This window comes from Pelatocladus sp. (genome assembly GCF_059505505.1).
On sequence record NZ_JCACKS010000230.1, the window covers coordinates 1 to 57,671 of the forward strand.

Genomic DNA, 57,671 nt, shown 5'->3' on the forward strand with positions numbered 1-57,671 from the left:
GCACCCTAAGAGCTAGTCACATAAAGGCTTTGATAGTTGTCGGAGATGTCTATTGATTCCAGGTTCTGTAGCAGAACCTAGTAAAACAAATTGCGCTCCTTTATTGAGTGCATGATAAATTCCATGATGCACAAGATGTACACCCTTTTGATTATCCAATCGACCAATATAAGCAATGATTGGTTTATCACTATGAGCAAGCATTAATCGCTCTCGCAAAGCTTTTTTGTTATATGCTTTTTGTTCAAAATCAGCCTGGGTATATTTGTAAGGAATGTAGCGGTCAATTTCGGGATTCCAAAAATCATAATCAATCCCGTTGAGTACCCCGCTAAATTTGTCTTGGTACAGATGCAAGGTATGACCTAAACCGCAGCCAATCTCTGTAGCTTGTGCTTCCCAAGCATGGTGGGGTGAAACTGTGGTTACAGCATTAGAGTAAACAATACCCCCCTTCATCAAGTTCAAAGCAAAGGGATTAAAGTTGTCACGTAAGTAATCGTACTGGAAGTAATACGACTCTCGGTTTAAACCCGTTCCCCGCAGAATATCAATACCAGCAAGTCCTTGGTGCTTAAAGTTGTGGATGGTATAGCAAACGCGCTGATACTCCATGCCATGATATTTATAAATTTCATAAAGCATGACTGGAATTAAGCCTGTTTGCCAGTCATGGCAATGAATGATATCAGGTCGCTTGTTGCTTTTAAGCAAGAATTCTAAAGCTGCTTTGCAAAAGAATGCAAAGCGCATGTTGTCGTCATCACAACCGTAATAGCAGCCCCGGTTAAAGAAATTGTCCTCACAGTGGGGTTCAATAAAGAAACATACCCGCCCATGTACCCAACCGCAGTACACAGAACAATGAATTGCAGCGTCATACCAGGGTACCCACAAATTGAGATAAGCGTCGTGAAGTCCCCAAATATGGTCGTAGCGCATACAATCATACTTGGGCAATATGATCTCAACAGAATGCCCACGACCTTCTAATTCCCGACTCAGTCCGTAAACTACATCACCTAAACCCCCTGCTTTAATTACAGGAGCGCATTCGGAGGCGATTTGCACAATGTACATGCCCTATCCTCACTTCACAAAACTTCATCTTTCCATCTTCTCACCAGTATAAGAAAGATGTACTCATTGACAATAGGGTAGTGGGATGATATCCAAAATTGCGATTGTTAGGTAGTGGTTAGTTGTTAATCATGTCTAATCCCCAATCCCTCACACCAAAATACATCCATAGATAACATCTCTAAGAAACTGATTCACTCGTTAGGAAGATAAATAAAACTCAATAAATTAATAGCGTAGTACTGAAAAGATAAAAAACAGCTTAGGGAGATCAATATGGCTCTTTATAAACTAACAGATTTTGATCCTAACTACCGCAATAATCTTGGTGGAAATGACATCAAAGGAATGAGTGTTTATGTAGAAGGAACTGATGAAAAGATTGGTACAGTTCATGATGTTTTAGTAGGCGAAGAAGGTCATTTTCGCTATTTAGTTGTGGACATGGGCTTCTGGATTTTTGGTAAGAAAGTATTATTGCCTATTGGACGTACTCGCGTAGATCATAATAGCGATCGCGTCTATGCTATTGGTATGACTAGAGAGCAAGCAGATAACTTACCTGAATATGACGAACGTCAAACTGTGGATTACGATTATGAAGAACGAGTACGGGGTGTATATCGTAATCCTGCACCAGTAGAAGCATCTGCTCCTCTGACTGGACAAACTAGTGTAGAGATGCCTTATCAGCCAGTTTCTAATACTGGTTATACTGGTGTTACTCCCGAATATGATCGTGACAGCTACACCTATGATCGTGAACCTTCTTTGTTTGGGTTGAATGAACAAAATCATCAAAATCTCAAACTATACGAAGAGCGCTTGATTGCCAACAAACGACGTGAGAAAGTTGGGGAAGTAACAGTTGGTAAGCACGTTGAAACAGAAACTGCAAGAGTTGCAGTTCCTGTAGAAAAAGAGCGAGTAGTCGTTGAACGAGTTACTCCCAATGAAGCAGGTAGACCAGTTGCTCCTGGTGAAGCAAATTTCCGTGAGGGTGAAGTTGCTCGCGTGGATATCTACGAAGAAACTCCCGATATTCGTAAAGAAGCTGTAGTACGTGAAGAAGTCAGAGTTAGAAAAGAAGTAGATCGCGATACTGTTGAGGCTCAAGACACAATTCGTCGTGAAGAATTGGATGTAAATAGCCCTAATCTACCAATTGATGAACAACGTTAATGATGGATGTAACGAGCCTAATATTGTTTATCAGGGTTATTTTCTTCTCGTCTAGTCCGCCAAGAATTAAAATTCTTGGCTCATAGCTTAAATTGTCTAAAAACGACTTCAAAATCTTTTAGTCCACTTTAAGTGGAGTTTTGCTGTTAGCCCAGAAATAAATTTCCGGGCGCGTTATGCTAAGAATAAAATAACCCTGGTTTGTTTATAGTCTGTCATGAGTTGAATTATTGACTACACTCATTCTTGCACTGATTTTTTTGTGCCAGTAAATAAAGTTTATGGCAAATAAGCTAAACTTTAAAGACACCAAACTGAATCAGAATTATAGCCTGTTAAAACAGGCTTAAACTTTGAAAGATAAACTTTAGTTCATAGCTAAGTGCAAGATATGAACTATAAACATGAGATTGATCACTAGTTCGATGAGAAGTGTAGGTAAATCAAATTGATTTTGCCTGCACTTAATCACTTGTAAATAAAAGTCATATGATAGTTTTCTCGCTTAATAATATTTTATTCATGAAATGAAAAAACAATTAATTAATACTAATCAAGTCCATGTTCACGATTTGCTTAACAAATTGATAAGAAAGATTAGAAATTTTGCAGTGATTGATAGGCAAGGTTTACTAATCGGTAGAGTTAGAGATTTAATTATAGATTACAATCATAAAGTTAATATAATAGTCACTAGTTTTACACCGTTACCAAGTCTCCAATCTTCGGAACATCATAGTTCTCTGCTGTTACCTAGCAAATTAATCAAGAAAATTGACATAGCTACTAAATCTGTTTTATTAGACATAGATAAATCACAAATTAAACATATGCCTGAATATTCTCAATCACCAATGACTAACAATAATAATTTAGAAACTTCCAAGATAGAGCCAGTCATTAGTACTGCTCAAGATATTAATTTAGAACAAAACGACATTGGTGAAAAAACAGAAGAAGAAATTATTCGTTTGTTAAGTGAACGATTAATTGTCAATAGAAAAAAACGAAAAGCTGGTGATATCATTGTTCGTAAAGAAATCGAAACACGAATGGTACAAGTACCAGTGCAATATGAAAAACTTGTAATTGAACAAGTCAGTCCAGAAAATAAATTACTTGCAGAATTCGCTATCAGTCAAGGAGAAATTTCTGGTGTTGAACTGAGCCAAGTAGAAAAACACGAAGTTGATATACATGATCATAATTTGACTGTAAGTGGAGACTTTAATTCACCAAAAATTGCTAGTCTGCTTTTAAATGCGATCGCATTAGAACGAAATCATGGATGTCAAAAAGTACGAGTGACTATTGTGGTCGAAAATGAAGAATATCATCAAAAATATGAGGAGTGGTTTGAACGTACGTCAGTTAAGTAAAATTTATCATAATGGGTAGGGGCGTAGACGCGCTACCCTTACAAGCTAACAAATTACAACAAAGGCAACAATATTGTAAATTTTGTACCCACACCCACTTCTGAAGATAAATTAAATTTACCACCATGCCTGGCTGTAATAATACGATAACTTACTGCAAGGCTAGTTTCTTTGTTGGCTCTTTTTTCCACAGAAAAAGATTCTATAATCTCCTGTTTGAATTTATCAGAAATTCCTAGACTATTATCCTGAATATAAATAGCAACCCATCGTGAATCTGGCACTTCTGGTATGGTAGATTCTTGAGAGATAACTTCTGTAGTAATTTTAATTCGTGGTTTATTAGCTTGTTTGATAGGGTTTAACCGATGTCGTACTGCTTCATCAAGTAATAAGTCTACAGAGTGACTTAAAAGATTCATAAATACTTGATGTAGTTGTCCAATAAAACAAGATATCGGAGGTAGACGACCGTAATTTCTAATTATTTCTATCTCTCCCTGAATACTGCTATTGATGATTAACAAAATATTATCGATACATGCATGTAAATCGGCAGGTTTGGGATAAACTTCATCAATATGACAAAAATTTTGTAAGCTAATAACTAATTTTTTTAATCTTTCTGCTCCTGTACGAATACTAGTAAGAGCTTGTAATAAATCTTGTTCTAAAAAATCAAATTCTATTTCTTGTTTGAGAGAATTTATTTCTTCACAAGGTGATGATAACTTACTTTCATAAGCTGCAATCAGTTTGAGTAAATCTTGGCTGTAATTGGAGACATAAGTTAAGTTACCCCAAATAAAACCCACTGGATCTAAAATCTCATGAGCAATCCCATCTACCAAACGTCCTAAATTTGCCATCTTATCATTTTGAATCATTTGAGCTTGGCTACGTTCGTAGCGCACTTGAGTTTCGATACCACGAATTTGCCAAGAAGCAATATTCAATTGCTGTACATCTAACAATGTGTAAGTATCATCGACAGTTTGTACAACCACTGGTTCTGCTAAAAGTTCAGGCGATCGCCTCAGCGCTAGTTGCATCGCTGCCAAAATCGGCGTAGTTTCAGGCAATATTAAAGTTGGAGTACGAGCATAACTGTAAATTACACTTAAGGGTTGGCTCAAAAATAACTCTTGTCCGTAGGGACGGATGAAAAATTCCAGCAGTCGTCGCTGCGAAATCATCCCAGTGTAATTTCCCTGTTCGACCAAAATTACTCCTGGTAGCAGTGGGTTTTTCTCAAATACTTTGGCTATCTCTGTACCAGTACAGCTAGTTTCAACTTGGAAGTTATACAATTGTAGCTCTTGGAGAGTAGACTCTAAATCAAGATCGCGATCGCTACCATTTAAAAGTAATGGCGGTGGTATTTCTGAATAATGTTCCTGTGCCACTTGACACCCTAAAATTTATACGACACGTAGACGAGAAGCCAATATTCTAACCGTTGAGATCGCTAATTGGTAATTGGTAATTGGGGTAGTAGTAGTGATTAGAGTACGTAGTGTCAATGTGTCCAAATTTTCACAGGTTTATCCTAAAGTACGATCGTTAGCTCCTACTTTATTTGTGTAGACTTACTTAATTCAGTGTTCTTCTTGTGTGCTTAAAGTTAAATAAGCAACTTTTGCTGCGGCTTGTTCAGCAGCTTTAATTGAACGTCCCTTACCTTCACCAAGTTTTTGTCCGTGCAGCCACACTTGAGCTATGAAACGATCTTGATTATTATGAGGCTGACTAATTTCTACAACTCGGTATTCTGGTAAAACCTTAAAATGCGCTTGAGTCCATTCTTGGAGAGCAGCTTTGTAATTTAGTCTAGCTGGATCAAGGCGAATTTCTGCTGCTAGTTCTTTGAAGTGAGGATCTAGCCAAGGACGAATTAAATCAAGATTGTTAGTACTAAGGTAAAGCGCTCCTAGAACAGCTTCAAAGGCATCTGCTAATCTCGATTGTTGACCAACTTTATCAGCAGTGGCACTGCCAGCCACAAGTAAATATAGTTCAAAACCGTAAGAGCGTGCTAACTGGGCTAAAATGCGATCGCTCACTAATACCGAACGAATTGCCGCAAAATCTCCTACCGGACAATTGGGATAATTTTCCCACAACACAATTGCTGACACCAACCGCACTACAGCATCACCAACAAATTCTAGATGTTCATAATTTGCTGAGTCAGATACGGTCGGATGAGTCAGTGCTAAGTCCAGCAGTTGCCATTGAATTGGTCCTTCTACTGCCAAACCCAATTTTCTGACTAGACTTTCAAGTTGTCGTTGTCGGCGTGGATAAGCGAGGGTCATCCGATTTTAGATTTTGGATTTTAGATTTTGGATTGATGAGGCACAGGTGGCACATTATGTCGCCACATTGAATGCTCTCAAAAAAGTATTGGTCAATAATCATTAGAGCGTGTTTTTTGTATAGATCAAGTACAACTTTATTAAAACATATAGCTTTATTTGACTTCATATAGGTTCATTATCTATGTATTTTGGGAAAACTTCACAATAAATAATAGCAGCCGACCCCTCTAGATAGAGGGGCATAATTACCTGTCGATCACTACCTTGCTTCATGGTCAGTTTCTACTTAGCTAGTAATCGTTGACACTGCTCAAGCATGAGTTTTACGAGTCGTGATGCTTATATCCCCCGGCTAAAAGCATGGGGATATAAGCAAACTTTCCTGAATTCATTCATCCGTGATGTGGGTTTTGCCAGAGTATCGTGGTTTTGGTTTTGCAAATGATTTGTTGTTCAAGGGAACACGAGTATTACAGAATATCGGAGTTTGGCGGGTGTTTTGCGATACAGATGTGAACAATTTACCAATGATTTCTGCTTTAAAACGAGTTGGCTATAGACAGTACAGTCAGCCTTGGGAGCGTCCGCTTTGAACTTTGTGTATAACAATAACATGAAGCGATCGCATAATTAATTACATTTCTCGGTCAAAGTCCAGCGCACCAAACTTCTGGAGAAACGCAACATGACCAAACAACCAAAGCCGCCCGTTGCACCTGTCAAACCTGTTACAGACAATTACTTCGGTACGCAGGTAACGGACAATTATCGTTACATGGAAAACTTCAATGATCAACAAGTGCAACAGTGGGTAAAAGCGCAAGCCGATTTTACAACCCATACGCTTGCACAAATTCCGGGACGCAATACCTTTTTTAAGCGCATGGTGGAATTAGACGCTTCTGTTCCGGCAAAAGTAAGCTGCGTGTTGCGCCTTGCTAATAGCAAAATTTTCTACCTCAAATCTACGGCGCAAGACGATGTGTGGCAACTGTACATGCGAGACGGCATGAACGGCAACGAAATGCTTTTGGTTGATCCTGACAAGTTTAAACAAGAAACAGGCAACCCGCACGCAATTAACTGTTTTATCCCCTCGTGGGATGGCAAGTATGTGAATTATAGTATTTCGGCAAATGGTTCAGAAGAGGCTTCGCTTTATGTGATCAATACTGAAACTCTTGAAAATATAGACAAACCGATTTCGCGGCTGCATTGGGGCGGAGTTTGGTTGCCTGATAACCAGTCATTTGTCTACACCCGCGATCAAGAGATGAAAGAAGGCATGGCGAAGACTCAAAAGTATCAAAAAAGCAAAGTCTATTTGCACAGACTTGGCACAGATATAGAACAAGATAACCTTATCCTCGGTCATGAAGTGACTTCTTTGGTGAACATTTCAACTGTCGCAGTTCCCTTTGTTATTGCCCTTCCCAATTCCGACTATATATTTGCAGTCATCCTCTACGGTACACAGAAAGAACTAGATCTCTATGTCGCCACCCTCGCTTCATTCAATGAAGGTACACCAGAGTGGAAAAAGATTTGCGATGCGATCGATGAAGTCATACTTTTTGAAGTGCATGGAGAAGAGGTGTATTTGCTAACGCATAAAAATGCGCCTCACTATAAGATAGTCAAAACTTCGCTGAAAAATCCTGACTTTTCGAGTGCTGAAATTGTCATGGCAGAAAGCGATCAGATAATTGAGTATATATTTGCCGCTCAAGATGCACTTTATGTACTAACAAAGAATAATGGTAGTAACAAATTCATCCGCATTACTTACGACGGTAAAACAGAATCACTCAATCTGCCGTTTGCTGGCACAGTTGACTTTTTTGGAAATGACCCCAGAATCACCAAAAATGATCCCAGAGTGGCAGGAATTTTGCTCAGTGTTACGACTTGGACAAAATTTTACAGCATCTACGAATACGAACCGCAAACCAATCAACTCACGCAGACACAATTACAATCGCAAGGTAAATATGACGCACCAGATGATTTAGTAGCTCAAGAAGTCGAGGTGCGATCGCACGATGGGACGATGATACCGCTTTCTATTGTCCACAAAAAAGGTATCAAACTTGATGGTTCAAATCCATGCTGGTTGATTGGTTATGGGGCTTACGGTTTTTCCATGTACTTAGGCTATCAACAACAAAATTATGCCTGGTATGAGAAAGGTGGTATTATGGCGATCGCTCATGTGCGCGGTGGTGGTGAAAAAGGTGAAGCGTGGTATCGCGCCGGATTTCAGCAAACAAAGCCCAACACTTGGAAAGATTTTATTGCTTGTGCTGAATATCTAATTAAAAAAAAATATACCTCGCCTGCAAAACTGGCGGCAGAAGGCGTTAGTGCAGGTGGTATTTTGATTGGTAGAGCCGTTACAGAACGTCCTGATCTGTTTGCAGTAGCAATTGCACGGGTAGGCGCGATGAATGTAATTCGCTTTGAAACAATGGCAAACGGAGTGAACAATATTCGCGAATTTGGGAGTTGCGCCACCGCAGCAGGGTTCAAAGCACTCTACGAAATGGATGCATTTTTGCATGTCCAAAATGGTGTGAACTATCCAGCAATGATAATAATCCACGGCATCACTGATCAACGATGCGAACCTTGGCAATCAACAAAATTTGCGGCGCGAGTTCAAGCCGCCTCAGCAAGTGACAAACCTATCTTACTCCGTATTGACTATGAAACAGGACACGGCGTTGGTTCAACCAAAACGCAACGTCTCCAAGAACGAGCCGACATCTTCGCCTTTATGATGTGGCAATTTGGGTATTAAGGGATCGAGGATCAAGGACAGGGATTAATTTAGCAGCAAACTTATAAGGAAGGCTGGCTGAAAACCCGCCCCAAACAGCAACGTAGTTGCGAATTTCGTGATTAGTATCAGTGGTCGATTTTTCATTCCCTTGTTGTAGTCGAAAAGCCTTTAAAGATGCCATAGCATGGTATTATTACAACGACTATTCAGGCTAACTGTATGGTTACAAGTCCTTTGACATTAAACCTAGACACGGTTCACCTAACGGATGAACAGTTCTATCAGCTATGTCAAATTAACCGCGAGTTGCAATTTGAACGAACGCCCAAGGGAAAATTAATTATTATGCCACCCGTTGGCGGAGAAAGTGGGAATCGAGAAGCCGAATTAATGATCGATTTGGGAATATGGAATCGCCAAACGCAACTCGGTTATACTTTTAGTTCCTCTACTATATTTAAGTTACCTAATGGTGCTGACCGTTCTCCAGATGTTGCTTGGATTCGCAGAGAACGATGGGAAGCACTCACACCTGAACAAAAACGTAAATTTCCTCCCATTGCACCAGATTTTATCATCGAGTTAAGGTCAGCAACCGACGACCTAGAAACCCTACGTCAGAAAATGCAAGAATATCTTGATGCAGGAGTGCAATTGGGATGGTTGATTAATCCTCAACAGCAGCAAGTGGAAATTTATCGTCCAGGACAAGATGTGGAAATGCGAAACTTTCCTACAGAATTATCCGGTGAAAATATATTGCCAGGATTTAGGTTAAATCTATTTAATTATTAAGTATTGACTTCTCCGACGCTTGCTTTAGCGCGTGGGATTCTTCCAGAAAAATATTTTCTGTGGCATAGTCAAAGATGCTCTACTGATTCCTTATTCAGGTGTTGTCACTAACAATAGAGTCAGCATTACTGTTATCAAACTAATGACTACGCTCTATATATTTAAGCTGACGGTGTTACGCGATCGCTCATTTGTCTTAACTTCTAAGAAACACATTCGGTAGCTAAACCATCAAACGCAACTGCGAACCTTGCTGACTTTTATTCACCTCAATCCGTGCTTGAAAAGCTTCCTTCAGGTGTGGCATATGTGTCACTGTGAGAATACAAGCAAAATCCGGGGCGATCGCATTAATTGCAGCAATCAGGCGATCGCATCCTTCTGTATCCTGTGTACCAAAGCCTTCATCAACAATCAGCATTTGCAAAGCAGCTCCGGCGCGTTGTGCAAGTAATTTTGCCAAAGCTAAACGAATCGCAAAGTTAATTCTAAACGCTTCCCCACCAGAGTAAGTTTCATAGGCTCTTGTACCTCTAGCATCGGCAATCAAGATATCTAAAGTATCAATTAACTTGCTATTTTTCTTCGTAGCTTTACCATTACGTCCAGCTTTTTGTGTCACAAATTGTACATGTAACTGATTAGCACTAAGGCGGGAAAGAAGTTGATTTGTCTCTGCTTCTAGTTGCGGCAGGACGTTTTCAATCATCAGTGTTTGGATACCATTTTTACCAAAAGCTTGAGCTAATTCGTGGTAAACACGGTGTTGATCTTTGGCTTGTTGCTGTTCTTGCTGCTGTTGCTCATATTGAGTTTGCAGCATATCGAGCTGGTGCGCCATTTGTTCTAAGCGCCCCAATTGGGTGATTTGTTCGTCAAGTTGGCGACGCCGAGTTGCTAATTGCTGCTCTAAAGCTTGAATTTGGGCTAGAGGATTGCCTGTTTCCTCAAGTTGACTAATAATACTTTCAATTTGGCTTTTTAGTTTTTGCCTTTCTGCCCATCTTGCTTGTAAAGCTACTTCTAATTCTTGCGCTCTAGCTTTAAGTTGCGGATACTGCTGTTGTGCTGCTTGTAATTGTTGGTGGCGCAATTGCCAACCTTGGGCTTTGCGTACAGCAACACGGAGGTTATTATGCTGTTCAGTGTCATAACCAAGTTCGGCGATGAAATTATCTAAAGCGGTGATTTGTTTAGCACATTCAGAATCAATCGCCTCTTGCTTAATTCTTGCTTGCAACTGGTCAATTTGTGCTTGCAGTTCTGGTTTTTTCGCTTCTATTTGGGCTTGGCGTTTGGTAGCGTCTCTAATCTGTCCTTGTTTAATTTCTGCCCAACGCCAGCGTTCTACTTCACTGCGAGCTAAGGCGTGATTTTGCTCATTATAGTTGAGTTGTTGCAGATAATTTTCTAACTCTAGGAGTTCGGCTTGTTTGTCGGGTGCATATTCGCCTAGTTGGAGCGATCGCTCTAGTTGTTGTTTTTGAACCGCAATATCTTGTAATTGTTGTTCAACATCAGTTGTTGCTTGTAACTTAGCTGCTAATTGTCCTCTTTGTTCTCGTAATGTGTCATAGGGAGACAATTGTTGAGATATATCTCGATATTCTTGTCTAAGTACCTGAATTTCTCTGTCGGAAACAGCCATCTGTTCTCGAACTACCCACAATTGTCCTTCTGTATCTTTATACTCAGATTTGGTTTTATCTACAACTCGATTCCAGTGATGCTCATCCAAACCCCTTTCGCACAGAGGACAAATGGCGTTGGGAGTTTGCAGCATTTGGATTTTTTGCTCTAGTTCTCCCAGCAATCTTTCATAATCGCGTTGATGAGCTTGCAACCGTTCAATAAAATTCCGTCGTTCTTGTCCTTTTTCCTGAACTCGTTGCAGATAGACTCGCTTTTTCTCCAATTCTTCAATCTGGATTGCGACTTCCATCACCGCTTGTTGCAGTTGGGGTTGGCGTCGCTGCTGAGATTGTAATTGATTTTCTGTGGCTTGTATTTGTTCTAATCGTGCTACTAATCCCGCTTGTACGCGCACGATTTGGCTGTGTAAAGTTGCTCGTTGTTGCAGCAAGGGAGAAACTTGTAATTGCAATTCATCCAATTGAGCTAGATGCTGACGCGCTGTTGTCAATTTAGACAAAGCTGCTTCGACTTCACTCGATTTATTGAGAGTTTGTTGAATTTCTGCATCTTGCTGACGTAATGCTTCTAATTGCGCTTGCGTTTGTTGCAGTTGTCGTTCTATTTCGTTAATTTGTTTGGTCAGCTGCTGTTGCTTTTGTTGACGGGTGGTTTGAGCGCGGGTGTATTCTGCAAATTTGGTACTTGTGGCTTCTTCTTGAGCTTGTAGATTTTGGTATCGGCTGTATCCGGTGGTGATTTCTGCTTCTTGAGCTAATAATTCTTCTAATGTGGATAGCTGAGTTGCAATTCGTTCCCGCTCGTGTTCGAGGCGATCGCAATCTTGAGTTAAGTTTTGATATTGCTGTCTGACAAAATTTAGTTGCTCTTCCCAATTCTGTCGTTGGTGCTGGACAACTTGCAAACTTTGTAATTTAATATTTTCAAAAGCTTGTACTTGTTGGAGTTGATTGTGTTCGTTTTCTAAGGTGACTCGTTGAGTTGCGATCGCCTCTCGTTCTTTGAGTTGAATTTTCATCGACTCCAAAGAGCGTTCTAATTCTTCGGCTTTGGCTTTAAACTGACGCGATAAATCTTTTGATCGTTCTTCTAATTCATCATATTGATGAAGTTTTAATAATTCCGCTAATATTTCCTTGCGTTCGCTTGGACGTTTGAGCATAAATTCATCTGCTCGACCTTGACGCAGGTAAGCAGAGTTAATAAAAGTATCGTAATCTAGCTTAATATGCTGCAAAATCGTATCTTGAGTTGCCCTTACTCCTTTACCACTCAGTGAGCTAAACCCTTTTGGTGTTTCGATTTGAAATTCCAAAACACTACTACCACCACGAGCGCGAGTACGAATCACTCGATAAGTTTGCTCTTGGCTGATTCTAAAAACGAAATCTACTTGAACTTCTTTTTCGCCAGTGTGGACAACATCATCTTCAGTATTGGCTCTGCTTTCCCCCCAAATTGCCCAGGTGATCGCTTCCAATAAAGAAGATTTACCAGCGCCATTAGCCCCACAAATACACGCCGTATGCAAACCGCGAAAATCCAAAGTTGCATCACGGTAACTGAGGAAATTTTTCAGAGTTAGTTGAACAGGGATCATCTAGACTAGAAAACCATACCTTTTTTTAATTAGTAGCAGCACACCACTCTTTTTGTTAGTTTAACTAGATAAAAATCATGTTTCTAGTCTTAAAGACATGAATTTTACAATTGTTAACAATAATTGGAGAGATTTTTTTCTTGTTAATTTAATTATTTTGCTTCTGGCGTATAAAAATTAAACCCAGGTTAACATAAGATAGTCTTCATTTCTTTGCCATGTCTTTCGCTTTGCAAGCAGAGAGCTAGCTGCGGGATTTGTTAGTTATTAGAGTTGTGGATGGTTGCTTGCATGAAAAATTGTTGATCTGACAAATGAAGAGTAGGAGCAAATAAAAGCGGGTAGTTTGAGATTTTCTTGATTAGGGCTGGTAGATAAGAATGAGCGATCGCAATTTTGCTTTGAACAAGAAAAAATTTAAATATGGTAACATTCACTCTATTTTCATTTTGTTACAATTGATTCTTATCTTTATGAATTCCTCCTTATACCAATTTAATATGAAAATGCATATATATAGAGAGAAGCAAACTCGATAAATTTAAATAGCAATGAGCCGCTCATTTAAGATTGAAATCGCAGATAGCGAAGAGGAATTAAAAAAACGTCTACAAACAGCTAACTGGGGAAACCAGAAAGAAAAACTACAGATGTTGTAGTGGCTCAAAACTCGGCGAGTTAAGGAGCAACAAGAAATCTGAATAAGTAGTCGGATCAGGAGATGAGTAGAGATAATAAAGATAAGAGAACAAATGACAAATGACAAATAACAAATCATCAATCATTCAACTAGAAAATATCTTTAAAATCTACGGTAGTGGTGAAACTGAAGTCAAAGCACTCAACGATGTGAATTTGGTGATCCACGAGGGCGAATATTGTTCAATTATGGGACCATCTGGTTCTGGTAAATCTACAGCTATGAATATAATTGGCTGTTTAGATCGCCCCACATCAGGACATTACTATTTAGATAACCTCGATGTCGCACAAATGGATGATAGCGAACTTGCTCACATTCGGAATAAAAAAATTGGCTTTGTCTTTCAGCAATTCCATCTTTTGTCTCAGCTATCAGCACTAGAAAATGTGATGTTGCCGATGGTGTATGCTAGTGTGGACTCTGCCGAAAGACGCGATCGCGCGGCCGAAGCACTCAAGCGCGTTGGTTTGGAAAAACGTATTAACAACAAACCGAATCAATTATCTGGGGGACAACAACAAAGGGTAGCGATCGCCCGTGCAATTGTCAATCGTCCGGTATTAGTGCTAGCAGACGAACCCACTGGTGCGCTTGATTCCCGTACCACCCAAGAAGTATTGGATATTTTTACTGAACTCAATACCACTGGGATTACTGTCGTCATGGTAACTCACGAACCAGAAGTTGCTCGCCAAACTCAACGTATCGTCTGGTTTCGTGATGGACAAGTTGTACATTCCCACCTCACCCCGGCTGATTTGACTCAGATGGCAGTATCATGATCATCATCTACAAACGCGATCTAGAAAATGTTGACTGGGAGGAAATGAAAGCAACGCTCAGTCAAGATAAATTTGACAATGGTAGGAGTCCAGAACAACTAAGAGTATCGTTTGCTAATAGCTATGCAACTTGTATTGCTTATGCAGGCGATCGTATCATTGGAACTGCTCGTGTTTTATCTGATGGTGTTTGTAATGCTTACATTGTCGATGTTTGGACATTTAGTCCTTATCGCCATCAAGGTATTGCTACTACCATGATGCGAACTCTATTGACAGAATTACAAGGGCAACATGTGTGTTTATTTACAGATGATACTATTGATTTTTATAAAAAACTTGGCTTTACCCAGAAAGAAACCTGCCTAGAATTAGTCGTCGGTAACTGGTTGAATAATCAAGTATAGTATCTCTCTTCTATTTTGAAAATTTAAAAACCAAATTTCTGAATTCTTTGAATAAGTCGGAAATCTTGTTTTTCATAGGAGTTGTAAAAATTGAGAGATCAGATCCCCGACTTCGCATGAGTTGTCGGGGATCTTGTTTTTCACGAATAATTTAATTTCTCTATCTTTCAATAGAGGAGAAATATCTATCTACAGATATCAAGGTTGAATTGGTTCACTCTGATAGAATCTCGACATAAACAAAAAATTATCAGAGGGGATTCTTATGTCTGAAGAAATTAAACCAAATGTTGAGCAAGCTTCTACTGAAGATGCAAAACTAACTGCTGAAGAAATTGCCAGTGGTGAAGCAAAAGCGCCTAGTGTTGATATGGACAAAGATTATCAAGCAGCACAGCAATTGAGTGTGGGTAAGGGTGCAAAAGCAAGCCAAGACGCCACTGCACCAGAATATCAAATGGCTGAATCAGAGGAGAAAAAAACGGAAGCAAAATCAACAGGCGATCCTGCTGATTATAAAGCAATGGCAGACGAAATTGGCTCTAAGTAATACTCATTAGTCATTTGTGGGAATAATTTTGACAATTGACCAGTTATTAGTTATCAGCTTCTATCGTTTAATCAGCGTCCTTGCTCCTCAATATGATTGATGGAGAAAAATAAATTTTCTTTCTTGTAAAATCCCCTAAATTTATTTATGGGGATTAATTATTAACTGATAACTGATAACTGTTAACTGTTATTTACTACCTCTAGCAATTGACTAGGGTGTTGAATCAAATAATTGGGTTTTTGTTTAGCTAATACCTCTGGAGAATTAAAGCCCCAAGTAACTGCTACTACTTTAATATTAGATTTTTTAGAAGCTTCGATATCTCTAGTTTCATCACCAACATAAATGACTTCTTCTAGTTTAATTTGTTTTTGTCTTAGCACATTATTAATAATTGTTGTTTTCCCAAAAATAGTTATACCTGAATAAATAAATTCAAACAAATTATCTAATTCATTAATTTTCAAGAATTCTGTAACATTATCTTTAGAATTAGATGTGATAATTCCTAAATGATGACCGGCATTTTTTAGGTCTATTAAGGCTTCTTTCATCCCGGAAATTGGTTTTAGCTCTGGTATTTTCCTTTTTAATTCCCCTTTGACTTTTTTCACTAAAAAAGGTATCTTGAATACAGAAATACCTGAATAACTAAGAATTTCTCTAGAAGTTAAATTTCTCAACAAAGCTAGTTCTTCCGGAGTAATTTGCACATAACCAAAATCTTTAGCTAAACGGTTGGCTATAGTTACAAGTGCGTCTACTGTATCAGCGATTGTGCCATCGAAATCAAAAATAATTACTTTCTGGGTCATTCTTGTGCCTGTTGGAATGCGTTTAGATTAGCACGGGCATTCCGTCGTAACATTTCTGGCTTAATTCGCCGTAACGCCGATGCTGGAAATCGTTCATCCCACTCATAATCTGAGATTTGGGCTAATTCTACCAGCTTAGGCGCAATATTCCCAGGATATGGCTGAAATTCTTCCACGTCAGTTGGACTAGCAAAACGCTGATTCCAAGGACAAACATCTTGGCAAATATCACAACCAGCAACCCAACCTTGTAAATTGGATGCGATCGCCTCTGGTAATTTTTCCTGGCGATTTTCAATTGTATGATAAGCAATGCAGCGATTAGCGTCTACCACGAACGGACTAGTTATAGCATCTGTAGGACAAGCTTCTAGACAGCGAGTACAATTTCCACAATGTTGTGTATGGGGTTTATCTGGATCTAACTCTAAGTTTGTTAGCACTTCTCCCAAGAACACCCAAGAGCCATATTCTCGCGTAATTACATTACCATTTTTGGCAATCCAACCAATTCCAGCTTTTTGCGCCCAGACTTTATCTTGAACTGGCCCTGTATCTGCATAATACCGCGCTTGGATGTTTTCACCTTGTCCCTGCAACCAGTTAGAGAGTGCTTTCAATTTTTTATGCATGACTTTGTGATAATCTCGTCCCCAAGCATAACGAGAAATTTTGGCATACTCTTCACCTCCAGGGCGTTGATGGGGGGTATAATAGTTAAGGGCTACACAAATTAGCGATCGCACTTCACTCATCACTAATCTAATATCTTGACGCTTGGGAGAAGTCATCCATTCCATGTCGGCATGATAACCAAGCTCGATCCATGCTCGCAACTGCTGCATTTGTATATCATCTGTCCCATAGATAGCAGCTATTCCTACTTTGTGGAATCCTAACTCTACAGCTTTTTGTTTAACTTCAGCACTATTTGTTCCTAGCAATTGATTCATTTATCTTATCGAAAAGTTGCCGTACCTACGGCGTATTTATTCTACACTATCCAGTCAATGCATACATTTGCTGTTTTTTAGATATACTATTTGTAAATTTTATTTGCAGTTTGTAAATTAATGATGCAATATGTATATTGGACTTTGGACAAAGTCCAATGAATTCCAAAAATGTTTATTTCACTTGAGTAACACGCCAACTCAGCTTGAGGTTCACCCAAAAATTCCAAATAGTCGCAATGGCGATCGCAATCAAGTTTGCAATATAGCGGTTATGAATCATGAAATTAAACACCAAGTTCAACACCAACACATTCAAAACCAAACCAGCCAAACAAATAATGTTGAATTTCAAAAACCTCTTCATACGCTGACGCCATGAATTCTGTTGCATCGCCACATCTGCAAAAGTCCAAGCATCATTCCACAAAAAATTATTAAAAATCGCAATCTCACCAGCGAAGATTTTACTACGAGTTAGGGGCAATCCCAAGGTCGTTGGGTCGCTGAGTAAGTAAAGCACCGCCATATCCACAAATACTCCACTTAGTCCCACTAAACCAAAACGGACAAATCGACCAACTGGGAAGTTTTGGCTTAATCTTCCAATGTGTCCAGTGGAAAGGCGTAACCGCAATAAATGATGAATGTATTCTAAATATTGTTTCCAAGTAACCTTGCTCTCACCCTGTTTGCGTTCACAAAATACATAACCAACTTCAGCGATCTGCTTAATTTGACCACGCCCGATCACCTCTAGCAATATTTTGTATCCTACGGGATTCAGAGTCACATTGACTATGCTGTGGCGACGGAAGAGGAAATAACCGCTCATTGGGTCTGAAACTTTACCAACTACGCTAGGTAAAATTACTAATCCTAGCAACTGAGCGCCACGAGACAAAAAACGCCTTATTAAATTCCAACTAGAGACTCCCCCGCCATCTACATGACGACTAGCAACGGCTAAATCTACTCCCTGGACAATTGCATCTAGTAGTTGTAGTAACACATGGGGCGGATGCTGTAAGTCACCATCTATCACCCCTAGAATATTTCCTTTTGCTACTTGCCAACCCCGAATTACTGCGGAGGAAAGCCCCCTTTCATGCTGACGCCGCATCACTTGCAATTGCGGGTATTGTTGCATTAAAGATTGTGCTACTTGCCATGTACCGTCTAGACTATCATCATCTACCACTATCAATTCGTAGTTTTCTGGGATACGCTCATCCAGTAATTGAGTTAATCTTTGAATGATTTTTTCGATATTAGCAGCTTCGTTGTAAGTCGGAATTACCAGCGAAAACCATACTAATTCTTGAGACGGTAATTCTGGTATCTGCAAGGTTCCTGATGGAACTGCTAACAATGAACTGGGTTGGTTTATATTCATTCAGCAAACTAGAGATTATTAAAAAGCAACAACATTTGCATTTGGCGAGAGAACTGATGTCGTTTATATTACTCTTTAGTTAATGTTTAAGATAGTTTATATTTCTTTAAATTTTCATACAACTCAGTGTATACAAAAATTAGTAATAGCTATTACATAAAAATTCATTAGATTTTTCAGTATTTTATGCTTTGAGTTATTAATAATTTCGTAAAACTCAAATTTTTTGAGAAACTAGATCACATAAACTATTCTCAATAAGCTTATAAATCAACAATAGATTTTTTAATATCTAATATAATCTTTATAATTGTTTTGACCATGAATGACCATGAATTTAAATAACACATAATTAGATGAAATACAATAAATTTACAGACGTGCAATTACTTTAGGTGTCGTAACTTTAGTTACATTGAAATCTAAAAAGTTAAATACTGAAAATATCAAAACTTAGTTAGTAGAATTTTATTAGTTTAGTATAATCAATTCCCAGTCAATCCAGTCCTTGAGAGCAACAGTATATAAAGTGATAAATAGCACATTAGAAAAAATTCTTGATCATGCCTTGATGGGGTACGATTTATCTTCTGAACAAGGATTGGTATTATTACAACAATCTGACGCAAGTTCAATTGCTGCGGTTCGTATGACAGCAGATAAACTGCGTCAACGGCAAGCAGGCGACACAGTTACCTACGTGATCAATCGTAATATCAACTTTACTAATATCTGCGAACAGCACTGTAGTTTCTGCGCTTTCCGACGAGATGAAGGTGACGAAGGTGCTTATTGGTTAGATTGGACGGCTATTTTAGAAAAAACACAAGATGCTGTCAAGCGTGGTGCAACAGAAATTTGTATGCAAGGTGGGTTAAATCCAGCAGCAAAAATCAACGCTAAATCCCTGTCTTACTACCTTGAATTAGTAAGAACTATTAAACAGGAATTTCCTCATCTGCATCTACATGCTTTTTCTCCTCAAGAAGTACAATTTATCGCTAGAATCGATGGTCTAAGTTATGCTGAGGTAATTGCTGCTTTACGAAATGCTGGTGTAAATTCTATGCCTGGAACAGCAGCTGAAGTATTAGATGATGAAGTGCGGCGCGTACTATGTCCTGAAAAAATTGATACAGCAACTTGGTTAGAAATTGTCACTACAGCTCATAAATTGGGTATGCACACCACTAGTACAATGCTGTCGGGACATATTGAGAATCCAAAACAACAAATTCAGCATTTAGAAAAATTGCGATCGCTCCAACAAACTGCCATCAATCAAGAATATCCAGCGTGTATTACTGAGTTTATTTTATTGCCATTTGTGGGACAAGAAGCGCCCAAACCCCTACGCCGCCGTGTAGGGCGCGATCAGCCCGTGTTAGAAAATGCACTTTTGCTTACCGCAGTCGCAAGGATTTTTTTAGGAAAGTGGATTCCTAACCATCAACCGAGTTGGGTAAAACTAGGACTTGCAGGAGCGATAGAAGCTCTAAATTGGGGCTGTAATGATATTGGTGGAACATTAATGGAAGAACACATTACCACCATGGCAGGAGCAATAGGGGGTACATGTATGGAAGTTGAAACCTTACAAAGTGCGATCGCTTCTCTAGGAAGACCTTATCAACAACGAGATACTCTTTATCAAAACATAGGCAATAGTTAGTCATTGGTCATTGGTCAACAAGTCAAAAGTTCTTAATTTTGAATTTTGAATTTTGTATTTTGAATTGTTTTGTCCCCTTTTTCTCTCACACTAGACCTCTTGCAAAAATATTTTTACCCCACCCTAACCCTAAGCGTTTACGGGGAGGGAACTAAATCTTCCCCCCGTGAACGGGGGGATTGAGGGGGGTTCATTCGACTTTTGCAAGAGGTCTACTCTTACCCTTGGAATGATCCCCAGGATACCAATCCAGGATAGGATGGACATTGATTTACATATAGTTTCACATCAATGATTATGAAGCGCTATTGGTCACGTCTGCTTGCTCTGGTCTTAGTTGTAGCTATTGGCCTAATAGGTTGTTCAGGTAGCCCAGATGGTTTGTCTGGCGATTATCGCCAAGATACATTAGCTGTACTCAATACTTTAAGACATACCCTAGAGTTACCAGACGATTCACCAGAAAAATTAGCAGCGCAATCACAAGCGCGTCAACAAATTAATACTTTTGCAGCTCGTTATCAACGAGATAATTCTGTTGCAGGTTTGGGTTCTTTCACAACCATGCGAACAGCTCTCAATTCTCTTGCTGGACACTATAGTTCTTATCCCAATCGTCCTGTACCGAAAAAGCTCAAGGATCGTTTAGAAATGGAGTTTAATCAGGTCGAAATGGCGCTACAGCGTGGTGCGTAACAGACAATTACGCACCAGTCGATTGTCTAAAGTCATTGAGGGGTAAAGCATTTGTACCAAGATATTTCGTTTTTATGAAAAGTTATACGTACAAATGCTTCACCCATACAAGAATTTTTACTAGTAACTATTGCACTACGTGTTATAATTGCTTGCTTTGTCCTTAAGGAGTGTCAAGCAATAATTTTTACCATTAAATTAAATAAAAAATGCGGCAACACAAATGAGGTTTTGAAAGTCAGTAAAATTGGGCTGCAAAGCCTCAAAACTGAGTTTGGAATTTTACACACTTGTTCCCAAATCAAATGAGTTGGAGTTAATAGTTTTTTTGTTATTTTATTGCTAAGTATGCTTAAACGTCCCCTGAATGTTGTAAAGCCAATGTTCTTTTGGCGGCGTCTTTTCGCTGCGGTTTTCAGCAGTACTTTGCTGATGCCATACTTTGAAACTCAGCCTGCACAGGCGCAAGAAGTCAACCAATTTTGCCAGATATCAGCAGCAGAAGCGCAAGCAAAAGAAAAATTACGTTTGTCAGCCCTTCAAGGCGATCAACAAGCGCAAAACCAGTATCAACAACTTGTGCGCCAACATACACAAACTGTACAAGAATGTCGAAATCGCAACTGGCCACAAGTCCAAGCAATTTGGTTGCGTTTATATCCCTGCGACATTCAGCCGGGTACTATCGACAGAATTATGGATCGAATTGTCAACAAAGGCTATAACCAAGTCTATTTGGAAGCTTTTTACGACGGACAGGTTCTATTACCAGCAGCAAATAATCCTACAATATGGCCTTCTGTAGTTCGCACGCCAGGAGAAGAAAAAGCTGATTTATTATTGAAGGCAATTCAAGAAGGACAACAACGGGGTTTAAAGGTTTACGCCTGGATGTTTACCGCTAATTTTGGCTATACCTATGCCCAGCGTCGTGATCGAGAAGGAGCGATCGCTCGCAATGGCAAGGGTCAAACAAGCTTGTATGTTGTAGATGATGGTTCTCAAGTATTTATTGACCCATACAACGTGCAAGCAAAGCGCGACTATTACCAGATGGTACAAGAAATTTTACGCCGTCGTCCAGATGGAATTCTGTTTGATTATGTGCGCTACCCACGACAAACAGGGGGGGATTCTATCGCCACTAAAGTTACAGATTTGTGGGTATATAGTGAAGCTACCCAACAAGCATTATTTCAACGGGCGCAGAATAATAAAGGGTTGGAATTAATTCGCCGCTTTTTAACTAAGGGATATGTGACAGCAGGAGATATCAGTGAAGTTGACAAACTTTATCCTCAAGAAGCAGAACCGATGTGGCAAGGACGTACACCACCGCCACCGCCACCGGCAGAACCATCATTACCAATAGGACAAAAAGCAGTCGCTGCGGTTATCCCCCCCGCACAAAGACAACCAATACTGCAATCAGAATTATGGCAGCTCTCTGTTGCTCACGCCATGCAAGGTATTCTAGATTTTGTCAATCTAGCTGCTTATCCAGCCCAAAAGCTTGGTATTCCCGCAGGTGTAGTGTTTTTTCCGGATGGAAACCAAACTGTTGGAAAAGGTTATGATTCCCGCTTACAGCCTTGGGATCGGTTTCCAAATTCTCTAGAGTGGCATCCTATGTCTTATGCTAATTGCGGCAATGTTGATTGTATTGCAGCGCAAGTCAAGCAAGTACTAAGTGCAGCTAAACCAGGTACAAAGGTGATTCCTGCGATCGCTGGTCAATGGGGTAAAAATGTCAATGGTCGCCCATCGCTAGACGCACAAATGCAAGCAATGAGACCATTCGCCTCGCAACTTAGAGGGGTGAGCCATTTTGCCTATTCTTGGCAAGATCCTGAACACGACCAAGAACGGAAATTCTGTCGGGCGAAGTGATCGGGGAGAGGGAAGCGGAAGGGGGACAAGGAGGACAAGGGGAGCAGGGAGCAGGGAGCATGGAGACGCACTAGACGCGGAGAAAAAAACCAATGCCCGATCCCCGATCCCCAATGACTATTGACTAATCACTAACTTTGTTTCTGTACAAACAGCATCTAAGGGTTTATCCCAAGGTTCAACAGGTAATTGGGGTAAGTAGGCAAAATCAAAGACAATGCCAATAGTTGATTTATTTGCCCAATCAGGTGCAGCAAGCAAGCGATCATAATATCCCCCCCCGTAACCCAAGCGATAGCCTTGCTGGTCACAAGCAACACAAGGTACAAGAATTAAATCTACTTGCTCCGGCTCTATAATTGGGGCTTCAGGATCAGGTTCGGTAATGCCGTATGTCCCAATATTTACTGAATCACTGAGTATCCAAATATGCCACGACAGAGAATTGCTGATGCAGCGAGGCATACCCCATATTTTTGGAGAGTGATTATCTTGCCCAAATAAAAAACTCAAATCGGGTTCCTGACGAAAGCTGAAATAAGCCAGTACTGTTTTGGCTTGGGTAAACTGAGGTGAGTTGAGAAGGTTAGTACAGATGCGATCGCTTTTTTGTTTCCATTGTGCTACTGATATTGATTGACGTTGTTTGAGAAGCGATTTTCGTAGTTTCGCTTTATCTAGTTGGCTATCAACTTTATCCACGCGAGAAAACTTATTTGTGCGTTTATATTGTAGTTCTCAAATCTCCACCATCAACAACTAACCATCAATAACTAATCTTATTAACTCTTTGACTTGATTAGCGATAAGGGGATGTGAATCTTTTTGCAATTGGGGCAGAATTTTGATCAAAATGCGGGGTGATACTACATTCAAATAGGCGATCGCAGCTTCTCGAACAAAGCCTGTGGGATGACTCAAACTTTCTAAAACTTGTTCTGTGGTGAGCCGGATACGCGCAACTTGAGCAAAATGGAAACAACAAGCCAAGCACCAATCAGAAAGTAAGTTTTTATGCATTAATAAACTACGGGTACGTTCATTAACTGACATTTGTTGGTATTCTGCCATCTCTGCGGCTATGAGATATTGCAGTTTTTCTGCTGGCGATCGCTTATCTAAAATATTGAGTAGCAAGGATTTATGCTGCAATTTTACTGTATGTTCTAAAATTTCTAATCCCCGTGCTAAATTGACTACTGATTCTGACCGTAAATTAAAAGCTGCGGCTTGGATTCTTTCTATCGGATAAAGTAGCTGTAAGAGTAATAATAATCGTTCTTTAATATCACTTTCTAGTTCTAAAATGGCACGATTGAGTAAAGATACAACAGTAATAATACTGATGCCAGAATGATATGTATCTAGGGTTTCTTGTGATTTAAAATCTATATATTGATTATAGGTTTCTAATTGATTTTTAAAATCTATATAAGCAGCATAAATATCAGCCAAGAAATATAGCTCTTGCTCGATAAATCTTTTGATTTTTGTTTCATAAAACTGTTCTACTGAACCCAGTAGTCCTTCTTTTTGTAATCTTTTTAATAAAGGACGAAGAATGTGATCTCTGCTATTACCCCGCGATGTTTCTAAAAATTGCCATAAGGTTTCTATCGCTTCTAAGGTGGGAAGTTGACTAATCGTACGCCAAGCATAAATTCTTACTATTTCTGGCTTATAGATATTAGTAGCTAACTCAACCAGCATTGGTAAGGCTTCGTTTTCTAGTTTTACCAAAGCTTGCATAGCTGAATTTCGGGTTGATTTGTAATAAAGTCCCCCTAACAAGGCTGGATAGTACTCTTCTAAGTGAGTTGCGGCTATCATTTCTATGACAGCAAAACGTACTCGCAGAGATTCATCTTGCAATAAATTGGGAATATGAATTCGCAGTGCTTGTAGATGAACTGCTTCACTCAGGGCTTTGACTGCGTTCATCCGTTCTTTTTCTTGGTGGTGAGTCAGCATCCGCCGTAAAGTTCTGGTAGCTGCTACTTTGTGCATAGGTTTTCCCTGACGTAGCAATAAGGCGGCGGCTGTCGCACGGATGATCGGGTGTTGTTCTTCTCTAAGGTACTTTTCTAACAGGTTGACATCTGGATCTGACTCAGCCAACCAAACGTAGCGTAAGGTAAGGGCAAATACTTCTGGAGTTACACTATTTTGTGGTAGTTCTAAGAAAGTACAGATTTCTGGCAAGTAAACAGGATTTACTCCTGCTGCTAGCATGACTTCCAAACTGGGTTTCTGCAATTCAGGAGGTAGCTTGACTAATAGGGGGGCTAAGACTTCACTTACACCTTTGGGATCTATTTGTGATAAAAGTTCAATACAAGAACGTTTATCTGTGTCAGTTCCTTTTTCTCCCAAGGCTTTAATTACTGCTTGCTTGAATGCACGTAAATCTACATCTCTAGCACTAAATTGTCCTTGTCCTGCACTTAAAACTAACAGATTCACGTAGCGCGATCGCAAAAACCAAATCACTAGCAAGCAACATAAAGCCACAAATATAGTTTCTGCCACCATAATTGATTCATGTATGGGTGTAGGTAGCAGTTTTCTTCCAAACCACAAGGTAATTAAAATCACAAAACCTGCTGTCCCTGCACCAAAAGCATCAGCTACACCTCCGGCTAATGACTGGACATGGCTGCGAATCTTATCTGGGATTGGTTGGAAAAGTAGAGGCCCACTACTGACAACAAAGGTGTAACGCAAAAGTTCGTCTAAAAATTTGAGAATCACTAAACCCCATAAATGATTATGGGAATTACTCCAAGGCAATAATCCTAACAAAGGTATAGTCAGAGGCATTAACAAGCCTACGGTGACTGGTAAAGTTGCAGCAGTAACAAATACTCCAAAACGTTCGAGGGCGCGACTGGAAATAAATAACTGCATTGCCAATTCGCATAATCCTGTAATTCCACTTAGTAAACCTAAAAAAGTAGCAATATCTTTACCCTGAAAATTTGATTTTAACTGGGTAAGATATTGAAAATCTATTAAGACTCCTATTGCTTGTAAAAGGGCAAAAAACGCAAATAATAACCAGGTGTAACGCTTTATTGGCCCAAACAAGCGGCGTTTTTGAGAGTATTGTGCTGCTTCTATTTCGATTTGCGGAGTATCAGGAAAAGCCTGGTGATAATTTTGACTCAGATAGAAAAGAATAAAAGCCCCTAAGCTGATGAATACACCAGCTATAGGCATAATCACCTTATCTAGTCCTACAAATAGCAACAAAAACGGCAAACTAAAGCCACTAATCACATCAGCAACTAAAATACCACTACTGATCAGGGGAAAGGCGCGTTTAATTTCCCGAATGTTGAATAGTTGATTGGCTGTGATCGAGGTGTTGAGGTCGTTAATCACATAAAATGCATCCACCCATAACCGCAGGACAAATATGATAAATACGGAAAGATAGGAAACGTGTAAACCTAAACTAAATAGAACTAATGGTATGAACATACAAGGCGCGATCGCCACAATGACACGCCGTAAGGGAAAAATCTTTTGTAACCGTGAGTATAAAAGTACCAAGACTGCACCCATGATGGCACTGGAGATATAAATCCAAGGTAAGGATTTAGACCCGTACTCATCCAAAAACAGCGCCACTGTAGAATCTTCTGACCACCGCAACCCAATTGATGTACTTGTATAAAAAGCGAACATTAACCAAGTGCGATCGCTTTCCTCTGGTCGGAGATTTACCCACTTGAGTAAGTTTGATAGGATACCTTTTTTGGGAGCAGTCCAGTAATTTTTCAGTTCCATGCAGTTTGACTGTGTTACATGTTTAATTTGTTGGTGATTCTTGGTTGGTTTTTGGTAGTTGATATTCCAAACACCAGACAACACACAAACTTAGTTACTCAGCTCTGCATGATTAGATTAGACTTTTTGCGATCGCATTAATTTTGATCGGTAAATGCGTTCGTAGTAAGGACTTTAGTCCTAGATTCAACAAAATCAGCACATAGCAAAAATCCTGAGTAACTGAGTATTATTCTTCCCACTCAGAACTCAGGACTATCAATCTTATTTGAATTTGTTGGTTGTTGATGCTTAGTAATTAAATAGTTGGTTTTTTCCTACTATCCACTAATTACTACCCACTAACCAAATTAAATTATTTTTTCGGAGAAAGAAGCATCATCATGTTTCGCCCTTCTTTTTTGGGTGCTTGCTGCACCTCTGCGAATGCTTCTAAATCAGTCGCCATCCGTTTGAGTAATTCTTCTGCTAAATCGCTGTGTTGTATTTCTCGACCCCGAAACATGACAGTGGCTTTCACCTTATCGCCATCCTTGAGAAAACGTTCTGCTTGCTTAACACGGACGTTGTAATCATGTTCTTCAATTTTGTAGCGCATTTTAACTTCTTTAACGTCAGCAGTGTGCTGCTTTTTCCTGGCTTCCCGTGCTTTCTTCTCCTGCTCAAATTTATATTTTCCATAGTCCATGATCCGACAAACGGGCGGATCAGCCTTGTCACTGAGCAACACTAAATCTAGCTCTTTTTCCTCGGCTAGTTGCAGCGCTTCCTGTGGGGAGAGAATCCCCAATTGGGCTCCATCAGTATCGATGACCCGAATTTTCGGAAAGCGAATCCTTTCATTAATTTGGGGCAAATCACGAGTTCTTTTTTTCTCAGTCACTGGCATTATGATTTGTGGCAGCTCTTTGTTAAGAATAGTGTTTGGTATTGTGTAATCTACCTCAGAATGATTAAAAATATCTGAGGACTCAAATCAAAGGTCTACATCCAAGGTAGCTAATCCATAGGATATTCTTTGGACAATTTTACCTATTCTGTCATTCTACTCATTTTGAAAGAATTTCTATCCAATAGTTAATCTAAATTACACATCCGCAGCATTTATTAACTATTTTAGCATTTGTTTATCGTATTATTAACACCTTATATATCTGAATACCTCAGTATATTCACTAGTAACGGTAGATACGAAATCATAATTAAGTCATTGGTCATTGGTCTCCCTGCTCCCCGATCCCTGCTCCCCGATCCCTTGTCCCCGATCTCTCTTTTCAAGTTAGATCATAACGCTGACAAAGGGTTTGGAGTTTTTCGCGGATGAGCGATCGCACGTTTTCTGGTGACACCACCACACAATCTGGTGCGTACTGCATAACTTCGCGGATAAACCAAAAGGTACTAGATACAGGCCTAATTACTCGCCGCACTCGTTGTTTATCTGGTAGCCATTCATTTAATATGTCTTCTGGTTTTGCTTGGTAAGCAAAAGCTAAACCATTGAATAAGTGCATTTCTACCTCTATTTGTGCCAAGTGCGATCGCCATTTACCAGCAATTGCGATCACACCAGCATCTTGGATTCTATCTAAACGCAGACTCCAGTTATTTCTTAACTCTTCTACATCCAAATTTCCTTGTGTCTCTTCGCACCAGCAATCAAGATATTGACGCTTTTCGTGGGGTGTAACTTTGGCGTGACGAACGGTGAAGTTCCATACTCGCTGTGCTGCGTCTAGATAGGAAAGCTGAAATGGTTGTTCACGTAGAATGAAGCGATCAATCTCTAAACGCCAAGGTGGGGGTAAATTTTCTAAAAAACGCTCTATTTCAGTTCGCAGTGGAATTGATAGTTCACTGCGTTCGAGAAGCAATTTGGCAATTTCTTGTGCTTGCTCATTTTGACCAATATCAGTTAATGCACGCATGGCTCGATCCAGCGCTCTGATGCGGGTTTCTGACCAATCGTGATTTTTACCAATTATTAACTGATGACGAGCGATCGCTTCTACTAGTTTAGAGATGTTTGGGCGATCGCCCCACATCATACCGAATTCTAGCGCTAGGTTTTCTAATTCGGCTTTGTCGCGATCTGATATCGATAGGGTTATAGACTGACCTTTACGACTCATTTTTATACGGACATTTATATACGAATATATCTTGTCAATCTATATTTTGCGTGCCAAGATAGATTTCAACAACTAGTTACGGACATTTTTTAAGTTAACACGAAAAAGTCGCACCATTGGTGCGAGAAATAGCTAGAAAATTTTTATACCCATTTAAAAAACTGCAACCATTGGTTGCAGAAATTCGTTAGCCTGATCTGGCAGATTCCCAAAACTGACACTAATGGTGGCAGAAATTCTTGTGACTCTATATAAAGGAGAATATATGTCCGAAAATTACAGTATTAATCTTAAACCTGTTTATTCTCAAACTGTTCCCACACCTGATGGGATGAAATTACCTGATAATTGGTCACTTTCTTGGCATCAATTAGCTACTTTGTCAGCGTTACGTGATCCAAAAAATGATGTAATAATTAACACTGCGATAACTGGTGATGGCAAAAGCTTGGCTGCTTACCTTCTGGCTATGATAGATGATGTATCTACGATGGCGACCTATCCAACAAACGAGTTAGCTAGAGATCAGCAAAAGCAAATACAAAACTATAAGGACAAATTTCAGCCAAAGAAAGACCCACAGATTTATCGTTTGAATGCAGCCATTCTGGAAGACTTTATCGAAACAAATAAATTGCCAAATAAACAGTCTGGATTAATTAATCTTTCTGACCAAGCAGAAATTTTGCTGACTAATCCCGATATTTTTTACTATATTCATGATTTTCGCTATCTTAGGCGTTTTAAAAAAGATGGTAAAACAAAAGGAGAAAATGCCAACAAGCTATTCAGCAAAATAGACGATTATTATAAATTGTTTATTTTTGATGAATTTCATGTATTTTCTTCTGCTCAAGTTGCGAGTATCTTCAATGCAATATTACTAATCAAGCATACCGTTCCAGGTAAGAAGTTTTTGTTTTTATCTGCAACACCAAATGATTTGTTGTTAGAGTTTTTTGACAAATCTGGCATTCGTTATAAAGAAATTAATCCAGCTAAAGAACACAAATATTGTTTTTTAGAAGGCGGTAATCAATGGCGACCAATTAGTCAGCCAATAACTTTATTTTTTCCGCAAACACTAGAACCATCACTTTCATCTAGTTATGATTGGCTGATAGAAAATTCGGAATCAGTAATTTTAAAGTTTTTTCAAGATTATCCAGGTAGTAAAGGTGCGATTATTCTCAACTCGATAGCTGCGGTTAAGAAATTAGTTAAGCATTTTAAAAGCATTTTTGAGCCTTTAGGGTTGAAGGTTAGAGAGAATACAGGTTTAACAGGTGAGACAGAGAAAGCTGCGTCAGTTGTAGAAGCAGACTTACTTTTAGGAACATCAACTATTGATGTTGGCGTGGATTTTAGAATAAATTTTTTGGTATTTGAAGGTGCTGATGCAGGTAATTTTATTCAACGGTTTGGCAGAATAGGTAGACATCAAGATTTTCACCCTCATCCTTATCATGCTTATGCTTTGATTCCCAAATTTATTGTGCAAAGGTTATTTGAAGTTGATTCTCACCCTTTGCAAGATGGCGAAACTTACGACAGAGTAAACTTTACACAAGCTATTCGTTCAAGTTACCCATTTGTAAATGAATTTAAATTATATCCCAAACGCTGGGGTGCTATTCAATCAGCTTGTGTACATCAAGAATTAAGACGGCTGACTAATCAATATCCCGATGCTGATAAAAATTTCAAAGATGCTATTGAAGCAGCACTTGAGGTTAATATTTGGCAAAAATATCACCAAATCAACCAATGTTTAGAAGGAAAGAAAAAGAAAGTCATTGACGAAGCACGAAGTTTTCGGGGTAGTAGTCAGTTAGACTGTGGAATTTATGATTTAACAAATCCTGAAGAACCGGAAAATGAACATTTTAAAATTTATAACTTACCGGGTATTCTCAGCAACTTTAAGTTTGAATGGATGGATAAGAAGGAATTTATACAACAAGCTGAGAAATCTAGAGTTACAACGACTCGTTTTCAAGAAGTTTTATGCTGTTTGAAATTGACTGGCTACCGGGAAGTAAGAGAAGACTGGCGATTTTACTATCCAGAGGATATCAGCGACATTGCTAAGTCTGGTAAAGTCCAAGTTCTCAAAAATTTAGAAATTCGCCAACCCCACGGAAGCGGGATTAATAAAATCAGCGATGCTGTATCGGGTAGATGTTTAGTATGCTTTATTTCAGATTGCGATCGCGCTTATCTCAGAGCAAAGTTAGGTTTACCAATTCACTTTCAAGCATACTCTTTGGCAGATAAATATAGTAGTGATGATAAGAAGTCACCACCGTACACCATAGCCTTTGGTAAATCTGCACTCATGCTAGAAACCTTACTTTGGTTTTGGAAACCTAAAAAGGATGAAGGCTGGATTTGCTAGAAACTTGTGGAGAAAGGGTCTAGCCCGAAATCAGAAGGCAATAGAATTTCAATCCCTAAGAGGTATTAGGAGTATTTGTACTCATGCAGCATTATAACTGCTTTTCTTTCTCCATATATATAGTAGAGCATATTGTCCCCGTTCAAAACAAAAAGGCGAATCACATGGCTATAGAGACATTTTAATCATAAGGCTATAGAGACATTGCTTTTTTTGAGGTCAATGGCACAATGGTCATAACAAACACCTCATGGAGGCTTCCTATGTACATTCACCTGAACGATAGCGATATCTCACAAATGCCAGAAAGCTTGCGCCACTTGTTTCTAGAGTGGTTGCCAGAACATCTGAAAACCAAAAATCCTACCCTTAGCCACAGATTAGTTCAAAAACTACCTCAATCTGAAGTCTCCTCTAAGCAGTTACATATTTTTGACAATATAACCCAAGAGGAGAACGCAGAAAACTCCCACGTAAGGCTGAGTCAGCTATTCGATTCAGGTATCACCCGGAAGGGAATGTCTGTAAGAGTCAAGCTAAAGCGGGGAGTGGCAAAAAAATTACATCGTGATTATATTGATGGTCTAGAAATCTCCGCTACAGGAATTATTGTCTATAACGGCGAAGAATTCGATAAACCAAGTCCCCTAGCAGCAAAGTTTAATGGTGGCGCAGCTAATGGGTGGGAGTACATTGAAGTAAAGAAAGATAACCAATGGATTCGTTTAGAAGAACTACGACAAATTTGGAGAAGCAGCAATGACCAAGAACGATTTACTTTCCCGAATTTCCATTGACCCAAATATTTGTTTTGGTAAACCCTGTATTAAAGGTCATCGTATATGGGTTGCTTTAATTCTCGACCTTCTTGCAGGTGGAGAAACAATTGAGACAATTTTGGAAGAATATCCAGGTTTGGAACGAGAAGATATCCTGGCTTGTATTGCATACGGCGCAGAAATGGCACGAGATAACTATGTAGAAATTCCTATTGGAGTGCAAAAGGAAACAAAAAAGTGAATATTAAACTTGATGAAAATCTTGGTAGCTTGCGAGTAGCTACCTTGTTACGCCTTGCGGGATATGATGTTGCAACAGTAAGAGAACAAGGTTTAATTTCTAGTCCTGATGAGGAATTAATTGATATCTGTCGGAGTGAAAGTAGATGTTTAGTAACGACAGATAGAGGATTTGGAAATCGTCTCAAATATCAACCATCTAAGTACAGAGGAATTATAGTGGTTCGTTTACCACCGCGTCCTATTTTTGAAGATTACCGTGCAGTTACAGAGACCTTAATTGCTGGAATTGAAGCAGCAGATGTAACTGGAAAATTATGGGTTATTCGCCAAGGAAACATTCAGGAATTTCAAGATATTGAAGTAGAGGAGGAAGAAAAATGACTAGTGAAAATAACTTTGACAAATATCCTGAAATTCCGGACCTAGATAACTATGATGATGAAGATGAAAAAAATACTCCTATTGAGCGTGAACTTTTAACTATTAGCCTCTTCAAAAAGGCAATTAAAGAAGCACCAGAAAATGCAGAAGATTACATACTTCTGAGTTTTGCCGATAATGTGTTACCTAAACTAATTCATCAATTAGTAGGAGCAACAGCTAAGGGTGGTCAATTTACAGAATACCGTAGAGCCGAAGGCAAAAATGTTGAACGTAGCAAGCATGACCAATCTTTATTATCTCACCTACTCAATGGTTTATTTCCTACCTACCGAATTATTCGTAAACTAAAATCATCGGAATTAGAAACTAATCCTGTCAAGCGTCAATGTGGAGAAAGAGAAACTCGTTTATTTGTAGCTGCGTATATTCTGCATGATTTTGAAAAATTTCCTGACTATCCAATTTGGCTAGAAGAAAATGACCAGGATGGTGTATTTGCCAACCGTGATTGGCGTAAAGAACCTGCAAAGAAATCAGATGCACCAAATTTAAGACGTGGGTATGTCAAACAAAAAATTCAGGATTTTGGTTTAGATATTTTTTTGGGTGAAGATTGGGAAAATTGTATCGATGATATTGTTTGGTTGAGTAGCAATGCTGGTGATGGTAGTGATGCTGACCGAGGTTTAGAAATTCGTGGTTTGAAACCTCGTTTAGATGGTCGAGTGCGGAATATACTTCACAGATTGTTGAAAATGTCTGATTTATTTGCTTCATTGTTAAAGCATCCTCGTGATGTAGAAAGTGATGGCAGAAATGAGAAGCTACCTGAGTTATTAAACGATGTAAGCAATGGTCAATTGAAGTTTAGTTACCATGCTTTATCAGATAATCGTGGAGTTCTGACGAATATTATTAATAATGCTTTGATGGATGTTCACCCGAAGCAATACTACACACCATTATTGTATTTGCCAGATGGTGTAGTATACCTTGCTGTTAGCGATGCACCTCCAATTAATACTGCTGAAATTACCAATCAGGTTATCGATAAAATTAAAACCTTGTGCAGTAAGCAGTTAACGAAGCGACAAACAGGTTTTAGTCGAGATGGTAAAGGTTTCAAGTTTGCTGATTATTATTGGCTATTTTTTCGAGCCAATGAGTTAATGCAAGTCAGCATTAACGCAGCTAGAAATATACTGCCTGATACTAAATTAGCTTCATCTGGTAAGCGGAGTGAAAGTTTAAAAGCTTTTCAAACACAAGGAGAATTATCTCAAAATATAAATGTTGTATTTGGTAATGAAATTCAAATTGATAGATTAGCTGAATTCGGAGATATTATATGTCGAGGTATTTGGGGTAAATGGCAAGAACGCGCAAGTGAATATCAGAAACAATTCCCGAAAGCTGAACGTAAAAATATTCCTGATTTAAACTTGACGGAAAAACTAACTGAATACTTAGACTTATCGGAGGAAATAACAGCTTTAAGACAAATTCAATCTTTAAAAAAAACAGGTGGTGTTCCTTTAGATTGGTATTATTTAGCAGCTAAATATTACCAAAAAAATCCAGGTAAAGATTTAGCACAAAATATTGAGTTGATGGAAGGTATAGTTGACTATGCTTCTAACCTTATCAAACCTATTTTAGAAGAATTTATAGTTCCCGATGGTTGGAGTGACTTACACACTTATGTAAGTCGAGTGATTTCACTACCTACAGGTGCAGTTGTTGAGCCAAAACCAGACCAATTTTTAGTAGAAATAAGCAGGTATAACTCTGCAAAAGTTATAGGAAGAGGTAGAGAAAACGTTTGTGCTATATCTAGCTCTCCCTACACTGTAACGGAGCAAATGGAATCAGCAACGTTATTTGCGCCGCAAGTTTATAGCAATCGTCAGATTTTATTTAATGCTCAAGCTGCAAAGCGGCAAATTTGCTCAATTTGGTCAATTGAAATCATGTTGAGGCAAATTCTTATGAGTAAGACTAACGCAACTGGCGCAGACTTTGAAAGTCGTAAATATCGCTATCTCTATGTATATCCTGCTTATTTCTTTACACCAGAAACCAATAAATTTTTGCAAAAAGCTTATAATTCTATATCTCAAACTCGGTTTGATGCCGAACTTCGCAAACATTTTGTTTCAAAAGAACAAATTGCCAATTTGGAAGTTGACAACTATCAAAAAGTAGATGATTTGTTGATTAAGCAGGATATTTTGCCAGAAGATGATAAGACATTTAAAATTAGTTATCCCGATGATGAAACATTAACTTTCTTCTTTATTGGTTTACCACCAGGAAGAGAACCTACAGATACAGAATCTTGGGTAATGCCAACTTGGTTAGCATTTACTTTACCGCTAGTAATGGATGTAAAAGTTGTTGCATCCGAATCACCAGTTCCACCGTTTATCAGTGGTGCTGATTTTGAACAAACAGTTTTACTAGACGGTGAACATCAAGCAATTCGTTCTTTGATTGGTCAAGATAATTATCGTCTAGATAGTATTTTACCTAGAAGCTCAAAACAACGTGAATTTTCTCCCCTTAATGCTCTCACGGCTGCTTACTCAATTCATCTAGAAGTCAATCGTAAAAAGGATGGTGATCCAGATTGGGGAAAATTAGCAGACTTAGCACGAGATTTAGAAACGAGTCCTTTGTATGTATTTCATTACTTGAATAAATGGCTACGGAAGCAAGACAAAATTGAGTCTGTATCTATTGCTAAGACTCGTCTTTACTTAGATTTTTATTACTATTTTGAACCAGGAGGAGAAACCGTGAATCAGCTACGTGAATTAACAGAGCTATACCGTCTTTTTTACCGCGCACAAACCAAAGGTAAAGCACCAAAAGCAAATGCTATTCTGAAACCAATTGATGAAGCGGCTGATGTCATTCTCAAAATTGATAAATCTTTAGCCACTGGTACTGAATCATTAACAGATGTGGTAGCTGCACGGTTAGCAAAATTAATGAATAAGGTTGAGCGCGGTGCTGCGGAAGGAAGACGTACTTTTATTTTTGTAGATGGTAAGTGGAAACGTGCTTTAAATGACGCGGAAGAAAGACAAGCAGTATATGATTTTGCTAAGTATTTTGTCAAAGAAATATTTGAGGGAAGTTTTAAAAGCGATCGCGCACGTTTAGCAGGTACACAACTCAATCTGATTCGAGATACCTGTGAATACCTTTATCGTCTCGCAGACGACGAAGAACGCAAGAATATTTCCCAAGCAGAACTCGAAGATATTCCTGATTTGGATGTTGAGGATGCAGCCTAAATATCTAGAGACGCGATATATTTCGTCTCTACAATATCTATCTTTTTTCAAACTTAATCTAGGAGAAAAACATGAACTTTATAAAATCCGTTGATGCTAAATTCTTTCACAACGAAATCCCTGCTAAACCAATGGGTAAATATGCACATTTCATCACAATTCGCATCACTGAATCTTACCCGTTATTCCAGACTGATGGAGAATTAAATAAAGCCAAAGTACGTGCAGGAATTGAACAAAAAGAACCAATTAGCCGTTTAGCAATGTTTAAGCGCAAACAATCTACACCAGAACGTTTAACCGGACGAGAATTACTGCGTAACTATAAAATTGGTGACTGGGAAAAATGTGATTACAACGTAGATTTTAGCAAAACCACTCCTGATTGTATTCTCTATGGTTTTGCTATTGGTGATGCAGGTTCGGAAAAATCTAAAGTAGTTGTGGATACTGCTTATTCAATTACTCCCTTTGAAGATTCTCACCTGAACTTTACTCTGAATGCGCCATTTGAGAACGGAACTATGAGTAGAAATGGGGAAGTTACCAGCAGAATTAATAGCCAAGACCACATCTTACCACAAACATATTTCCCTAGTATTGTCACACTCAAAGATCCTACCGAAGCTGGGTTTTTATATGTTTTCAATAACATCATTAGAACTCGTCACTATGGCGCACAAACCACCCGTACCGGACGAGTCAGAAATGAATTAATCGGGGTTATATTTGCGGATGGTGAGATTATTAGCAACCTACGTTGGACGCAAAAAATTTACGATTTCTTAAGCTTTACAGGAAAAATTAATCCTCCTGATCCACTAAATGAAGATGATGTTCGTGATGCTGCAATCAAAGCAATTACCGAACTTATGACTCAAGAGTTTATTTCCCACACTGATTATATTGGCGATCGCTTTATACCTCTGGTCAATGAAATTAAGTCTATTACTAGTGATGAAGAGAAACTCAAAGAATTACTAACTCAAGCAAATTTAGAGTCATCTACTTATGCACAGAAGCACATCTTCAAGAGTTCTGAGAAAGCCAAGAAAGGTAAAAAAGCAAGTGCAACAGTTGAGTAAAAACAATGGCTAGTATTTACCGTTGCCAAATTGAATTACATGATAGTTTATATCATGCCACTCGCGAAATCGGCAGACTTTATGAAACAGAGCCAGTAATTCACAATTACGCCCTCTGTTACGCACTCGGATTAGTTGATAGCGAAAAATATTCCACAACTGTCCCTGAAAAAGATTCCTATCGTTATTTTTGCCCGGAACAAGTTCCTAAATATGAGGAACATTTAACGCCGCTAAATCAACAGGAAATCTACATTACCCCAGCGCGATCGCTCAATCATACTGCCATTCTCAACACTTGGAAATATGCGAATAATAACTATCATGTTGAAATGGAAAAAACCCAAAAAAACATTCCTAGTTTTGGTAGAGCCAAAGAAATTGCACCCGAAAGTCAATTTGAGTTTTTTGTGATTTCTCAAAAAGACATCAAAGATTTGTTACCAAAATGGATTCGCCTGGGTAAATGGATGAGTAAAGCTGAAGTTACAATTCAACCATTACTAAAAACTAAAGTTACTGAAGGTATGTTCACTTGCACTCATCCTTTAAATCCTTTGGATATCATGTTTACTAATCAAGTAATTAGCTATGATGTGGTAAATATGCCTCCAGTTAGTCTGATTCAAAATGTGCAAATGCAGGGACAATACTACTATTTTGAGGATATCAAAGAAGTCAAAATTCCTGTGCAAATGGCATATCGTTTTAGAAATTAATCACTTCCCAAAACCGGAAGTACGTTTTCTTTTCTTTGCTGATGCTTGCGCCAGCAACTCTGCACTAAAACCTCCTTGATGTTCCAACATCAATTTGCGGGTGCGCTGGCGTTGGTATTTCTGCACTTCAGTGGCGAGGGGATAACTCGGATCAATGTTGAGATGAGTAATGGAGACAACATAACGTTCTTCTTCTTCTGGATTGGATGCTAAAACACACATAATTCCACCCATATCTCCAGAATATTTCACATGTTCAATCACAAATTCTTTGTTGGGATTTGCTACCTCTCCTCGTTCTTTTAAAGTTTTGAGAAACTCCTTTCCCGCACGTGCTTTAATTGGTAAACTTTCTTGCAATTTTTCTGTTAGGGCAACTGCTGCATCATAATCGTCAATAATCATCTATATTTCTCCTTGGATGATTTTTTCCTAATTTCCAAGCATCTCATGCCACACAGTCTTGTTCTCAATCTGATTCCCCAATCTCCGATTTACCCTAATTATCTTACTGGCAGACATTACCACGCGCTATTTTTAAATCTTGTGAGTTCGGTAGATAAAAGATTGGGTGATTTACTCCACGACTCCACCGCCGATAAAGCTTTTACTCTTTCTCCTTTACAAGTGCAAACAAGTTATACAGGTAATGGTAGTGGCAAGCGAGGACATTTTAGCCACAAAAATTACATTTTGCAATGGGAACAAAATAAACCAATTGCTCCAGGTACTCCGTGTTGGTGGCGTATCTCTCTGTTAGATGACACTCTATTTAGTCAACTTACCCCACTGTGGCTAAATATTAATCCTGAACATGCTTGGCACTTAGGTTCTGGGGATTTGTACATCACTAATATTCTTGGTACGCCCCAATCAACTCAACCTTGGGCTAATGCTTGTACTTACAAACAATTATACGAGCAAGCATCCGAGAGCGATCGCACAATTTCCCTTACCTTCATCACACCTACAGCCTTCCGTCAAGGTAAGTATGATACAACTTTACCTAGTAGAGAATGTGTGTTTAATTCTCTACTCGCACGCTGGAATAAATATAGTGGAATTGAGTTTGCAAATATTTCTCTTGATGCGATTTTTCCCAGTTTCGTTAATATTCATACTGAAATATTAGCTGATTCTCGTAGTAAGTTTATTGGCATTATTGGTGAAGTTAATTATCGAATTTTGGGAGAAGCTGAACCTATCACAATTAAGCAAATTAATACTTTAGCTGATTTTGCTTTATATGCTGGCGTTGGACGAAAAACAACCATGGGTATGGGTATGACACGCAGAATTTAGTTGTTAGTTGGTTGTGCAATTGACTAATTTTTGACTTTTGTTTTTACCACTATGAATAATACAGAATATATTCCAATTGCGGCATTAAATCAATATGCTTATTGTCCGCATCGTTGTTGGCGGATGTTTTGTGCCGAAGAATTTGTAGATAATCAATACACAATTGAAGGTACAACTTTACATGAGCGTGTACATACTTTAGGAGAGGGAAATCGGGAAGAAACTTGGCAAGTGCGAGCAATTTATTTGAAGTCTGACAAATATCAATTAATTGGCAAATCAGATTTGATTGAATTAGAAAACAGTGAATGGTATCCCGTGGAATATAAGCGAGGACGTAAAGGTGAATGGGATAACGATGAGTTGCAAGTATGCGCCCAAGCTTTGTGTTTAGAAGAGATGACAGGAAAACCAGTCACAACTGGATATATTTATTATGCTCACTCTCATCAACGTCAATTGGTAGAGATTTCAGAAGAATTAAAACAAAGTGCGATCGCCACAATTAAATCCGTACAAAATCTCATATCAACTGGCTTTATGCCCATAGCAACCTATAGTAAACGTTGCCAAAAATGCAGTTTTTATCAACAATGTTTACCGCAAGTCGTAGAAAAAGTTAGACGGTATGAGGAAGAAGAATAGGGAATTAAAGGGATAAAAATAAACTAATTTATTAATTCATCTAATTAATTTCGGAGTCAAGCATGGGTACAGTATATATCACACAAGAAGATGCCTTTATTGGTAAACTTGATGAAAGACTTAATGTTAAATATGAGAAAAAAACAATTTTAGATGTGCCTTTAATCAAAATTGATGGTTTGGTAGTCATGGGGAGAGCAAGTATTTCTCCTGCGACTGTTGCTGAATTAGTTAATCACAAAATTCCTCTGACTTTCTTGACAAATAACGGTAAATATATAGCCCGTTTAGAACCAGAAATGAGTAAGAATATTTTCTTACGTTCTGCTCAATGGAAAGCTGTGGGAGAATCAATACAAGCTATTCATGCTAGCAAAGGTTTTGTCAGAGGAAAGTTAAAAAACTATCGTTATTCTCTCCTCAAAGCACAACGCAGTTACTCTAATATAGATTTGAATACAGGACTAAATCAATTAGCAACTGCGATCGCCAATCTCGATCAAGCCACATCTATTAATTCTATTCGGGGTTTGGAAGGTGCTGGGAGTGCGGCGTATTTTGGTTGTTTTAATCAACTGATTCGCGTTGAAAATTTTCAATTCCACACTCGCAATCGTCGTCCCCCCACTGATCCAGTCAACTCTTTGTTGAGTTTAGGTTATTCTTTATTACGTCATGACGTGCAAGGTGCAATTAATATTGTTGGCTTCGATCCATATTTAGGATATCTACATACAGAGCGTTATGGAAGACCATCATTAGCACTAGATTTAATGGAAGAATTTCGTCCTCTAATTGTCGATCCAGTAGTTTTAACTGCTATTAATCGCCGCATTCTTTCACCCACAGATTTTATCATCGAACCAGTCAGTAATGCTGTTTCTCTGACGAAAGAAGGGTTACATAAATTTTTGCGACTTTATCAAGAAAAGAAGCAAACAAAGTTTAAACATCCCGTCATGCAAAAGCAATACACCTATCAAGAATCTTTTGAACTACAAGCAAGATTACTGGGAAAATACCTCATGGGCGAAATTGACAAATATCCACCATTGATCATGAAGTAATTTATTGGGTTGGTCATTTGTCATTAGTGATCTTCCCCATCTCCCTTGTCTTCCTTGTCCCCTGTGTCTCCCTTGTCCTTTGTCTATGTTTATTGTCGTCAGTTACGATATTCCGGAAGATAAGCGTCGTACCAAAATCCACAAAGTTCTCAAATCTTATGGACAGTGGATGCAATATTCTGTGTTTGAGTGCAATCTGACGGAAACCCAATATGCTAAACTGAGGGCGCGGTTGGCAAAACTCATTAAACCTGATGAAGACAGCATCCGCTTCTATTTTCTTTGTGCTTGCTGTCAAGGTAAGGTTGAGCGCATTGGCGGCGAAATGCCAATGGATACTACAGTGTTTTTTGCTTGATGACGGTGCAGACCAGTAGGTGTAGAAAAAAAGCAGTCAATTTTTGGGGCTGAAATTCTTATTCTGTCTATGTTAGAAGCTAATTTGATAGTAAATGAGGTCTGCACCTTTTCTGTAAATCTTACCCTGACTAGGTTTGAGCTATTTTCTACTCATTTGCTCTTGACAGTGCGATCGCTCAAACGCTATATTTACTCTAGGTCTGCACCACTGAACCTTGAAAACCAAATACAGCAAGGCTTCTAAATCGAGCCGTTGCAACTAACATTAATCCCTATTAGGGATTGAAACAATACATGGTTAGCCAAAATTTCTAATCCTTTTGTTGCAACTAACATTAATCCCTATTAGGGATTGAAACGTTGGATGCTACATGAGCCGCCTTTAATTCGTCCACAAAAAGTTGCAACTAACATTAATCCCTATTAGGGATTGAAACGACCGATCCAAAAAGCCGGGGAAATACCGAAAATTGGTTGCAACTAACATTAATCCCTATTAGGGATTGAAACCTACAGGTAATCTTGCCGATAAATTTATAATTATCGGTTGCAACTAACATTAATCCCTATTAGGGATTGAAACCTTCGATTTCAACCGATTCAATATCAGAATTATCAAGTTGCAACTAACATTAATCCCTATTAGGGATTGAAACATACAGATACTTGGCATAAGCCTCGGCGTATCTATGTTGCAACTAACATTAATCCCTATTAGGGATTGAAACTGATGATTACTGCGCTAGAAAAAGAGTATCAAGTTGCAACTAACATTAATCCCTATTAGGGATTGAAACATTCGCGATGCTGACGAAGCCTATAAATTACTAAGTTGCAACTAACATTAATCCCTATTAGGGATTGAAACTGAGAATTTGACCATGTACCAGCCATAACACCCGTTGCAACTAACATTAATCCCTATTAGGGATTGAAACATAAAAGGCGCAACCCAAAAAGGATGCTCAATGCGTTGCAACTAACATTAATCCCTATTAGGGATTGAAACAGTTTCAACAGGAGATTCTCAAAGCCCTAGATAAAAGTTGCAACTAACATTAATCCCTATTAGGGATTGAAACTTAACTTACGCTCAGACTTGATGAACGCTTTTAGGTTGCAACTAACATTAATCCCTATTAGGGATTGAAACCCGATATGTCGGGCAGGCGCGATCGCACGCCCAACGCCTTGTTGCAACTAACATTAATCCCTATTAGGGATTGAAACCTCTCACTATTTGCGCTTCATCAACAGAAAGCACAGGTTGCAACTAACATTAATCCCTATTAGGGATTGAAACAAAACTAATCCAACAGCGGCAGAAGCTACAGTACCGTTGCAACTAACATTAATCCCTATTAGGGATTGAAACTCAATATTGAAACAAAGGAACTTGAACCTAATGTTGCAACTAACATTAATCCCTATTAGGGATTGAAACACTTGCAGCCAGTGCAACCCCATCATGAGCGTGAGTGTTGCAACTAACATTAATCCCTATTAGGGATTGAAACACAGGAAACGAAAGCGAAGATTTAGTATTTACCCGTTGCAACTAACATTAATCCCTATTAGGGATTGAAATGGTATGATGATATGCAGATATATTTGGTTCTTCCGCTAATTTTATGGATAATTAATAGTAAAATGCCAGTTGAATAGACTGCGTAATCGAAAATTATTAACCCACATTCCGCACTTCAAGTTGAGGAATAATTACTATCCCTTCGGATATTGATAAATTATTATTCACTATCCAGATGTTCTTGAGATTAAGAAAGTAGATAATATTTTTGACAAGATGATGGCAGACAATTCAAAATAAAATGGCGTTCTGACGTTAAATTAATAATTTGACTAACCCCATTTAAAGTTAAAAGATGAATTCCTTGAAAACATTGAAATACCCATCTTAATGTCGGACTAATCGTTAACTTTCCTAGTTGATTTTTGATTCCGATTTTGATTCGTTTTAAGCTACTTCTTCGTTCCCTTTGACCAAGATTATAAACTAACAAGCACAAAGACATTAAAAATAACATTGTTTCGATTCTTTCTGGGTTTTCTACAAATAAACTATCGGCAAAAAATAAAGGGTCTTTTAAAAATTAGGAGTTACGCACTTTACAAAATAACCATCTTGTATATTAACGTAAATACGTTGTTTCAGGCTTTTAGAGGTCGCTTTTGATAGAAGAGCGATCGCCAAAATATGATTGAAAAACCCAGCTATAAGTCTTGAAAACGATACCTGTTATTTTGGCTTTTCTGTCAATGCGTAAGTCCTAAAATCTAAATCCTCTCTCACAAGACTGTTGATTTTTATAATTTTTCAGAATTTCTGATGGCTCTAACTTATTTTCATGAACTAAATTAGTTGCTAAAATAAATCTTCCAGCTTCTTTTCTTCGTATTTCTATCTCTTCTGGTTTTTCATAAACCATTCCTTCCATTTTACAAATAATCTTATTGTCTTTAGATTTACTTTCAATAAGTTTAACTTCTTTAATTTCAAACAGTTTCAATTTTTTGTTGATGACTTTTAGCTTATATCGAGCTTGCTCCGGAGTTTCAAAATTTTCTTTTTTTAATTCTTTAAGTAGTTTTTCAACTTTATCTTTTTCTTGTTTTAGCTTTTTATCTAGCTTGTCTAAATCACTATCTTTTCTTTTTTGACTTTCTACTATTAGCCAAACTTGCTTAATTCCACCATAATTGACTATTTCTTCTTTCCATGTGTATCCGTCTAAATTTTGAGTTGCTCTTTTTTCTTTTTCTTCTTTTTTTTCTTCTTTACTTATCTCTTCTATCTCTACAGACTGAACTAATTCTTGTGCTTTCTTAATTGTCATTGGTACCCGACTTATCCATTTTAAATGTTCAATTAGTTTGAGTAGATGATCGATATTTTTAATTTCTGCTTTTGATGTTGGAGACATTTTTTCTCTCTAAAATATTTTTGAGTTTTTTTGATTGTCTCACTTTTGGTATCTAAGTAATTTGGCACGATAAACGATAAAACAATGTATATTGAGTTTTCTAAAAAGCTTGAAACTAAGTATTCATAGTCTATGTAATCACTGTATAGTTTGTTACTGCTCGGCTAATTCCTAATACTGACTTAATTAAAGCTTATGAGTATTTTTATTTACTCGCACCAGAGAGTTCTAGTGTAGCATAAAATACTACATATTGAAGTGCGGAATGTGGGTTATAGAATTACAGAAACACAACGTATGCCAGACTAAAACGCTTATATTACCAACTAATGTAGATTTATTTGAAGGAGAACAAACACGTAATCAAACTGATGCAATTGTATTCTTTTTAATGACACTGATTTCACTGTTTGCTATCTTTTATACTGCTGGTGTGTTCTCTATAAATCAAGATATCAAATTGCTAAAAAATCAGTCATCTGTGTTGGAAAAAGTAAATTAGCAGTTATTCATAAGTCAGAATGTGATCACTTGGAAATAAGACATAGATTTGCGGACTAATTTTTCATGGGTTATGATTTGCTGTTCACGACGAAGTACTGAGTAGTAGTTATTCAAAATAGTTAAAGTAGTGTAGATAACTTCTCTGGTCTCCAATATCAAATCAGTAAGAGTGTGAGGAATGACTAATTTTACTAAATATCGCAAACGTCGCCAATTCAAAAGAAAATCTTTAGGTTTATTGTTGGTAGTCATAACTTGGAGTTTGGCTATGGGTTGGCTGATCTCATTCGCAACTAATGCTCAAGGCGCAACTCCTACTTCTGAAATAGGAACTGTAGATGTAGTACCTGCTCAGTACCAACTCGGTCAAGAACTTTACTTAGAAAACTGCTCTAGCTGTCATCTTGCTCTACCACCACAAGTTTTACCTACCCAAACTTGGAAAAATATTCTGCAAGATTCGCAACATTACGGCGCTCAAGTTCAGCCTCTTGTTGATCCACCACGCATTTTGGTTTGGAGATATCTTTCCACTTTTTCTCGTTCTATCCGAGAAGACGAACAAATACCCTATCGCGTCAACAACTCTCGTTTTTTCAAAGCTTTGCATCCCCAAGTCCAACTTCCACGTTCTGTGGAGATAAATAGCTGTGTCTCCTGTCATCCGAGTGCCAATGAGTATAATTTCCGCCGTCTGACACCAGAGTGGGAAAACACACAGTAATTGCCTAATTCCCCATCTTGGGGATGGGCGATCGCTACTTGAGCATGGTCGGGCTTCACTGCTTCATCTGGAAGCGAAATGATACTATTAATAAAGTTTCAAATATAAACTCCTAATTTAAAGCCATCATTTAGTAACTAGATTGGTTTGTCTTGTTGCTGTTTTTGCTGGAAATTTCCATTGCCAACCCATTTATAGAGCATGAAATTCAGTGAACAGTGAACAGTTATCAAGCGTATGGTAGAGGTATGTTACCCGCAACTAACGACTAATTACCACCAATAGGTGGGGACTTTAACCCAAAGGACAAAACTGATAACTGATAACTGATAACTGATAAAACTCAGTTGGGTCAAATGCTTATAATCATATCCAAACCTAAAATTCCCGTCCCCGTTGATTTTGTTAAATAATCTGCCATGCTAAAAACTTTGTTGGGCGACCCCAACGCTCGTAAGCTTAAAAAATATCAACCTTACATTACTGAAATTAACCTCTTAGAGGAAGATATCAAAGTTCTTTCTGATGATGAACTCAAGGGTAAAACAGTAGAGTTTAAGCAGCGTCTGGCTAAAGGCGAAACTCTCGACGACATTCTGGGCGAAGCTTTTGCTGTAATCAGGGAAGCCGGACGACGAGTCTTGGGGTTGCGGCACTTTGATGTCCAGTTGTTGGGTGGTGTAATTTTGCACTCAGGGCAAATTGCCGAAATGAAAACTGGTGAAGGTAAAACCCTAGTTGCAACTTTACCGAGTTATTTAAATGCTCTGACAGGTAAAGGTGTACACGTAGTTACTGTTAACGATTACCTGGCTCGTCGGGACGCGGAATGGATGGGACAGGTGCATCGCTTCATGGGTTTGAGTGTAGGCCTAATTCAAGCCAGCATGACGCCCCAAGAACGTAAGAAAAACTATGACTGTGATATTACTTACGTTACCAATAGTGAAGTAGGTTTTGATTACCTACGAGATAATATGGCAACATCAATCACAGATGTAGTGCAACGCCCCTTTAACTACTGTGTGATTGACGAGGTAGATTCAATCTTAGTTGACGAAGCACGGACACCATTAATTATCTCTGGGCAAGTCGAACGACCCACAGAAAAATACACAGAAGCAGCCCGAATCGCCGCCTCTTTGCAAAAAGATGAGCATTATGAAGTAGATGAAAAAGCCCGAAACGTGCTGTTAACAGATGAGGGTTTTGCTGAAGCAGAAGAACTTTTGCAAGTAAAAGATTTATTTGATCCAGAAGATCCTTGGGCGCACTTTGTTTTTAATGCCATTAAAGCCAAAGAACTGTTCCTCAAAGACGTTAATTACATTGTCCGTAATGACGAAGTAGTAATTGTCGATGAATTTACCGGGCGGGTGCTACCGGGACGACGTTGGAGCGATGGACTACACCAAGCAATTGAAGCCAAAGAACATGTAGACATTCAACCAGAAACTCAGACTCTAGCAACAATTACTTATCAAAACCTGTTTTTGCTGTATCCGAAACTAGGTGGAATGACAGGAACGGCAAAAACAGAAGAAGTCGAATTTGAAAAAATTTACAAATTAGAAGTAGCTGTCATTCCTACTAATCGGATCAGAAGACGAGAAGACTTGTCCGATATGGTGTTTAAGAATGAAGCAGGTAAGTGGCGAGCGATCGCCAAAGAATGTGCCGAAATGCACCAACTTGGTAGACCTGTCTTAGTCGGAACCACAAGTGTTGAAAAATCTGAGTATCTCAGCCAGCTGTTGAAGCAAATGGAGATTCCCTATGAATTGCTCAACGCCCGACCGGAAAACGTAGAGCGGGAAGCGGAGATCGTCGCTCAAGCGGGACGTAAAGGTGCTGTGACGATTGCCACCAATATGGCAGGTAGAGGTACGGATATTATCTTGGGTGGTAACTCCGAATATATGGCTCGTTTGAAGATGCGGGAATACTTTATGCCCCGAATCGTTAAGCCAGAAGATGAAGATATGTTTAGCGTCCACAGAGCAGCTGGTTTACCTCCCAGTTCCAGTGGTGCTGGACAAGGCTTTGTCCCTGGGAAAAAAGTTAAAACTTGGAAAGCTTCGCCCCAAGTTTTTCCAACTCAACTTTCTAAAGAAACAGAACAGCTGCTCAAACAAGCAGTAGAAATGGCAGTCCAAGCCTACGGCGATCGCAGTTTACCAGAATTGGAAGCAGAGGAAAAAATCGCTGTAGCCGCCGAAAAAGCCCCCACTGACGACCCTGTAATTCAAAAATTTCGGGAAGCCTACAAACTGATCAAACAAGAGTATGAAGTGTTCACCAGTCGCGAACACCAAGAAGTAGTAGACTTGGGAGGCTTACACGTAATTGGTACAGAACGCCACGAATCACGACGGATTGATAACCAATTACGGGGACGTGCGGGACGCCAAGGCGACCCTGGTTCCACGAGATTTTTCCTCAGTTTAGAAGATAACTTGATGCGGATTTTTGGTGGCGATCGCGTCGCTAAATTAATGGAAGCCTTCCGCGTTGAAGAAGATATGCCAATCGAATCTGGAATGCTGACCCGCAGCTTAGAAGGCGCCCAGAAAAAAGTCGAAACCTACTACTACGATATCCGTAAACAGGTATTTGAATACGACGAGGTGATGAACAACCAACGTCGTGCGATTTACGCAGAACGCCGCCGAGTTTTAGAAGGACAAGACCTCAAAGAACAAGTTATTGAGTACGCCGAAAGAACGATGGATGACATCGTTAACTACTACATCAATCCAGACCTACCCTCAGAAGAGTGGGAACTAGACAAATTAGTCGAGAAAGTCAAAGAATTTGTTTATTTACTAGCAGACTTACAATCATCTCAACTAGTAGATATGTCAATGGGTGAAATTAAAGCTTTCTTGCACGAACAAGTGCGAATTGCCTACGACATGAAGGAAGCCCAAATAGACCAAATTCAACCCGGATTGATGCGTCAAGCCGAACGCTTCTTTATTTTGCAGCGCATCGATACCCTCTGGCGGGAACACCTGCAACAAATGGATGCTTTGCGCGAGTCCGTAGGATTACGGGGTTATGGTCAAAAAGACCCATTGATTGAATACAAGACCGAGGGTTACGAACTCTTCTTGGATATGATGACCAATATTCGCCGAGATGTCGTCTACTCCTTGTTTATGTTCCAACCTCAGCCTCAAGCAGTAGTGCAAACATCTTCAGAGATGGTGTAGGTTGACATCCTCCCACAGCTAAAAGCCTGTGGGATTGTCCTCTAATCACTTCAAACTACTTGCCACCAGCCGAAAGCCGGGCCAATGAAACGAATTGTCACCCAAGCTGCAACCATAACGCCAATGCCAATCCAAGCACCACGAGTAGTCCATTTTACAAAAAGTTCTGCTTGTGACTTTGTGATCGCAACCCAAGGCATAATGCGCTCTTGTTCGGGTTGACCGTATTTTTTTCCCAGTGCTTCTTTACGACGCTTTGCTTCACCCATTTGCTTCACCTACGACTAAAATTCAAAAAATTCAACAAAATTCTTGTTTTATATATTAAATACCAGATGTGTATTTTGTTGATTATTGTTTGTTGGTTGGAGAAAGAAACCACTAACTATGAACTACCAACCACCAATACAATTTTTATGAGTCGTCCTGACTCGGTTGAGAAAATAAGCTGGGATCAAGATAGTTAATACGTGCCAAGGGACTGAGCGCAGTTAAGATTTGAGCGCCATAGCTACGGTTGACAACTCTACCATCAAGTAAAGCTACAATACCTTGACTTTCTCTTGCTGGGGCGATCGCTCTTTGTAATTCGTTTAAAGCGGCTGGCAATAAATATAAACGAAACCAGTCTTGATGCGATCGCTTATAGTAAGCAACTCTTCCCGCTACCAATGGATGTTCTAAAGATGGTAAAGGTAAAGTCGCGATCACAAGCAATTGTGGTGCAGGTAAAACTCTTTGATGTTCTCGCCAAAATTCCCAACCACTAACTAAAATACCATTTTCGTCCAAACAAGTTTTTTCTACTTGGACTCGCGAACCAAATTCCGAAGCTAAGATTGCTCCCACTTGAGACTTTAATGGCACATCCCCTACCAACACCACCGTCAATCCTGATGATGTCGCACTCAGACAGACTAATGTCCGCACTTTATGAATAAATGCTGCTTGAAATTCTGGGGTATTTGGTAAGGGCAATTGATACGGTATGTAAAGTTGAATCGCTTCAGTTTGGCTATCCGAGAACTTTAAACAAGTCAACTCCTGATCTACTAAGCCAAGGTGTTGGCGAAAAATAGGAGCCTCGGTTTCTGGTTCTAAGGAACTACCAATTAATACCACAGGTTGGCGTTGCCAAATCGGCGTCAGTATTCCTGCTATGTCAATCGGAGCGCTGTGTAAAGAAAATAAGCCTTGACGACGGCTAATAGTAGCCCAGAGGAGAGTAAGGGAAGTAGAAGAGTGCTGGAATTGTTGCCAAAATTTTTTCCAAGCATCAGGGAGAGTATCTATATCTATATCTAAAGCTGAATACAGACAGTTCAAAAATTCTGTTTCTGTTTGAGAAATCAAATAACATTCGTAGGGATTTGCAGGATGCTGAAATAGTTCGTGTGTAAGTTTTGCTCGTACAGAGCGAATTTCCTCAGCAACGTGTGGGCAGGCAAGTATCAATTGATCCCAGTCTTGCGCTTCCCAGGTGACAGTAAGTTGATCGCGCACCCAAGTTTCTAAATCGTCTACGCCATCAATAATTGTAGGAATGCCAGATGGAAAATTATCTTTGGGTGTTAGTTGTGCTTTTAACCAAGCTTGAGGAGAAATCAAAAATAGTCCTTGAAACTCACCACCTGGCCAGATATCACCTGTCTTAATCGACTTATTGACTCCCAGCCACTGCTGTAAGCGGGGAATTTCCACTTTCACAAGACGTTGCTGCACAACTTCAGAAGCAACGATAATCACAGGGCCATACCACATCAAAGCCGATGCTACAAAGCTTGTGCGATATCGCCCTTGATAGCCGCAAGCCGCACCCACTTGAATCAGGGCGCTACGTCCCAAGCGCAGGGCGCGTGCAACCAACCGTGCCATCGTTAAATGATGGGGCCAGGAAGGGAAACCCGCCTGCGATCGCAGGAAGTTATGTAATGATAAATGAACTTCTGCCTCAATCACACGCTTTTCATTCCATACAAAGTGATTTTTGCTTGCAATAGCCCCACTTATATTATTCAGTTATCAGTTATCAGTGACCAGTCATCAGACTAATAATCGATAACTGATAACTGTGAACTGATAACTGTTAACTGACCAATTGCCCTAAATTATGCCAACTTATAGAGGAATTTCCAGCGAAGCTTTTAGACATCCCCTGGATCTGCAAGCTGAACAAACATTGCGTAGTTTACCGGGATTTGATTTAGTCGCCCGTAAACTGATGGAATTTATCTACGAGCGCCCCCAGTTAATTTATCTAATGGGCAACACCATCCAAGTTGGGCCTCGTCAATACTCCACTATTTACCAGATTTTTCGCCAATGTGTGTGGGATTTGGATATTTATCCAGAACCAGCACTGTTTGTTTCACAAAATCCCCAAGCCGATAGCTATGCACTAGGGCAAGAACATCCTTATATAGTCATAAATACAGGGATATTAGACTTACTAAACGAAGCCGAAATTAGGGCGGTGCTAGCCCATGAACTGGGGCATATTAAATGTGGTCATACTATTTTAATTCAAATGGCGATGGGGGCGATGAGTGCTGCTTCTGCCCTGGGGAGATTTACTTTTGGTATTGGTAATTTTGTTACACCAGCATTAATTTATGCTTTTTTTGAATGGCGACGCAAAGCAGAGCTATCAGCAGATCGAGCCGCATTATTATTAGTAGATGACTTAAATACCGTGATGACATCAATGATGAGAAGTGCGGGTGGCAGTATAAAATATGCCAATGAATGTAGTTTAAAAGAGTTAATTCGTCAGTCAGAAAATTATCAAGTACTTGACGAAGATGAATTAAATCAAGTCTATAAATTTTTGGTTTACAGTGGCGCTCAAAGCGAGATGTTGAGCCATTCTTTTCCTGTAGAACGCTTGCGTTATCTACAGGAGTGGGCAGTATCAACAGAATATCAGCAAATCAAGCAAGGAAATTATGTGCGATCGCCTGCATCGGGATCAGTAGATGTGAAAGCAACAGAAAATTCTACCCAAAACCCAGAAATCGAAAAATTACAACGAAAAATTGAAGAATTGCAAAGACAGATTAATAAAATGAAAAAATCAGGTTGAGTGGGGATCGGGGATCGGAGAATTATTAACCACTAACCACAAACTAACAAGTAAAAATTTTTCAACATGACGCTCAAATTTACCAAGTTTCTATGTGCCTTCAGTATAATTTTTCTGCTTGTTGTCTTATCACCGACAATGGCTTTGGCTTCCTCTGTTAAATTTAATACAAGTTATGCTGTAACTATTGCCATAACAGCGAAATCATCCTTAGAGATGAATCTTACCCCGCAAGTACGGCAACAACTTCAAGCAGTACGTCAACGGCGTAATCGAGAGATTCAAAAAGTTTTGAACTCATCTCAATTGACTCAATTGACTCACAACTTACGTTCTGGTGATGATTTTCATCAAGCACTAGACAAACTCAATTTACAAGGCGATCAAAAGGAAATGGTAGAGGCGATTGTCAAAATTTGTGATTTGAAAACAAAAGCAATATTATCTCGCTTTTCACCATAAACGAACCTATTCTTTATCGTTGAGTATATTGTGAGAATGGCGATCGCGTGCGGTGAATCCTGTGATCGCTGTATGTATGGTCAAATACAGCGTATTGCAGGTTTATGAGGTACAGACTATTCGGTCATAAATTATAAGAAAGTTTTTCACTCAATCAGAGATGTACCTCATTTACTTGAAAACTGCTGTATATATGTTCAGCTCCTATCTTCTGCAACAATCCTGATCGCTTTAGCTGTAGGTGGAGTTCGTGTTTCACGCGCGTCAATCTCTGTTTTTTCAGAATCTCCCTAAAGGTTGATATTAGAATAACTCCATCAACAATAAACTTGATGCAGGTTTGACATATAAATGACAAATATCTGAGAAATAAATAATTTATTGTCTTAATAAAATAAATTCAAAAATAATACTTATGAACTCACACTACTTAGCACAAACAATTTCAGAAACCTCATTACCAAATAATCAGCAACAAGACCCATTGATCGCTAAAAATTTACAAAGAGAACAATATATTGGTATTTTTAGCCTTGCGATCGCTTTAATTGCAGCTGTCGGAATCATCAGTCGCCGAGTCGAATATGCTATTTTGTTCGCTATTGCTCTAAGCCTTGTTCTCATTGCTTTCTTTTTATTCATCTAAAAAAATCGCTTAATTGTTCATAAAATAAGTCAATGGGAATAAACAGAACGCGAGTTACGCAACGTGAACAACCTTGAAACGCTTAGGAATGAGGATTAAATAAAGTGCAAAATTAGGCTGTGTTAGCGGAGCGTAACGCACCGTTTTAAGTTCCATCAGAATTGCATGTTATTAAATTTGCGTTCCTTACCAATAACAAATGACAAATAACAAATGACTACTTATAGCATTTGCAAAATTTCTTTGGCTGCGCGATCGCACACTCCCGATTCTCCAATACACTGTTGCATTTTTTCATAATCTGCTTGTATCTGTTGTTTGCGTTCCTGATTGAGCAAAAATCCCATTGCTGCTTGAATAATATTCTCTGGCGTCGCTGTTTTTTGAAGAAACTCTGGGACAATTGCTTTCATAACAATTAAATTAACTGGGGAAGCAAAAGGAAAATTTATTTTGAGGATATTACGAGCAACCCAGTAAGTAAAAGGACTGAGACGGTAAATAACTACCTGTGGTACCTTTAACAAGGCGAGTTCTAGATTGACAGTCCCACATTTAGTAAGTGCTAAATCAGCAGCAGCTAGTACTTCCTGATGTTCATCCGAAACTATCGTTGCTTGTAAACCGTATAGTTGTATCTCTTGTTCGATTTTATGTCGGTAAATTTCCAGAGATAGGGGAATCCAGAAATGAACTTGCGGTAGTTTAGCTTGAATTACCTGTGCTGCTTGGAACATTACAGGTAGAAGATATTTGAGTTCCTGATGACGAGAAGCTGGTAAAAGTGCCACAGCGATCGCATCATCGGTAATACTTAATTGACTGCGTGCTGTTTCTCGACTAGGAAATTGTTTTATCCTATCTACGAGTGGATGACCAACCCAGGTAACTTTCGCACCTTTGTCTTGAAAATAACGCGCTTCTTCAGGGAAAATAGCTAATATTTGATCACTCACATGAAGAATTTGCTTTGTATTCCCAAGATTAACCGAAGAAGCCCAAACTTGGGGAGCAATATAATATACAATTGGAACTTGTGGCATTTGGCGGCGCAGATAATTGCCAATACCTAGATTTGGCCCCATGTAGTCAATCAACACTACCAAGTCAGGCGGATTTTGCTTGAGATAGGCGATCGCTTGACGCTGAATTTGCAGAGTTGGTAGTACAAAAGTTAGAGATTCCAACAGACCAAAAGAACCAATTTCGCTAGTATTACCCAGCAAAATTGCTCCTGCTGCTGCCATTTTGTCACCACCAAGCGCCACAATTTCTAATTCCAACCCAGCAGCAAAAGCTTGCTGTCGCAGTGCTGTCACCAATAGCGACCCCTGCAAATCGCCAGAAACTTCACCAGTACTAATAAATATTCGCATTTTTAGGGGAAAGGGGAAAGGGGAAAGGGGAAAGAGACGCTACGCGTAGACGCGCAAGCGACTTCTCACAGAGTACGAGGATCGGGAATGGGAACGGGGAACGGGCAATGAATGGTATTTCTTCTCTCCCTTCCCTTGTCCCCCTTGTCTCTCTTGTCTCCCTTGTCCCCGATCCCCGATCCCTGATCCCCGATCCCTTCTGATCAAGACTCATCATCTCTGTTGCTTGCTTTGCCTTTTCCAGGAATTAAACCACGTCTTCCAGGCATTTGCGAAAGTAACAGAAAACGACGCAAGTGCTGTAATTGTTCTGTATTTCCTAACAGTTCTACATCTTCCAAAGCGTCTTTGAAGAGTAAATCTGAACGGTAGAGTATGCGGAAGGCTTTTTTCAATATTTGTAATTCACTAGCAGAAAAACCAGCGCGTTTGAGTCCCACCAGGTTGAGCGATCGCACTCGCGTCGGATTTCCCTCTACTAACATATATGGTGGTACATCTCGATCAATACGACTCATTCCCCCTACCATCGCGTGCTTACCAATATGCACAAATTGATGGATACCGAGAACCCCACTGATTGTTGCTCGTGATTCAATATGAACATGACCTGCGATCGCTACCGCATTAGAAATAGTCACAAAGTCTTCAATTACACAGTTATGAGCAACATGTACATAAGCCATTAGTAAATTACCGTTACCAATAGTTGTAGCTTCTCCTACACCAGTAGCACGGTTAATTGTCACATATTCGCGAATGCGATTATCGTTACCAATTTTGACCCAGCTAGCTTCACCAGCATACTTTCGATCTTGGGGTTCCATGCCAATAGCAGCCCCCGGAAAAATCTGATTTCGCGCTCCGATTTCTACGTGTCCGTCTAGCACTACATGAGCGCCAATTGTCGTATCAGGGCCTACTTTCACATGCCCACCAATCACAGCATAGGCACCGACTTCCACTGTCGGGTGCAGATCCGCGTTAGGATGAATTACAGCAGTTGGATGAATAAGCGTTTTCAAGGGTGCATCTCCAAAACAGTAAGCGTGCTAAGTTTTTTGCCAAACGCGCCACGGAGCGTCTGAGTTCAGTAGCCGAAAGCATCAAGTTTTTACAGGTGTGAGGGCAGTGAATATATGGAAATCAGACTGTAACAGTTGTTTTTTGTTGTTGCTGATATTCCGAATACAAAATTTTGTAGAGGCGCTTTACGCTGATGCCCCTACTAATAGAATAAATTTTCAGCTTACGAGGGAAAACATTAATTCACCTTCAGCAACTAACTGACCGTCAACCTCGGCGTGAGCCTGCATCTTACCGAAACGACGTTGTTTGATCCATAACAGTTCCACAGTCATGATTAGTTGATCACCGGGAACAACTTGGCGACGGAAGCGGACTTTATCTATACCAGCAAATAGGAAGAGTCCGCCTTTTAATTTTGGCACTTGTGTCATCACGACACCACCAACTTGTGCCATTGCTTCTACAATTAGCACACCTGGCATGATCGGACGTCCTGGAAAATGTCCTTGAAAATGGGGTTCATTAATTGTGACGTTTTTAATGCCAATAGCTCGTTTCCCTGGTGTGTAGTCAATAATCTTATCTACAAGTGCAAAGGGATAACGATGGGGTAGAAGTTTTTGAATTTCTTCCGCCGTGAACATCACTTTTGTTTCTGATGTGCTTGTAGTGGAATTCTCAGACTGCTCCTGGGTAGGTGCAGATGTCGGATTATCGGTAGAATTCACTTCGGTGACAATTGCCATTGATTGTGTGGTTGATTTTTAGGTGTAGTCTAGTAGGCGATCAAATTATGTTTGTTAGTAGTTATTAGTTAGTATTTTGTTGTCAAAATACCACTAACTAACCACTATCTACAAACCAATAACCACTAACGCAATTCCCAAATTTTCTGTGCCAGTTGCACATGTAAATTGTGGCTGGCTTTATATGCCAAAAAATGAGCATGAGGGAAAATTCCTAATAAACTCAAATCTCCTACTAGATCCAAAATTTTATGACGTACTGGCTCATTTGCAAATCTTAATGGTGGATTTAGCCAACCATCTGGCCCACACACAAGAGCATTTTCTAGGCTTCCACCCTTAATTAACCCGGATTTTTGCAGGTATTCAATTTGATGTAGTAAACCAAAAGTACGGGCTGGGGCTATTTCTGTTGTAAAGTTAGCATCAGATTTTTCTGATTCCGGAAGTAGTGACCAGCTGTGCCATTGATTACCAATCGCAGGTAATTCAAAATTAATGCCGTAGGTAAAGCGAGTAGTTGGTGCAGGGAGAGCGCAAACAAAAGCATCGTCCTGACGAACCCATATAGGCTCATTGATAGATACAGCAATATTGGATTCTGTATTTGAGCTTTGGGACACTAAACCCACTTGAGCAATACTTTCTGCCCATAGTTTTGCCGAACCATCTAAAAGCGGTACTTCTGGCCCGTCAATTTCAATGCGAGCATTGTCTACACCCATACCCGCCAGTGCTGCTAATAAATGTTCCACAGTCCGAACACTTTTCTCATCTTTGCCTAACTGAGTTGAGAGAACAGTCTGACTGACGGCAGGTACTTGAGCTGGAATAATTGGCGTGTTTGGTAAGTCTGTGCGGACAAAGTAACGTCCGCTATCTGCTTGTGTTGGTATGATCTGCACCCTAGTATTTACACCACTATGCAGTCCTACCCCTGTAAGAATAATTTCAGCTGCGAGAGTTTGCTGCATATAGTTATTAGTCATTAGTCATTTGTCCTCTGTCATTAGTCATTTGTTATTTGTCCATAGTCAAAAGTCCCTACGTTAACAAGTTTTTGACTATTAACCAATGACCAATGACGAAATTAGAATCTTTCCCCAATACCAAAATTGATCCGGCTATCTCCTTCGTCATTGATGCCATAGTCAATGCGGATGGGACCGAGTGGGGACTGTACCCGCACACCAAGACCATAGCCGTAGCCAGTACCGCTTTTATCCAATAAATCTCCTACTTTTGTTTCTGTCCCCAAGTCAGTAGCAGCATCGAAAAATAGGGCGCCGCTAACTACAGAGAACACAGGAAAGCGATACTCAACAGTGGCTTGCAAGAAACTACTACTACTAGCTAATTGACCTTCGTCATAGCCTCGCACAGAGTTACTTCCACCCAAAGTAAAAGCTTCGTAAGGAGGTACATCACCTAATATTGTTCCTCCTTGTACGTTGAAAGCAATAGTCTGCGCTCCTTTGCCAAAGCTAACAAATTTTACAGGCAGATAGTAGCTATAGCTACCTCGGATCTTGCTTGATAAAATCGTACCTAGACCTATTGGTACGGACTGGTCTAATCCCAAGCGGAAGAAGGAACCCCTAGTTGGTTGTAGAGCATTATCGCGTTTATCCCGGACTGCTGCTAGTTGCAATGTCAGCAAGTCGTCCTGACCTGTTCCAGATTCAGTCAGGTCAATAATCTCTGTTGGTTGGTCATTTTTGTATACTGTTCCTCTCTTTCTGATATCGCCATCAGAATCACGAGTGGAAACTCGTTGATACCGTACACCAGCTGAAGCTGTCCATTCTGCACGTTCGTAGGGATTTTTAGACAAAGGACGGGTGAAGTTAACACCGCCACCTAGACGTAAAATTCGAGGAACATCTCCATCTGTAGATTCACTGTTTTTAAAGGTTTCAACATTGTCATCTTCACCTTCAAAGATTAATGAAATCGAACGGCTACGGAAAAGATTTGTTGTATAGGAAGTTCGGTATGGATCTCCAGCTATCCAAGGATCTGTAAACCGGACATCAAACAGCAATTCCCGTTGACCAATTTCTAATTCGCCTCCCAGT

The 57,671-nt window shown here is 39.3% G+C and carries 47 protein-coding genes, 3 pseudogenes and 1 CRISPR repeat array (1 of these 51 running past the window's edge); of the genes and pseudogenes, 29 read left to right on the forward strand and 21 right to left on the reverse strand.

The features are described from left to right. Positions 1-15: 15 nt before the first annotated feature. Positions 16-1,080: pseudogene (gene glgA / locus AC5JMK_RS21960) on the reverse strand (glycogen synthase GlgA); the annotation flags it as partial. Positions 1,081-1,356: 276 nt separating this feature from the next. On the opposite strand from glgA, the gene AC5JMK_RS21965 reads away from it, so the two are divergent. Both AC5JMK_RS21965 and AC5JMK_RS21970 read left to right on the forward strand, forming a co-directional pair. Then, a complete protein-coding gene (locus AC5JMK_RS21965; RefSeq protein ID WP_096675584.1) occupies positions 1,357-2,262 on the forward strand; it encodes a DUF2382 domain-containing protein in 906 nt (301 codons plus the stop codon). A 527-nt stretch (positions 2,263-2,789) separates the two neighbouring features. Then, positions 2,790-3,641 carry a DUF2382 domain-containing protein gene (locus tag AC5JMK_RS21970; RefSeq protein ID WP_495911022.1) on the forward strand — a complete coding sequence of 284 codons (852 nt, stop codon included), beginning with the start codon at positions 2,790-2,792 and terminating at the stop codon, positions 3,639-3,641. 53 nt (positions 3,642-3,694) lie between these two features. Here the strand turns inward: AC5JMK_RS21970 and AC5JMK_RS21975 are convergent, their stop codons facing one another. Both AC5JMK_RS21975 and rnc read right to left on the reverse strand, forming a co-directional pair. Beyond that, complete coding sequence (locus tag AC5JMK_RS21975) at positions 3,695-5,047, reverse strand: sensor histidine kinase (protein ID WP_096675582.1); 1,353 nt, start codon at positions 5,045-5,047, stop codon at positions 3,695-3,697. 192 nt (positions 5,048-5,239) lie between these two features. After that, a complete protein-coding gene (gene rnc / locus AC5JMK_RS21980; protein ID WP_096675581.1) occupies positions 5,240-5,959 on the reverse strand; it encodes a ribonuclease III in 720 nt (239 codons plus the stop codon). Positions 5,960-6,363: 404 nt separating this feature from the next. Between rnc and AC5JMK_RS21985 the strand changes: the two genes are divergently transcribed. From AC5JMK_RS21985 to AC5JMK_RS22000, 4 genes are all read left to right on the forward strand, one after another. After that, entirely contained in the window at positions 6,364-6,555 is a 192-nt protein-coding gene (locus AC5JMK_RS21985) for a GNAT family N-acetyltransferase (protein WP_495911023.1), read from the forward strand. A gap of 92 nt (positions 6,556-6,647) precedes the next feature. Next, the gene (locus AC5JMK_RS21990; protein WP_096675580.1) at positions 6,648-8,762 is read left to right on the forward strand and encodes a prolyl oligopeptidase family serine peptidase; all 2,115 of its coding nucleotides are present in this window, start codon (positions 6,648-6,650) and stop codon (positions 8,760-8,762) included. A 201-nt stretch (positions 8,763-8,963) separates the two neighbouring features. Beyond that, positions 8,964-9,539, forward strand: a complete 576-nt coding sequence (locus tag AC5JMK_RS21995) for a Uma2 family endonuclease (protein WP_096675578.1) — start codon at positions 8,964-8,966, stop codon at positions 9,537-9,539. Positions 9,540-9,570: 31 nt separating this feature from the next. After that, complete coding sequence (locus AC5JMK_RS22000) at positions 9,571-9,762, forward strand: hypothetical protein (RefSeq protein ID WP_495911024.1); 192 nt, start codon at positions 9,571-9,573, stop codon at positions 9,760-9,762. On the opposite strand, the gene sbcC is transcribed toward AC5JMK_RS22000, so the two are convergent. Beyond that, entirely contained in the window at positions 9,763-12,792 is a 3,030-nt protein-coding gene (sbcC, locus tag AC5JMK_RS22005; RefSeq protein WP_495911025.1) for an exonuclease subunit SbcC, read from the reverse strand. A gap of 759 nt (positions 12,793-13,551) precedes the next feature. Between sbcC and AC5JMK_RS22010 the strand changes: the two genes are divergently transcribed. The 3 genes from AC5JMK_RS22010 to AC5JMK_RS22020 all read left to right on the forward strand — a co-directional run bounded on the left by AC5JMK_RS22010 (position 13,552) and on the right by AC5JMK_RS22020 (position 15,234). After that, a complete protein-coding gene (locus AC5JMK_RS22010; RefSeq protein WP_096675576.1) occupies positions 13,552-14,277 on the forward strand; it encodes an ABC transporter ATP-binding protein in 726 nt (241 codons plus the stop codon). Next, positions 14,274-14,684 (forward strand): GNAT family N-acetyltransferase, encoded by a 411-nt coding sequence (locus AC5JMK_RS22015; RefSeq protein ID WP_096675575.1) that lies wholly within the window; start codon positions 14,274-14,276, stop codon positions 14,682-14,684. Before AC5JMK_RS22010 ends, AC5JMK_RS22015 begins: the two co-directional genes overlap by 4 nt. A gap of 265 nt (positions 14,685-14,949) precedes the next feature. Then, positions 14,950-15,234: a hypothetical protein gene (locus tag AC5JMK_RS22020; RefSeq protein ID WP_096675574.1), complete on the forward strand. Its 285-nt coding sequence runs from the start codon at positions 14,950-14,952 to the stop codon at positions 15,232-15,234. A gap of 182 nt (positions 15,235-15,416) precedes the next feature. Here the strand turns inward: AC5JMK_RS22020 and AC5JMK_RS22025 are convergent, their stop codons facing one another. The 3 genes from AC5JMK_RS22025 to AC5JMK_RS22035 form a co-directional block, all read right to left on the reverse strand. Next, the gene (locus AC5JMK_RS22025) at positions 15,417-16,052 is read right to left on the reverse strand and encodes an HAD-IA family hydrolase (protein ID WP_096675573.1); all 636 of its coding nucleotides are present in this window, start codon (positions 16,050-16,052) and stop codon (positions 15,417-15,419) included. Beyond that, positions 16,049-17,005, reverse strand: coding sequence for a tRNA epoxyqueuosine(34) reductase QueG (gene queG / locus AC5JMK_RS22030; RefSeq protein WP_096675572.1), 957 nt, complete (start codon positions 17,003-17,005; stop codon positions 16,049-16,051). Before queG ends, AC5JMK_RS22025 begins: the two co-directional genes overlap by 4 nt. Positions 17,006-17,180: 175 nt before the next feature. Beyond that, on the reverse strand, positions 17,181-18,401 hold the full coding sequence (locus AC5JMK_RS22035; protein ID WP_096675571.1) for a glycosyltransferase: 1,221 nt from the start codon (positions 18,399-18,401) through the stop codon (positions 17,181-17,183). Positions 18,402-18,930: 529 nt separating this feature from the next. Here AC5JMK_RS22035 and cofH point away from each other — a divergent pair. From cofH to AC5JMK_RS22050, 3 genes are all read left to right on the forward strand, one after another. Then, positions 18,931-20,073, forward strand: a complete 1,143-nt coding sequence (gene cofH / locus AC5JMK_RS22040; protein WP_096675570.1) for a 7,8-didemethyl-8-hydroxy-5-deazariboflavin synthase subunit CofH — start codon at positions 18,931-18,933, stop codon at positions 20,071-20,073. Between the two features lie 297 nt (positions 20,074-20,370). Continuing rightward, complete coding sequence (gene psb27, locus AC5JMK_RS22045) at positions 20,371-20,769, forward strand: photosystem II protein Psb27 (protein ID WP_096675569.1); 399 nt, start codon at positions 20,371-20,373, stop codon at positions 20,767-20,769. Positions 20,770-21,117: 348 nt separating this feature from the next. Then, positions 21,118-22,659 carry a family 10 glycosylhydrolase gene (locus AC5JMK_RS22050; protein ID WP_495911026.1) on the forward strand — a complete coding sequence of 514 codons (1,542 nt, stop codon included), beginning with the start codon at positions 21,118-21,120 and terminating at the stop codon, positions 22,657-22,659. 117 nt (positions 22,660-22,776) lie between these two features. On the opposite strand, the gene AC5JMK_RS22055 is transcribed toward AC5JMK_RS22050, so the two are convergent. The 4 genes from AC5JMK_RS22055 to AC5JMK_RS22070 form a co-directional block, all read right to left on the reverse strand. After that, the gene (locus tag AC5JMK_RS22055) at positions 22,777-23,361 is read right to left on the reverse strand and encodes a 5-formyltetrahydrofolate cyclo-ligase (protein ID WP_495911027.1); all 585 of its coding nucleotides are present in this window, start codon (positions 23,359-23,361) and stop codon (positions 22,777-22,779) included. Between the two features lie 57 nt (positions 23,362-23,418). Then, positions 23,419-26,451, reverse strand: coding sequence for an MFS transporter (locus AC5JMK_RS22060; RefSeq protein WP_495911028.1), 3,033 nt, complete (start codon positions 26,449-26,451; stop codon positions 23,419-23,421). Between the two features lie 355 nt (positions 26,452-26,806). Next, positions 26,807-27,340 carry a translation initiation factor IF-3 gene (gene infC / locus AC5JMK_RS22065; protein WP_096675566.1) on the reverse strand — a complete coding sequence of 178 codons (534 nt, stop codon included), beginning with the start codon at positions 27,338-27,340 and terminating at the stop codon, positions 26,807-26,809. Between the two features lie 385 nt (positions 27,341-27,725). Then, entirely contained in the window at positions 27,726-28,583 is an 858-nt protein-coding gene (locus AC5JMK_RS22070) for a helix-turn-helix transcriptional regulator (protein WP_495911029.1), read from the reverse strand. A 265-nt stretch (positions 28,584-28,848) separates the two neighbouring features. On the opposite strand from AC5JMK_RS22070, the gene cas3 reads away from it, so the two are divergent. The 7 genes from cas3 (at position 28,849) to cas5d (ending at position 37,493) form a co-directional block, all read left to right on the forward strand. Continuing rightward, entirely contained in the window at positions 28,849-30,981 is a 2,133-nt protein-coding gene (gene cas3 / locus AC5JMK_RS22075; RefSeq protein ID WP_495911030.1) for a type I-D CRISPR-associated helicase Cas3', read from the forward strand. 263 nt (positions 30,982-31,244) lie between these two features. Further along, positions 31,245-31,778: a hypothetical protein gene (locus AC5JMK_RS22080; protein WP_495911031.1), complete on the forward strand. Its 534-nt coding sequence runs from the start codon at positions 31,245-31,247 to the stop codon at positions 31,776-31,778. Then, on the forward strand, positions 31,741-32,001 hold the full coding sequence (locus AC5JMK_RS22085) for a DUF433 domain-containing protein (RefSeq protein ID WP_495911032.1): 261 nt from the start codon (positions 31,741-31,743) through the stop codon (positions 31,999-32,001). The genes AC5JMK_RS22080 and AC5JMK_RS22085 overlap by 38 nt, the downstream gene beginning before the upstream one ends. After that, positions 31,998-32,384: a DUF5615 family PIN-like protein gene (locus tag AC5JMK_RS22090; protein WP_495911033.1), complete on the forward strand. Its 387-nt coding sequence runs from the start codon at positions 31,998-32,000 to the stop codon at positions 32,382-32,384. The genes AC5JMK_RS22085 and AC5JMK_RS22090 overlap by 4 nt, the downstream gene beginning before the upstream one ends. After that, positions 32,381-35,689, forward strand: coding sequence for a type I-D CRISPR-associated protein Cas10d/Csc3 (cas10d, locus tag AC5JMK_RS22095; protein WP_495911034.1), 3,309 nt, complete (start codon positions 32,381-32,383; stop codon positions 35,687-35,689). The genes AC5JMK_RS22090 and cas10d overlap by 4 nt, the downstream gene beginning before the upstream one ends. Before the next feature lie 71 nt (positions 35,690-35,760). Further along, complete coding sequence (gene cas7d, locus AC5JMK_RS22100) at positions 35,761-36,774, forward strand: type I-D CRISPR-associated protein Cas7/Csc2 (RefSeq protein ID WP_495911035.1); 1,014 nt, start codon at positions 35,761-35,763, stop codon at positions 36,772-36,774. 5 nt (positions 36,775-36,779) lie between these two features. Then, positions 36,780-37,493 carry a type I-D CRISPR-associated protein Cas5/Csc1 gene (cas5d, locus tag AC5JMK_RS22105; protein ID WP_495911036.1) on the forward strand — a complete coding sequence of 238 codons (714 nt, stop codon included), beginning with the start codon at positions 36,780-36,782 and terminating at the stop codon, positions 37,491-37,493. Here the strand turns inward: cas5d and AC5JMK_RS22110 are convergent, their stop codons facing one another. Next, entirely contained in the window at positions 37,494-37,898 is a 405-nt protein-coding gene (locus AC5JMK_RS22110) for a hypothetical protein (protein WP_096675558.1), read from the reverse strand. Between the two features lie 45 nt (positions 37,899-37,943). Here AC5JMK_RS22110 and cas6 point away from each other — a divergent pair, with 45 nt between their 5' ends. The 4 genes from cas6 (at position 37,944) to cas2 (ending at position 40,865) form a co-directional block, all read left to right on the forward strand. After that, positions 37,944-38,795: a CRISPR-associated endoribonuclease Cas6 gene (cas6, locus tag AC5JMK_RS22115; protein WP_495911037.1), complete on the forward strand. Its 852-nt coding sequence runs from the start codon at positions 37,944-37,946 to the stop codon at positions 38,793-38,795. Positions 38,796-38,846: 51 nt separating this feature from the next. Then, the gene (cas4, locus tag AC5JMK_RS22120) at positions 38,847-39,440 is read left to right on the forward strand and encodes a CRISPR-associated protein Cas4 (RefSeq protein WP_096675556.1); all 594 of its coding nucleotides are present in this window, start codon (positions 38,847-38,849) and stop codon (positions 39,438-39,440) included. A gap of 62 nt (positions 39,441-39,502) precedes the next feature. Next, entirely contained in the window at positions 39,503-40,507 is a 1,005-nt protein-coding gene (gene cas1d / locus AC5JMK_RS22125) for a type I-D CRISPR-associated endonuclease Cas1d (protein ID WP_495911038.1), read from the forward strand. A gap of 85 nt (positions 40,508-40,592) precedes the next feature. Beyond that, positions 40,593-40,865: a CRISPR-associated endonuclease Cas2 gene (gene cas2 / locus AC5JMK_RS22130; protein WP_096675554.1), complete on the forward strand. Its 273-nt coding sequence runs from the start codon at positions 40,593-40,595 to the stop codon at positions 40,863-40,865. A 254-nt stretch (positions 40,866-41,119) separates the two neighbouring features. Then, a CRISPR array of direct repeats spans positions 41,120-42,455; the repeat unit is 37 nt; unit sequence GTTGCAACTAACATTAATCCCTATTAGGGATTGAAAC. A gap of 187 nt (positions 42,456-42,642) precedes the next feature. Here the strand turns inward: cas2 and AC5JMK_RS22135 are convergent. Further along, positions 42,643-42,978: pseudogene (locus AC5JMK_RS22135) on the reverse strand (IS1634 family transposase); the annotation flags it as partial. A 180-nt stretch (positions 42,979-43,158) separates the two neighbouring features. Beyond that, a pseudogene (locus tag AC5JMK_RS22140) lies at positions 43,159-43,785 on the reverse strand (IS1634 family transposase); the annotation flags it as partial. Between the two features lie 289 nt (positions 43,786-44,074). Between AC5JMK_RS22140 and AC5JMK_RS22145 the strand changes: the two are divergent. The 3 genes from AC5JMK_RS22145 (at position 44,075) to secA (ending at position 48,252) form a co-directional block, all read left to right on the forward strand. After that, the gene (locus AC5JMK_RS22145; RefSeq protein ID WP_495911039.1) at positions 44,075-44,311 is read left to right on the forward strand and encodes a hypothetical protein; all 237 of its coding nucleotides are present in this window, start codon (positions 44,075-44,077) and stop codon (positions 44,309-44,311) included. Between the two features lie 180 nt (positions 44,312-44,491). Then, positions 44,492-45,037, forward strand: a complete 546-nt coding sequence (locus tag AC5JMK_RS22150; RefSeq protein WP_495911040.1) for a cytochrome C — start codon at positions 44,492-44,494, stop codon at positions 45,035-45,037. A gap of 419 nt (positions 45,038-45,456) precedes the next feature. After that, positions 45,457-48,252, forward strand: coding sequence for a preprotein translocase subunit SecA (gene secA / locus AC5JMK_RS22155; RefSeq protein ID WP_096675551.1), 2,796 nt, complete (start codon positions 45,457-45,459; stop codon positions 48,250-48,252). 50 nt (positions 48,253-48,302) lie between these two features. Here the strand turns inward: secA and AC5JMK_RS22160 are convergent, their stop codons facing one another. Continuing rightward, positions 48,303-48,521: a DUF2839 domain-containing protein gene (locus AC5JMK_RS22160; protein ID WP_096675550.1), complete on the reverse strand. Its 219-nt coding sequence runs from the start codon at positions 48,519-48,521 to the stop codon at positions 48,303-48,305. Between the two features lie 145 nt (positions 48,522-48,666). Beyond that, on the reverse strand, positions 48,667-50,211 hold the full coding sequence (locus tag AC5JMK_RS22165; protein ID WP_495911041.1) for a helicase C-terminal domain-containing protein: 1,545 nt from the start codon (positions 50,209-50,211) through the stop codon (positions 48,667-48,669). A 151-nt stretch (positions 50,212-50,362) separates the two neighbouring features. On the opposite strand from AC5JMK_RS22165, the gene AC5JMK_RS22170 reads away from it, so the two are divergent. The 3 genes from AC5JMK_RS22170 (at position 50,363) to AC5JMK_RS22180 (ending at position 52,442) form a co-directional block, all read left to right on the forward strand. Further along, positions 50,363-51,334 carry a M48 family metallopeptidase gene (locus tag AC5JMK_RS22170; protein ID WP_495911042.1) on the forward strand — a complete coding sequence of 324 codons (972 nt, stop codon included), beginning with the start codon at positions 50,363-50,365 and terminating at the stop codon, positions 51,332-51,334. A gap of 66 nt (positions 51,335-51,400) precedes the next feature. Next, the gene (locus AC5JMK_RS22175; RefSeq protein WP_495911043.1) at positions 51,401-51,796 is read left to right on the forward strand and encodes a hypothetical protein; all 396 of its coding nucleotides are present in this window, start codon (positions 51,401-51,403) and stop codon (positions 51,794-51,796) included. Positions 51,797-52,211: 415 nt separating this feature from the next. After that, on the forward strand, positions 52,212-52,442 hold the full coding sequence (locus AC5JMK_RS22180) for a hypothetical protein (protein ID WP_096675546.1): 231 nt from the start codon (positions 52,212-52,214) through the stop codon (positions 52,440-52,442). 221 nt (positions 52,443-52,663) lie between these two features. Here AC5JMK_RS22180 and lpxB read toward each other — a convergent pair whose 3' ends face one another. The 5 genes from lpxB to AC5JMK_RS22205 form a co-directional block, all read right to left on the reverse strand. Then, a complete protein-coding gene (gene lpxB / locus AC5JMK_RS22185) occupies positions 52,664-53,818 on the reverse strand; it encodes a lipid-A-disaccharide synthase (protein ID WP_096675545.1) in 1,155 nt (384 codons plus the stop codon). A gap of 203 nt (positions 53,819-54,021) precedes the next feature. Continuing rightward, positions 54,022-54,843 (reverse strand): acyl-ACP--UDP-N-acetylglucosamine O-acyltransferase, encoded by an 822-nt coding sequence (lpxA, locus tag AC5JMK_RS22190; protein WP_096675543.1) that lies wholly within the window; start codon positions 54,841-54,843, stop codon positions 54,022-54,024. Between the two features lie 219 nt (positions 54,844-55,062). Next, complete coding sequence (gene fabZ, locus AC5JMK_RS22195; protein ID WP_096675542.1) at positions 55,063-55,593, reverse strand: 3-hydroxyacyl-ACP dehydratase FabZ; 531 nt, start codon at positions 55,591-55,593, stop codon at positions 55,063-55,065. Positions 55,594-55,718: 125 nt separating this feature from the next. Then, the gene (lpxC, locus tag AC5JMK_RS22200; RefSeq protein WP_096675541.1) at positions 55,719-56,567 is read right to left on the reverse strand and encodes a UDP-3-O-acyl-N-acetylglucosamine deacetylase; all 849 of its coding nucleotides are present in this window, start codon (positions 56,565-56,567) and stop codon (positions 55,719-55,721) included. Between the two features lie 116 nt (positions 56,568-56,683). Further along, a protein-coding gene (locus AC5JMK_RS22205; protein ID WP_495911052.1) for a BamA/TamA family outer membrane protein crosses the window boundary here: on the reverse strand, positions 56,684-57,671 show its 3' portion. Its footprint extends 1,604 nt past the window's final position; only the last 988 of its 2,592 coding nucleotides appear in the window; the start codon falls outside the window, past its right edge — the gene reads right to left on this strand; it ends in the stop codon at positions 56,684-56,686.

Bases quoted from the DNA above. Each gene is read 5' to 3' on its own strand.
- AC5JMK_RS21965 (WP_096675584.1), top strand. From the start codon at position 1,357: ATGGCTCTTTATAAACTAACAGATTTTGATCCTAACTACCGCAATAAT.
- AC5JMK_RS21970 (WP_495911022.1), top strand. From the start codon at position 2,790: ATGAAAAAACAATTAATTAATACTAATCAAGTCCATGTTCACGATTTG.
- rnc (WP_096675581.1), bottom strand. From the start codon at position 5,959: ATGACCCTCGCTTATCCACGCCGACAACGACAACTTGAAAGTCTAGTC.
- AC5JMK_RS21985 (WP_495911023.1), top strand. From the start codon at position 6,364: ATGTGGGTTTTGCCAGAGTATCGTGGTTTTGGTTTTGCAAATGATTTG.
- AC5JMK_RS21990 (WP_096675580.1), top strand. From the start codon at position 6,648: ATGACCAAACAACCAAAGCCGCCCGTTGCACCTGTCAAACCTGTTACA.
- AC5JMK_RS21995 (WP_096675578.1), top strand. From the start codon at position 8,964: ATGGTTACAAGTCCTTTGACATTAAACCTAGACACGGTTCACCTAACG.
- sbcC (WP_495911025.1), bottom strand. From the start codon at position 12,792: ATGATCCCTGTTCAACTAACTCTGAAAAATTTCCTCAGTTACCGTGAT.
- AC5JMK_RS22010 (WP_096675576.1), top strand. From the start codon at position 13,552: ATGACAAATAACAAATCATCAATCATTCAACTAGAAAATATCTTTAAA.
- AC5JMK_RS22015 (WP_096675575.1), top strand. From the start codon at position 14,274: ATGATCATCATCTACAAACGCGATCTAGAAAATGTTGACTGGGAGGAA.
- AC5JMK_RS22020 (WP_096675574.1), top strand. From the start codon at position 14,950: ATGTCTGAAGAAATTAAACCAAATGTTGAGCAAGCTTCTACTGAAGAT.
- AC5JMK_RS22025 (WP_096675573.1), bottom strand. From the start codon at position 16,052: ATGACCCAGAAAGTAATTATTTTTGATTTCGATGGCACAATCGCTGAT.
- queG (WP_096675572.1), bottom strand. From the start codon at position 17,005: ATGAATCAATTGCTAGGAACAAATAGTGCTGAAGTTAAACAAAAAGCT.
- AC5JMK_RS22035 (WP_096675571.1), bottom strand. From the start codon at position 18,401: ATGAATATAAACCAACCCAGTTCATTGTTAGCAGTTCCATCAGGAACC.
- psb27 (WP_096675569.1), top strand. From the start codon at position 20,371: ATGAAGCGCTATTGGTCACGTCTGCTTGCTCTGGTCTTAGTTGTAGCT.
- AC5JMK_RS22050 (WP_495911026.1), top strand. From the start codon at position 21,118: ATGCTTAAACGTCCCCTGAATGTTGTAAAGCCAATGTTCTTTTGGCGG.
- AC5JMK_RS22060 (WP_495911028.1), bottom strand. From the start codon at position 26,451: ATGGAACTGAAAAATTACTGGACTGCTCCCAAAAAAGGTATCCTATCA.
- infC (WP_096675566.1), bottom strand. From the start codon at position 27,340: ATGCCAGTGACTGAGAAAAAAAGAACTCGTGATTTGCCCCAAATTAAT.
- AC5JMK_RS22070 (WP_495911029.1), bottom strand. From the start codon at position 28,583: ATGAGTCGTAAAGGTCAGTCTATAACCCTATCGATATCAGATCGCGAC.
- cas3 (WP_495911030.1), top strand. From the start codon at position 28,849: ATGTCCGAAAATTACAGTATTAATCTTAAACCTGTTTATTCTCAAACT.
- AC5JMK_RS22080 (WP_495911031.1), top strand. From the start codon at position 31,245: ATGTACATTCACCTGAACGATAGCGATATCTCACAAATGCCAGAAAGC.
- AC5JMK_RS22085 (WP_495911032.1), top strand. From the start codon at position 31,741: ATGACCAAGAACGATTTACTTTCCCGAATTTCCATTGACCCAAATATT.
- cas10d (WP_495911034.1), top strand. From the start codon at position 32,381: ATGACTAGTGAAAATAACTTTGACAAATATCCTGAAATTCCGGACCTA.
- cas7d (WP_495911035.1), top strand. From the start codon at position 35,761: ATGAACTTTATAAAATCCGTTGATGCTAAATTCTTTCACAACGAAATC.
- cas5d (WP_495911036.1), top strand. From the start codon at position 36,780: ATGGCTAGTATTTACCGTTGCCAAATTGAATTACATGATAGTTTATAT.
- AC5JMK_RS22110 (WP_096675558.1), bottom strand. From the start codon at position 37,898: ATGATTATTGACGATTATGATGCAGCAGTTGCCCTAACAGAAAAATTG.
- cas6 (WP_495911037.1), top strand. From the start codon at position 37,944: ATGCCACACAGTCTTGTTCTCAATCTGATTCCCCAATCTCCGATTTAC.
- cas4 (WP_096675556.1), top strand. From the start codon at position 38,847: ATGAATAATACAGAATATATTCCAATTGCGGCATTAAATCAATATGCT.
- cas1d (WP_495911038.1), top strand. From the start codon at position 39,503: ATGGGTACAGTATATATCACACAAGAAGATGCCTTTATTGGTAAACTT.
- cas2 (WP_096675554.1), top strand. From the start codon at position 40,593: ATGTTTATTGTCGTCAGTTACGATATTCCGGAAGATAAGCGTCGTACC.
- AC5JMK_RS22145 (WP_495911039.1), top strand. From the start codon at position 44,075: ATGTGGGTTATAGAATTACAGAAACACAACGTATGCCAGACTAAAACG.
- AC5JMK_RS22150 (WP_495911040.1), top strand. From the start codon at position 44,492: ATGACTAATTTTACTAAATATCGCAAACGTCGCCAATTCAAAAGAAAA.
- secA (WP_096675551.1), top strand. From the start codon at position 45,457: ATGCTAAAAACTTTGTTGGGCGACCCCAACGCTCGTAAGCTTAAAAAA.
- AC5JMK_RS22160 (WP_096675550.1), bottom strand. From the start codon at position 48,521: ATGGGTGAAGCAAAGCGTCGTAAAGAAGCACTGGGAAAAAAATACGGT.
- AC5JMK_RS22170 (WP_495911042.1), top strand. From the start codon at position 50,363: ATGCCAACTTATAGAGGAATTTCCAGCGAAGCTTTTAGACATCCCCTG.
- AC5JMK_RS22175 (WP_495911043.1), top strand. From the start codon at position 51,401: ATGACGCTCAAATTTACCAAGTTTCTATGTGCCTTCAGTATAATTTTT.
- AC5JMK_RS22180 (WP_096675546.1), top strand. From the start codon at position 52,212: ATGAACTCACACTACTTAGCACAAACAATTTCAGAAACCTCATTACCA.
- lpxB (WP_096675545.1), bottom strand. From the start codon at position 53,818: ATGCGAATATTTATTAGTACTGGTGAAGTTTCTGGCGATTTGCAGGGG.
- fabZ (WP_096675542.1), bottom strand. From the start codon at position 55,593: ATGGCAATTGTCACCGAAGTGAATTCTACCGATAATCCGACATCTGCA.
- lpxC (WP_096675541.1), bottom strand. From the start codon at position 56,567: ATGCAGCAAACTCTCGCAGCTGAAATTATTCTTACAGGGGTAGGACTG.